The sequence below is a fragment of the Nocardia sp. CY15 genome (assembly GCF_009829295.1).
Lineage (GTDB): Bacteria > Actinomycetota > Actinomycetes > Mycobacteriales > Mycobacteriaceae > Nocardia > Nocardia sputi.
In genome coordinates this window covers 56446-112668 of sequence record NZ_VUOT01000021.1, presented here as the reverse complement: position 1 = coordinate 112668, position 56223 = coordinate 56446, and the positions used below count along the sequence as shown (strand labels likewise).

56 protein-coding genes and 2 pseudogenes (2 of these 58 cut by a window edge) are annotated in these 56223 nt (G+C 68.4%); 34 read left to right on the top strand and 24 right to left on the bottom strand.

What is annotated here, in order from left to right; all coding sequences use genetic code 11:
• Both GVY39_RS22185 and GVY39_RS22180 read left to right on the top strand, forming a co-directional pair.
• Window positions 1–84, top strand: the 3' portion of a protein-coding gene (locus tag GVY39_RS22185) for a TetR/AcrR family transcriptional regulator (protein WP_159927615.1). It extends 633 nt beyond the left edge of the window; only the last 84 of its 717 coding nucleotides appear in the window; the start codon falls outside the window, past its left edge; the stop codon is at window positions 82–84.
• 23 nt (window positions 85–107) lie between these two features.
• The gene (locus GVY39_RS22180; RefSeq protein ID WP_159927613.1) at window positions 108–530 is read left to right on the top strand and encodes a limonene-1,2-epoxide hydrolase family protein; all 423 of its coding nucleotides are present in this window, start codon (window positions 108–110) and stop codon (window positions 528–530) included.
• A gap of 7 nt (window positions 531–537) precedes the next feature.
• Here the strand turns inward: GVY39_RS22180 and GVY39_RS22175 are convergent, their stop codons facing one another.
• Window positions 538–810: a hypothetical protein gene (locus GVY39_RS22175; RefSeq protein WP_159927611.1), complete on the bottom strand. Its 273-nt coding sequence runs from the start codon at window positions 808–810 to the stop codon at window positions 538–540.
• A gap of 153 nt (window positions 811–963) precedes the next feature.
• Between GVY39_RS22175 and GVY39_RS35320 the strand changes: the two are divergent.
• The 4 genes and pseudogenes from GVY39_RS35320 to GVY39_RS22155 form a co-directional block, all read left to right on the top strand.
• A pseudogene (locus tag GVY39_RS35320) lies at window positions 964–1344 on the top strand (DUF488 domain-containing protein); the annotation flags it as partial.
• 185 nt (window positions 1345–1529) lie between these two features.
• A complete protein-coding gene (locus GVY39_RS22165) occupies window positions 1530–2915 on the top strand; it encodes a PhoH family protein (RefSeq protein WP_159927607.1) in 1386 nt (461 codons plus the stop codon).
• 185 nt (window positions 2916–3100) lie between these two features.
• Window positions 3101–3688 (top strand): LGFP repeat-containing protein, encoded by a 588-nt coding sequence (locus tag GVY39_RS22160; protein WP_159927605.1) that lies wholly within the window; start codon window positions 3101–3103, stop codon window positions 3686–3688.
• Window positions 3689–3790: 102 nt separating this feature from the next.
• Entirely contained in the window at window positions 3791–4648 is an 858-nt protein-coding gene (locus tag GVY39_RS22155; RefSeq protein ID WP_159927603.1) for an acyl-ACP desaturase, read from the top strand.
• 96 nt (window positions 4649–4744) lie between these two features.
• On the opposite strand, the gene GVY39_RS22150 is transcribed toward GVY39_RS22155, so the two are convergent.
• Both GVY39_RS22150 and glpX read right to left on the bottom strand, forming a co-directional pair.
• Window positions 4745–6154 (bottom strand): class II fumarate hydratase, encoded by a 1410-nt coding sequence (locus tag GVY39_RS22150; protein WP_159927601.1) that lies wholly within the window; start codon window positions 6152–6154, stop codon window positions 4745–4747.
• Between the two features lie 174 nt (window positions 6155–6328).
• Entirely contained in the window at window positions 6329–7372 is a 1044-nt protein-coding gene (gene glpX / locus GVY39_RS22145) for a class II fructose-bisphosphatase (RefSeq protein WP_159927599.1), read from the bottom strand.
• A gap of 129 nt (window positions 7373–7501) precedes the next feature.
• Here glpX and GVY39_RS22140 point away from each other — a divergent pair, with 129 nt between their 5' ends.
• Window positions 7502–8068, top strand: a complete 567-nt coding sequence (locus tag GVY39_RS22140; protein ID WP_159927597.1) for a DUF4245 domain-containing protein — start codon at window positions 7502–7504, stop codon at window positions 8066–8068.
• Window positions 8069–8267: 199 nt separating this feature from the next.
• Window positions 8268–8771, top strand: a complete 504-nt coding sequence (locus tag GVY39_RS22135) for a GNAT family N-acetyltransferase (RefSeq protein ID WP_159927595.1) — start codon at window positions 8268–8270, stop codon at window positions 8769–8771.
• 15 nt (window positions 8772–8786) lie between these two features.
• On the opposite strand, the gene GVY39_RS22130 is transcribed toward GVY39_RS22135, so the two are convergent.
• The 4 genes from GVY39_RS22130 to GVY39_RS22115 form a co-directional block, all read right to left on the bottom strand.
• Window positions 8787–9131, bottom strand: a complete 345-nt coding sequence (locus GVY39_RS22130; RefSeq protein ID WP_159927593.1) for a VOC family protein — start codon at window positions 9129–9131, stop codon at window positions 8787–8789.
• Window positions 9128–9403, bottom strand: coding sequence for an exodeoxyribonuclease VII small subunit (locus GVY39_RS22125; RefSeq protein WP_159927591.1), 276 nt, complete (start codon window positions 9401–9403; stop codon window positions 9128–9130). Before GVY39_RS22125 ends, GVY39_RS22130 begins: the two co-directional genes overlap by 4 nt.
• A 2-nt stretch (window positions 9404–9405) precedes the next feature.
• Window positions 9406–10629: an exodeoxyribonuclease VII large subunit gene (xseA, locus tag GVY39_RS22120; protein WP_236565597.1), complete on the bottom strand. Its 1224-nt coding sequence runs from the start codon at window positions 10627–10629 to the stop codon at window positions 9406–9408.
• Window positions 10630–10724: 95 nt separating this feature from the next.
• The gene (locus GVY39_RS22115) at window positions 10725–11384 is read right to left on the bottom strand and encodes a lipid droplet-associated protein (RefSeq protein ID WP_159927587.1); all 660 of its coding nucleotides are present in this window, start codon (window positions 11382–11384) and stop codon (window positions 10725–10727) included.
• Window positions 11385–11681: 297 nt separating this feature from the next.
• Between GVY39_RS22115 and GVY39_RS22110 the strand changes: the two genes are divergently transcribed.
• Entirely contained in the window at window positions 11682–12692 is a 1011-nt protein-coding gene (locus tag GVY39_RS22110) for a 4-hydroxy-3-methylbut-2-enyl diphosphate reductase (RefSeq protein WP_159927585.1), read from the top strand.
• Window positions 12693–13048: 356 nt separating this feature from the next.
• On the opposite strand, the gene GVY39_RS22105 is transcribed toward GVY39_RS22110, so the two are convergent.
• Window positions 13049–14266 carry a DUF6542 domain-containing protein gene (locus tag GVY39_RS22105; RefSeq protein ID WP_223520829.1) on the bottom strand — a complete coding sequence of 406 codons (1218 nt, stop codon included), beginning with the start codon at window positions 14264–14266 and terminating at the stop codon, window positions 13049–13051.
• Window positions 14267–14730: 464 nt separating this feature from the next.
• Here GVY39_RS22105 and GVY39_RS22100 point away from each other — a divergent pair, with 464 nt between their 5' ends.
• Together GVY39_RS22100 and GVY39_RS22095 are read left to right on the top strand one after the other, a co-directional pair.
• Window positions 14731–15906 carry an exonuclease SbcCD subunit D gene (locus GVY39_RS22100; RefSeq protein ID WP_159927583.1) on the top strand — a complete coding sequence of 392 codons (1176 nt, stop codon included), beginning with the start codon at window positions 14731–14733 and terminating at the stop codon, window positions 15904–15906.
• 34 nt (window positions 15907–15940) lie between these two features.
• Window positions 15941–19123, top strand: coding sequence for an AAA family ATPase (locus GVY39_RS22095; RefSeq protein ID WP_159927581.1), 3183 nt, complete (start codon window positions 15941–15943; stop codon window positions 19121–19123).
• 151 nt (window positions 19124–19274) lie between these two features.
• Here the strand turns inward: GVY39_RS22095 and GVY39_RS22090 are convergent, their stop codons facing one another.
• The 5 genes from GVY39_RS22090 to GVY39_RS22070 form a co-directional block, all read right to left on the bottom strand.
• Window positions 19275–19859, bottom strand: coding sequence for a short chain dehydrogenase (locus GVY39_RS22090; RefSeq protein WP_159927579.1), 585 nt, complete (start codon window positions 19857–19859; stop codon window positions 19275–19277).
• Window positions 19860–19951: 92 nt separating this feature from the next.
• A complete protein-coding gene (locus tag GVY39_RS22085) occupies window positions 19952–20503 on the bottom strand; it encodes a methylated-DNA--[protein]-cysteine S-methyltransferase (protein WP_159927577.1) in 552 nt (183 codons plus the stop codon).
• Window positions 20500–22131 carry a DNA-3-methyladenine glycosylase 2 family protein gene (locus tag GVY39_RS22080; RefSeq protein WP_159927575.1) on the bottom strand — a complete coding sequence of 544 codons (1632 nt, stop codon included), beginning with the start codon at window positions 22129–22131 and terminating at the stop codon, window positions 20500–20502. The genes GVY39_RS22085 and GVY39_RS22080 overlap by 4 nt, the downstream gene beginning before the upstream one ends.
• Before the next feature lie 163 nt (window positions 22132–22294).
• Window positions 22295–22498, bottom strand: coding sequence for a YbdD/YjiX family protein (locus tag GVY39_RS22075; protein ID WP_223521814.1), 204 nt, complete (start codon window positions 22496–22498; stop codon window positions 22295–22297).
• A gap of 53 nt (window positions 22499–22551) precedes the next feature.
• Window positions 22552–24810 (bottom strand): carbon starvation CstA family protein, encoded by a 2259-nt coding sequence (locus GVY39_RS22070; RefSeq protein ID WP_159927571.1) that lies wholly within the window; start codon window positions 24808–24810, stop codon window positions 22552–22554.
• A 203-nt stretch (window positions 24811–25013) separates the two neighbouring features.
• Here GVY39_RS22070 and GVY39_RS22065 point away from each other — a divergent pair, with 203 nt between their 5' ends.
• From GVY39_RS22065 to GVY39_RS22055, 3 genes are read left to right on the top strand one after another with little or no spacing between them, the layout of a single operon-like run.
• Complete coding sequence (locus GVY39_RS22065) at window positions 25014–26327, top strand: sugar ABC transporter substrate-binding protein (RefSeq protein WP_159927569.1); 1314 nt, start codon at window positions 25014–25016, stop codon at window positions 26325–26327.
• Between the two features lie 56 nt (window positions 26328–26383).
• Window positions 26384–27259, top strand: coding sequence for a carbohydrate ABC transporter permease (locus GVY39_RS22060; RefSeq protein ID WP_236565596.1), 876 nt, complete (start codon window positions 26384–26386; stop codon window positions 27257–27259).
• 50 nt (window positions 27260–27309) lie between these two features.
• A complete protein-coding gene (locus tag GVY39_RS22055; protein ID WP_159927707.1) occupies window positions 27310–28164 on the top strand; it encodes a carbohydrate ABC transporter permease in 855 nt (284 codons plus the stop codon).
• Between the two features lie 61 nt (window positions 28165–28225).
• Here GVY39_RS22055 and GVY39_RS22050 read toward each other — a convergent pair whose 3' ends face one another.
• The gene (locus GVY39_RS22050) at window positions 28226–28642 is read right to left on the bottom strand and encodes a VOC family protein (RefSeq protein WP_159927565.1); all 417 of its coding nucleotides are present in this window, start codon (window positions 28640–28642) and stop codon (window positions 28226–28228) included.
• A gap of 10 nt (window positions 28643–28652) precedes the next feature.
• The gene (locus tag GVY39_RS22045; RefSeq protein ID WP_159927563.1) at window positions 28653–29489 is read right to left on the bottom strand and encodes a helix-turn-helix domain-containing protein; all 837 of its coding nucleotides are present in this window, start codon (window positions 29487–29489) and stop codon (window positions 28653–28655) included.
• A gap of 171 nt (window positions 29490–29660) precedes the next feature.
• On the opposite strand from GVY39_RS22045, the gene GVY39_RS22040 reads away from it, so the two are divergent.
• From GVY39_RS22040 to GVY39_RS22030, 3 genes are all read left to right on the top strand, one after another.
• On the top strand, window positions 29661–30584 hold the full coding sequence (locus tag GVY39_RS22040; protein WP_159927561.1) for a zinc-binding dehydrogenase: 924 nt from the start codon (window positions 29661–29663) through the stop codon (window positions 30582–30584).
• 253 nt (window positions 30585–30837) lie between these two features.
• Window positions 30838–31917: a redox-regulated ATPase YchF gene (ychF, locus tag GVY39_RS22035; RefSeq protein WP_159927559.1), complete on the top strand. Its 1080-nt coding sequence runs from the start codon at window positions 30838–30840 to the stop codon at window positions 31915–31917.
• Between the two features lie 243 nt (window positions 31918–32160).
• Entirely contained in the window at window positions 32161–32817 is a 657-nt protein-coding gene (locus tag GVY39_RS22030) for an HAD family hydrolase (protein ID WP_159927557.1), read from the top strand.
• Here the strand turns inward: GVY39_RS22030 and GVY39_RS22025 are convergent.
• A complete protein-coding gene (locus GVY39_RS22025; RefSeq protein WP_201295304.1) occupies window positions 32814–33734 on the bottom strand; it encodes a hypothetical protein in 921 nt (306 codons plus the stop codon). The genes GVY39_RS22030 and GVY39_RS22025 overlap by 4 nt on opposite strands.
• 793 nt (window positions 33735–34527) lie before the next feature.
• Between GVY39_RS22025 and GVY39_RS22020 the strand changes: the two genes are divergently transcribed.
• From GVY39_RS22020 to GVY39_RS33990, 6 genes and pseudogenes are all read left to right on the top strand, one after another.
• Window positions 34528–34866, top strand: coding sequence for a hypothetical protein (locus tag GVY39_RS22020; RefSeq protein WP_159927553.1), 339 nt, complete (start codon window positions 34528–34530; stop codon window positions 34864–34866).
• A gap of 73 nt (window positions 34867–34939) precedes the next feature.
• Window positions 34940–35056, top strand: a pseudogene (locus tag GVY39_RS34535) (redox-regulated ATPase YchF); the annotation flags it as partial.
• Between the two features lie 232 nt (window positions 35057–35288).
• Entirely contained in the window at window positions 35289–36848 is a 1560-nt protein-coding gene (locus GVY39_RS22010; RefSeq protein ID WP_159927549.1) for an FAD-dependent monooxygenase, read from the top strand.
• Window positions 36849–37281: 433 nt separating this feature from the next.
• On the top strand, window positions 37282–37641 hold the full coding sequence (locus GVY39_RS22005) for a hypothetical protein (protein WP_201295303.1): 360 nt from the start codon (window positions 37282–37284) through the stop codon (window positions 37639–37641).
• A 364-nt stretch (window positions 37642–38005) separates the two neighbouring features.
• The gene (locus GVY39_RS34530; protein ID WP_236565592.1) at window positions 38006–39046 is read left to right on the top strand and encodes a transglycosylase SLT domain-containing protein; all 1041 of its coding nucleotides are present in this window, start codon (window positions 38006–38008) and stop codon (window positions 39044–39046) included.
• Window positions 39047–39256: 210 nt separating this feature from the next.
• Window positions 39257–40906 carry a hypothetical protein gene (locus tag GVY39_RS33990; protein ID WP_201295302.1) on the top strand — a complete coding sequence of 550 codons (1650 nt, stop codon included), beginning with the start codon at window positions 39257–39259 and terminating at the stop codon, window positions 40904–40906.
• Window positions 40907–41069: 163 nt separating this feature from the next.
• On the opposite strand, the gene GVY39_RS21990 is transcribed toward GVY39_RS33990, so the two are convergent.
• Window positions 41070–41408, bottom strand: a complete 339-nt coding sequence (locus GVY39_RS21990) for a VOC family protein (RefSeq protein ID WP_159927545.1) — start codon at window positions 41406–41408, stop codon at window positions 41070–41072.
• A gap of 13 nt (window positions 41409–41421) precedes the next feature.
• The gene (locus GVY39_RS21985) at window positions 41422–41583 is read right to left on the bottom strand and encodes a ribbon-helix-helix protein, CopG family (protein WP_159927543.1); all 162 of its coding nucleotides are present in this window, start codon (window positions 41581–41583) and stop codon (window positions 41422–41424) included.
• A gap of 85 nt (window positions 41584–41668) precedes the next feature.
• Here GVY39_RS21985 and GVY39_RS21980 point away from each other — a divergent pair, with 85 nt between their 5' ends.
• The 8 genes from GVY39_RS21980 (at window position 41669) to GVY39_RS21945 (ending at window position 48625) form a co-directional block, all read left to right on the top strand.
• Complete coding sequence (locus GVY39_RS21980; protein WP_159927541.1) at window positions 41669–43063, top strand: ATP-binding protein; 1395 nt, start codon at window positions 41669–41671, stop codon at window positions 43061–43063.
• 25 nt (window positions 43064–43088) lie between these two features.
• The gene (locus GVY39_RS21975) at window positions 43089–45038 is read left to right on the top strand and encodes a VWA domain-containing protein (RefSeq protein WP_159927539.1); all 1950 of its coding nucleotides are present in this window, start codon (window positions 43089–43091) and stop codon (window positions 45036–45038) included.
• A gap of 80 nt (window positions 45039–45118) precedes the next feature.
• Entirely contained in the window at window positions 45119–45460 is a 342-nt protein-coding gene (locus GVY39_RS21970; protein WP_236565591.1) for a hypothetical protein, read from the top strand.
• Between the two features lie 425 nt (window positions 45461–45885).
• Window positions 45886–46278: a hypothetical protein gene (locus GVY39_RS21965; protein ID WP_159927537.1), complete on the top strand. Its 393-nt coding sequence runs from the start codon at window positions 45886–45888 to the stop codon at window positions 46276–46278.
• Window positions 46268–47101, top strand: coding sequence for a hypothetical protein (locus tag GVY39_RS21960; RefSeq protein WP_159927535.1), 834 nt, complete (start codon window positions 46268–46270; stop codon window positions 47099–47101). The genes GVY39_RS21965 and GVY39_RS21960 overlap by 11 nt, the downstream gene beginning before the upstream one ends.
• Window positions 47098–47574, top strand: coding sequence for a roadblock/LC7 domain-containing protein (locus tag GVY39_RS21955; protein WP_223520884.1), 477 nt, complete (start codon window positions 47098–47100; stop codon window positions 47572–47574). Before GVY39_RS21960 ends, GVY39_RS21955 begins: the two co-directional genes overlap by 4 nt.
• A gap of 11 nt (window positions 47575–47585) precedes the next feature.
• Window positions 47586–47957 carry a hypothetical protein gene (locus GVY39_RS21950; protein WP_159927533.1) on the top strand — a complete coding sequence of 124 codons (372 nt, stop codon included), beginning with the start codon at window positions 47586–47588 and terminating at the stop codon, window positions 47955–47957.
• Between the two features lie 83 nt (window positions 47958–48040).
• A complete protein-coding gene (locus GVY39_RS21945; RefSeq protein WP_159927531.1) occupies window positions 48041–48625 on the top strand; it encodes an NADPH-dependent FMN reductase in 585 nt (194 codons plus the stop codon).
• A 34-nt stretch (window positions 48626–48659) separates the two neighbouring features.
• On the opposite strand, the gene GVY39_RS21940 is transcribed toward GVY39_RS21945, so the two are convergent.
• The gene (locus tag GVY39_RS21940; RefSeq protein ID WP_370523813.1) at window positions 48660–49724 is read right to left on the bottom strand and encodes a class I SAM-dependent methyltransferase; all 1065 of its coding nucleotides are present in this window, start codon (window positions 49722–49724) and stop codon (window positions 48660–48662) included.
• Window positions 49725–49905: 181 nt separating this feature from the next.
• Here GVY39_RS21940 and GVY39_RS33985 point away from each other — a divergent pair, with 181 nt between their 5' ends.
• Window positions 49906–50124 carry a hypothetical protein gene (locus tag GVY39_RS33985; protein WP_195072082.1) on the top strand — a complete coding sequence of 73 codons (219 nt, stop codon included), beginning with the start codon at window positions 49906–49908 and terminating at the stop codon, window positions 50122–50124.
• A gap of 4 nt (window positions 50125–50128) precedes the next feature.
• Here GVY39_RS33985 and GVY39_RS21935 read toward each other — a convergent pair whose 3' ends face one another.
• Complete coding sequence (locus GVY39_RS21935; protein ID WP_159927529.1) at window positions 50129–50434, bottom strand: hypothetical protein; 306 nt, start codon at window positions 50432–50434, stop codon at window positions 50129–50131.
• A 128-nt stretch (window positions 50435–50562) separates the two neighbouring features.
• Window positions 50563–51045, bottom strand: a complete 483-nt coding sequence (locus tag GVY39_RS21930; RefSeq protein ID WP_159927527.1) for a MarR family winged helix-turn-helix transcriptional regulator — start codon at window positions 51043–51045, stop codon at window positions 50563–50565.
• A 72-nt stretch (window positions 51046–51117) separates the two neighbouring features.
• Between GVY39_RS21930 and GVY39_RS21925 the strand changes: the two genes are divergently transcribed.
• Complete coding sequence (locus GVY39_RS21925; protein WP_223520889.1) at window positions 51118–52575, top strand: MFS transporter; 1458 nt, start codon at window positions 51118–51120, stop codon at window positions 52573–52575.
• Window positions 52576–52788: 213 nt separating this feature from the next.
• Here GVY39_RS21925 and GVY39_RS21920 read toward each other — a convergent pair whose 3' ends face one another.
• Window positions 52789–53775, bottom strand: a complete 987-nt coding sequence (locus GVY39_RS21920; protein WP_159927523.1) for a YafY family protein — start codon at window positions 53773–53775, stop codon at window positions 52789–52791.
• Between the two features lie 85 nt (window positions 53776–53860).
• Here GVY39_RS21920 and GVY39_RS21915 point away from each other — a divergent pair, with 85 nt between their 5' ends.
• Window positions 53861–54505, top strand: coding sequence for a TIGR03086 family metal-binding protein (locus GVY39_RS21915; protein WP_159927521.1), 645 nt, complete (start codon window positions 53861–53863; stop codon window positions 54503–54505).
• Between the two features lie 195 nt (window positions 54506–54700).
• Here GVY39_RS21915 and GVY39_RS21910 read toward each other — a convergent pair whose 3' ends face one another.
• Window positions 54701–55675 (bottom strand): glycine betaine ABC transporter substrate-binding protein, encoded by a 975-nt coding sequence (locus GVY39_RS21910; protein ID WP_159927519.1) that lies wholly within the window; start codon window positions 55673–55675, stop codon window positions 54701–54703.
• Window positions 55672–56223: the 3' portion of an ABC transporter permease gene (locus tag GVY39_RS21905; protein WP_159927510.1), read on the bottom strand. The gene runs 213 nt beyond the window's last position; 552 of the gene's 765 nt are visible here — the last part of the coding sequence; the start codon falls outside the window, past its right edge; it ends in the stop codon at window positions 55672–55674. Before GVY39_RS21905 ends, GVY39_RS21910 begins: the two co-directional genes overlap by 4 nt.

Below are 56223 nucleotides of genomic sequence, written 5' to 3'. Positions count from 1 at the left end.
GTCGCGGGCGGGGAGGGCGCGCTGCGATTCGGCATCGGGCGAATTCTCGACGGACTGGCCGTGCTCATCGCGAGCCGCCGGTGACCGGCGCGGCCTACGCTCGGACCATGAGCGACGAACTCGACCTGAAACAGGACTCGATCACCACCGTGCGGGAGTTCTTCGCCGCGCTGGAGCTGGGCGCCGCCGAGGAGGCGATCGACCTGCTGCACCCGGACATCGTCTGGAAGAACACCTCGCTGCCCGATGTCACGGGCGTCCGCCGGGTGGGTGGCGTGCTGCGCGGCCTGCGCCGTGACTGGCTCGGCTTCGGGGTGGACCTGCACCACATCGCCGCCGACGGCGACATCGTGCTTACCGACCGCACCGACTACCTGCGCTTCGGGCCGGTGCGCGTCGGCTTCTGGGTGACGGGCACGTTCGAACTGCGCGACGGCCGAATCATCCTGTGGCACGACCACTTCAGCTGGGAGAACTTCCTGCGCGGCACGGCCGCCGGCCTCTGGCGCGCCGCACTGACCCGCGGCTGACCCGGTGTCAGGAGTGCTGGACCAAGTAGTCGAGGTAGACCGGCCGCAACACCTCGGCGACCGCGCCGTCGCCGGCGTGGACGTAGTCGTCGAGCATGGGCAGCACGTACTTGATGTCCGCCTCGCTCTCGCCGACATTGCCCGCGGCGGCTTCCGCGGCCGGGATCGACGTGAGCAGCCGCCACAGGAACTTCACGTCACCGCGTCGCACGGCCAGCTTCATCGCCCGGTCGTGCAACTCCTTCGACGACAGCTTCTCCAAATCCTCGTTACCGGACATACCAGCGACTCTATCCGTCGAATCGGGCCACAGCGACCGTGTGGCGAAACCCGGAGCCGCACGAAGGCCGTGCTGCGACAACTGCCATGCCATCGCAACCACCGCCCGGCCTCCGGGGTGAAACGTATCTGACGATCCGACCCGGACGACGGCACCCGGATGCCGGTCGATCGGCTCGGGCCGAAGGATGTCACCGAAGCCGTGCCGCGGGTCGATCGCTGGCCCGAGGCGCTCGCCCTGTCGACCGAGTTGCGGCGCTGGTTCCACGCCGACCGGGACGCGCGCGGCCCGCAATTCGCCCATCGATACCGCGCCGAACTGGCAGCGCTGGAGGTTCAGCAAGATTTGCGGGAATTACGCGCTCTGGCCGCCGAAGGTCCGGTCACATTGCTGACAGCCGTACAGGATCCGGTGCACAGCCATGTTCCGGGGTTGCTCGACCTGCTGGGTCGAGTGCCCGCGACGTGCTGGTTTACGACAAATTCACGGACACGCCTTTCAGTCCCTGAGCGCGGACATGGGGATCGGAGGTAGCGTCGGGTGTGCGGGCCGCGGCGGTGTGGCTCGTACGGGAGGTCCTGGCCGTGACTGAGCTACTCAGTACGAGGGGGCCGGTACCCGGCCCTCGTGGCACCTGACGGCAACGTCGGGTCCATCAGGACGGACCGGTCCAGCGAGATCGTTCGTGCGACTGCCGCACGAACACAGAGGAGCCCACCGTGACTGCTGCACGCTCCGTTTCCGCTCCCTCGGCGAACTCCAGCTCCGCGAAAGGCGGAGCCGCCGCGAAGGGGGCCCGCCCCTCGCAATTACTCGGCAAAACCTTCGTCATCGACACGTCCGTCCTGCTGTCGGATCCCTGGTCCTTCACGCGGTTCGGCGAACATGACGTGGTGTTACCCCTGGTGGTCATCAGTGAACTCGAAGCCAAAAGGCACCATCACGAGCTGGGCTGGTTCGCGCGAGAAGCGCTGCGCAACCTGGACGATCTGCGCCTGCAGTACGGCAGGCTGGATCAGCAGGTGCCGATCGGCGCCGAGGGCGGAACGTTGCAGGTGGAACTGAACCACACCGATCCCGCGGTCCTTCCGGTCGGCTTCCGCACCGACACCAACGACTCCCGAATCCTGGCATGTGCGCTCAACCTCGCGGCCGAGGGCCGCGACGTGGTGTTGGTGTCCAAGGACATTCCGCTGCGGGTCAAGGCCAGTGCGGTGGGCTTGCAAGCCGACGAGTACCACGCCCAGGACGTGGTGACCTCCGGCTGGTCCGGCATGGTGGAGCTCGATGTCAGCACCGCGCACATCGATCGGCTCTACGCGGAGTCGGTGATCGATCTGGACGAGGCGCGAGAGCTGCCCTGCCATACCGGTATTCGGTTGCTCGGAGTCAGCTCCAGCGCACTCGGCCGGGTGACCCCGGACAAGCGGGTGCAACTGGTCCGTGAACGCGAGGCATTCGGGCTGCACGGCCGTTCCGCCGAGCAGCGCATCGCGCTCGATCTGCTGCTGGACGAGAGCGTCGGCATCGTCTCCCTCGGTGGCAGGGCGGGTACCGGCAAGTCGGCGCTGGCGTTGACCGCGGGCCTGGAGGCGGTGCTGGAACGGCGGACGCAGCGCAAGGTGGTGGTCTTCCGTCCGCTGTACGCGGTCGGCGGTCAGGATCTCGGCTACCTGCCCGGCACCGAGAGCGAGAAGATGGGTCCCTGGGCGCAGGCGGTCTTCGACACCCTCGACGGGCTGGCCAGCCGGGAGGTGATGGAGGAGGTGCTCAGCCGCGACATGCTGGAGGTGTTGCCGCTGACCCACATTCGCGGGCGGTCGCTGCACGACTCCTTCGTGATCGTGGACGAAGCCCAGTCGCTGGAGCGCAATGTGCTGCTCACGGTGCTCAGCAGGCTGGGAACCGGCTCACGGGTGGTGCTCACCCACGACGTGGCCCAGCGGGACAATCTGCGCGTCGGAAGGCACGACGGTGTCGCGGCGGTGGTCGAGAAACTCAAAGGCCACCCGTTGTTCGCGCACATCACGCTGACCCGTAGCGAGCGCTCGCCGATCGCGGCGTTGGTCACCGAGATGCTGGAGGAATACGGCCCCAACGCCTGATCCCCCAGCGCCGTTCGGCGGTGTGTTTCACAGCACATCCGGCGGGTATCATCCGCCGCGATAGCTGTTCGGTATGACCCGGTGACCCTCGTCGATCACCGGGTCATTGCCTGACAATCGGCCGAGGCTACGCGCGATGTCACGGAGTCCGTGGTGTGCCGGTAGCCCACAGCGAGAGGATGGACATGCACCACTTCGCTCGACGAACGGCTGGATTCACCGCAGTGCTCGCCGCCGCTGGGCTGGCCTTGGCCGGGTGCGGCGACGATGACGACTCCGACCCCGGCGCCACCATGACCGGCATGATGACGAGCATCATGACCACGATCGCGAGCCCGACCACCACCGCGGCCGACGACGACACCACCACCACCGAGGGCGGCGCCACGGGCACGACGGCCCCGGCGGCCGGGGGGACCAGGATCCCCACGCCGGGCGGCGAGATCGCCGTCGACGGCGACATCTACGAGAAATACATGGAACTCGGCGGCCCGACCGGCACGCTCGGCCTCCCGAGGGAAGCGGAGGAGAAAGGCCCCGACGACGGCGAGTACCAGGACTTCGCCGGCGGCACGATCTACGAGGCAAAAGACGGCGAACCGCACGTCGTCTGGGGCGAGATCCGCAAGGCGTGGGAAGAGAACGGCGGCGCGCAGGGGCCCCTCGGCTACCCGGTCAGCGACGAGAAGGACATCCCCGGTGGCAAGCAGAGCGATTTCACCGGCGGCACCATCACCTGGGTGAACGGTACTATCACCGTCACGCCGAAGTAACGACCAGGTATTCGGCGTCCGGGGCCGCCCGCGTGGCCCCGGTAGCCTGCCCATTCCACCCATCCGCCCCCGCTTCGCGGGCCAAGCCGCTAGGTTATCTCGGTGCAAACTCTCCTGACCGATCGCGAACTGCTCGAATCGCTCGCGGTGGACGTAGAACTGCTGCTGCGCAAGCACGTCGATGTCGCCGACGGGTGGCAGCCACACGACCTCGTGCCGTGGGACGACGGGCGCAACTTCGCCTTCCTCGGCGGTACCGACTGGACGCCGGACCAGTCCGAACTCGGTGAAACCGCCAAACTGGCGTTGACCGTCTCGGTGCTGATCGCCGACAACCTGCCCTCGTATCACCGCGAGATCGGCAAGTACCTGCGCACCGGCGCGTGGTGGCGCTGGGTCGGCCGCTGGACGGCCGAGGAGAACCGCCACGAGATCACGATCCGCAACTACCTCATGGTCACCAGGGCCGTCGACCCGGTGGAACTGGAGCGGTTGCGGATGGAGCACATGACCAAGGGCTTCCGCCGCCCGGCGATGCACCTGCTCGATGTGCTGGCCAACTGCGCGTTCGAGGAGTCCGCCAGCGCCGTGCGGCACCGCAACATCGCGGCGCTCGGCGAGAACCCCCTGGTCACCGCCATCGCCGAGCGCATCGCGCTGGACGACGAACTGCAGTCGGTGTTCTTCGCCGACCTGATTTCCGCCGCTCTCGATCTGGTGCCGGACCAGGCCGTGCGGGCCATCGCCGACCGGATCGCCGGTTTCGAGGTCCCGACAGTGACGCTTTCCGACGGCCGCGACAGCGACGAGGTGCTGGCCGAGGCGGGCGTCTACGACCGCGCCAAGGAGGGAGAGCTGGTCTTCGCTCCGTTGCTGCGTCGTTGGAACATCTTCACGCGCACGGATTTCGGTCCGGATGGCGAACTGGCGCGCGACGAGCTCTCGCACCTGCGGGACTGAACCGCCGCCTCCGGATCACGGTCCGGCGAACGCCACCTCGGTAGCCCGACGGCTACGGAGGTGGCGTTCGTTCTGTCGCGGCTCGGTCGGCCCTCGTCAGTCCTGTTCTTTCACCTTCGCCATGGCGAGCACGTCGAGGCGGCGGTCGAGCTCCTCCTCGGTCAGTTTCTCGTTCAGCAGACCGCGATCGATGACGGTCTGGCGAATGGTCTTCTTCTCCTTCAACGCTTCCTTCGCGACCGCGGCCGCCTCCTCGTAGCCGATGGCCGAATTCAGCGGTGTCACGATCGAGGGGGAGGACTCGGCAAGTGTGCGCAGGTGCTCGACGTTGGCGACCAGGCCGCGCACGCACTTGTCGGCGAACAGGCGAGAGACGTTGGCCAGCAGGCGGATCGACTCCAGCAAGTTGCGCGCCATCACCGGGATGTAAACGTTCAATTCGAAAGCGCCGTTCGCGCCGGCGAAGGCCACCGCGGCGTCGTTGCCGAGCACCTGCGCGCCGACCTGGGTGACCGCTTCGGGCAGTACCGGATTCACCTTGCCGGGCATGATCGAGCTGCCCGGCTGCAGATCCGGCAGCTGGATCTCGGCCAGACCTGTCAGCGGGCCCGAGCCCATCCAGCGAATGTCGTTGGCGATCTTGGTCAGGCTCACCGCGATCGTGCGGAGCGCGCCGGAGGCCTCCACCAGACCGTCGCGCGCGGCCTGCGCCTCGAAGTGGTCCTCGGCCTCACGCAACGCGTCGATGCCGGTCGCGCGCACCAGCTCGGCGACGACCTTCGCGCCGAAACCCTCCGGCGCGTTCAGCCCGGTGCCGACCGCCGTTCCGCCGATCGGCAGTTCGCCGAGCCGCGGCAGTGTCGCCATGATGCGGTCGATGCCCGCCGCGACCTGACGGGTGTAGCCGCCGAACTCCTGGCCGAGGGTCACCGGGACGGCGTCCATGAGATGGGTGCGGCCGGACTTCACTACCGTGCGCCATTCGGTCGACTTGTCCAGCAGCGCCAGCCGCAGATGCTCCAGCGCGGGAACCAGATCGGTGATGACCGCTTCGGTCGCGGCGAGATGCGTTGCCGTGGGAAAGGTGTCGTTGGACGACTGCGACATGTTCACGTCGTCGTTCGGATGGACCGTGACGCCCTTCGCTTCGGCCAGCGAGGCGATCACCTCGTTGGCGTTCATGTTCGAGCTGGTGCCGGAACCGGTTTGGAAGACGTCGATCGGGAACTGATCGTCGTGCTTGCCTTCCGCGATCTCGTTCGCCGCGGCGACGATGGCATCGGCCTTCTCCGGATCGAGCAGACCCAGGTCGCGGTTCACCGTGGCACACGCGGCCTTCAGCAGGCCGAGCGCGCGAATCTGCGCGCGCTCCAAGCCGCGTCCGCTGATCGGGAAGTTCTCCACGGCCCGCTGGGTCTGCGCCCGCCACAGAGCGTCCACCGGAACCCGGACCTCGCCCATGGTGTCGTGCTCGATGCGGTACTGCGTCTCCGTCTCCTCGGTCATGCTTTCGACCCTATGCCGCGGCCGCTTCCCGTGGGGCTGCCACGCCTGAGGTCATTCGCACACGCCGACACGCCGCACCCGGGAATACGAAACGACAAGACGGGTTCCCTCGCCCCTGCCCTGAGAAGTACCTCATGTGCCGCGAACACGCCGCGACGAAGTCGCGGCCAGAAGTCACGGCAGCGGCGGGACCGCGTGTTCGTCGCCGATGAAGTCGACCGAGGAGTATTCGCGCAGCTTGGTCAGGCGGTGGTAGGCGTCGATCATGCGGACCGTGCCGGACTTCGAGCGCATGACGATCGAGTGGGTCGACGCGCCGCCGCCGTAGTAGCGCACGCCGCGCAGCAGGTCGCCGTCGGTGACGCCGGTGGCGCAGAAGAAGACGTTGTCACCGGAGACCAGGTCTTCGGTGGTCAGGACGCGGTCGAGGTCATGGCCCGCGTCGATCGCCTTCTGCCGTTCCTCGTCGTCCTTCGGCGCGAGCATGCCCTGTAGTTCGCCGCCCATACAGCGCATCGCGGCGGCGGCGATGATGCCCTCGGGGGTGCCGCCGATGCCGACCAGGATGTCGGTGCCGGAGTCGGGGCGGGCCGCGGCGATCGCGCCCGCGACGTCGCCGTCGGAGATCAGGCGGATGCGGGCGCCCGCGTCGCGCACCTGCTGGATCAGTTCGGCGTGCCGGGGACGGTCCAGGATGCAGACGGTCAGGTCGGACTTCGACAAGTTCTTGGCCTTGGCGACCCGGCTGATGTTCTCGCCGATGGGGGCCGAGATATCGATCACGTCGGCGGCGTCGGGGCCGACGGCGATCTTGTGCATGTAGAACACCGCGGACGGGTCGAACATGGCGCCGCGCTCGGCGACGGCCAGCACCGAGATCGCGCCGGGCACGCCCTTGGACATCAGCGTGGTGCCGTCGATCGGGTCGACCGCGAAGTCCACTTCAGGACCGGTGCCGTCGCCCACGGCCTCGCCGTTGTACAGCATGGGCGCTTCGTCCTTCTCGCCCTCGCCGATGACGACGATGCCGCGCATGGACACCGAGCTGACCAGCTGCCGCATGGCGTCGACGGCGGCTCCGTCGCCCCCCTCCTTGTCGCCGCGTCCGACCCACCGGCCCGCGGCCATCGCCCCGGCCTCGGTCACGCGGACCAGCTCGAGTGCGAGGTTGCGGTCGGGCGCCTCGCGGCGGCTAGGTGTGGGAGAAGTTGCCGTCATTGCGGGGTGCCTCCTGTGCGTCGGTACGTACCGGTCGATTGTCTCATTCGGTCTGGCACGGGCGTACACCCCTGCTGCGCGGGTCGGGGTGGGCGGGGCGGCATCGCCGCGCGAGTGGATACTGGGAGCGTGTCGTACCAAAAGCCGCGCATCTTGAACGACTACCGGGATCTGTTCTGGTCGTTGATCCCGTTGGTGCTGATCGCGCTGGTGTTCGCGGGCCTGGCCAGCCAGTGCAGTTTCGCCGCGAACGGTCCGACGCAGGGGCAGATCCCCCATTTCGACGTCGAAGCGGCGCTAACCGCCGACGCTCGTTCCTTGCCGTTCCCGATCCGGAACCCCGCTCTGCCCGCTGATTGGACGCCCAATTCCGGCAGCCGTGAATCCATCGGCGGCACCGGCGGCGGATCGGTCAGCACGGTCGGCTACATCACGCCGCAGGGCACCTACATGCGATTCACCCAGAGCAACGCGACCGAGGAGGCGCTGGCCCGGTTCGTGCTCGGGTCCCGGTATGCCAGCGGCGCCGAGCAGGTGGGGGCGCAGAAGTGGATCGTCTACGCCGAGCAGGGGTCGGAGACGGCGTGGATCACCGACCTCGGCCAGTCCCGCGTACTGATCACCGGTGCGGGCGACCAGGCGGCGTTCACCACGCTCGCCCAGGCGATCACGGCGGCGCAGCCGCTGCAACGCTGACCCGCCCCTTGCTGTCGGCCGCGCGCGACCGCTAGGGTTTGCCGCGGTACGAGGCACGTGCCGAACCGGATCTCGGAGGTCGATGAATATGGCTGTCAACAGCCGTTCTTCGCATGCCCTTCGCCGGTTCGCGCGCCACTGATTCTCCGCATACACCTCGACGCGGACCGGTCTTTTCTTCGATGACCAGGAGTGTCACGTGTCTGCTCTCATTTCCCCCGACCTGCGCACCGAACGCCTGATCCTGCGGTCGTGGACCGCCGACGAGGCCGCCGCCGTGCTCGACGACCGGCGTCGGCCCGCGTGGTCGGCGGACTTTCCCGCCGAAGGAGATCGCGTCATCGCGGAGTTGTTCGCCGCGAACCCGGACTGGCTCGGCCCGTTCGGCCACCGCCTGATCGTCGAGCGATCGAGTGGACTCGTCGTCGGATCGATCGGGCTTTTCTGGCCGCCCTCCGACGGAGAGCTGGAGATCGGGTACGGCGTCGTCGCCTCGCGTCGCGCTCGTGGCTACGCCACCGAGGCCACCGTCGCCTTGACGGCGCACGCGTTCACCGCGCCCGGCGTCCGCGTGGTGCGCGCCGATGCGGAACTGTCCAATCCGTCGTCGGTGCGTGTGCTGGAGAAGGCCGGATTCCAGCGGCTGAGCAGCGCGGGCGGCGTCGCGCGATTCCGCGCCGTGGCCGCGCCGCGCCAGGAATGACCGAGCGGGCTGTCGTCAGCGGTGGCTCACCACGTTGACGACGGTTCCGCTCGGGTCACGGACGAAGAAGCGGCGCACGCCCCAGGGCTCGTCGCGCAAGGGATAGACGACGTCGGCGCCCGCGGCGGTCACCGCCGCGTGTACGGCGTCGACGTCGTCTACCTCCACACTCATGTCGGGCTGGAGCTGTCCGGCTTCCGGGCCGACGAGCAGCACCTGGGCGGTCGGGTTGGACGGGGAGGCCATAGTCACGACCCAGCCGAGGTCCATCGCCTCGCGGAAGCCGAGCAGCCGGTAGAACTCGCGACTGGCGGCCAGGTCGGTGGTGCGGACGTCCGGCGTGGCGCGGCGGATGGTCATTCCCGCTGTTCCAGGTCGGTGCGGTGCAGTGCGTCCTCGACGCGCTTGCGCGCCCCTGCCAGATGTTCTTCGCAGCGGTTGGCCAGCGCCTCACCGCGTTCCCACAGTGCGAGGGACTCGTCGAGGTCGAGGCCGCCTTGTTCGAGGATCTTGACGACGTTGACCAGTTCGTCGCGCGCGCGTTCGTAGCCGAAACCGGCGATCTCGGCCGAATCGTCGGCCGGGTCGGCTCCCGCCCCGTTCTTCCCCGCGGACTTGCCGGATTCGGCCAAGGTCAGTTCCTCCCGGTGTCGGTGTGCTTCGCGCCGAGCGCCTGAGTGCCGAGCGCGGCGGCCGTGACGGCGCCGTCGGCGACCCGGATGCGCAGCTGGCTGCCGGCCGGCGCGTCCTCGATCGAGCGCACCACCTCCCGTTCCCGGCCGGTGACGCGCTGTACGACAGCGTAACCACGGGCCAGTGTGGCGGCCGGGCCCACGGCGGTGAGTTTCTCGCGCAGATGCCGGGTGGCCGTGGATTCGGTTCGGAGGACTTGCTCGACGAAGCGGCGTGCGGCGGCGCGCAGGCGTTCGACCTCTTCCTGGCGGCGATCGATCTCGCGCAGCGGGTCGGCCAGCACGGGCCGCGACCGCAGCTGGGCCAGCGCCCTGGTCTCCCGGTCGACCCAGCCGCGCAGCGCGGCGGCGCTGCGTTCCCGCAGCTCACGGATGCAGGCCAGTTCGGCGGCGGCGTCGGGGACGATCCGCTTGGCGGCATCGGTGGGGGTCGCCGCGCGCAGGTCCGCGACCAGGTCGCTGAGGGGGTTGTCCGGTTCGTGGCCGATCGCGCTGACGATCGGCGTGGTCGCGGCCACGATCGCGCGGCACAGCGCCTCGTCGGAGAAGGGCAGCAGGTCTTCCACGCTGCCGCCGCCGCGCGCGAGGACGATCACCTCGACAGCCGGGTGACGATCGAGCTCGGCCAGCGCCGTGAGCATCTGCGACACCGCCGTCGGCCCCTGCACGGCTGTGTTGCGGATTTCGAAACGCACCGCGGGCCAGCGATTGCGGGCGACGCTCAGCACGTCGCGCTCCGCGGCGCTGGCGCGGCCGGTGACCAAGCCGATCGTTCCGGGCAGGAAGGGGATCGGGCGTTTGAGCCGGGGATCGAACAGGCCCTCGGCCGCCAGCAGCGCCTTCAACCGTTCGATGCGGGCCAGGAGTTCGCCGATGCCGACCGGCCGGATCTCCAGCACGCGCAACGAGATCGTGCCGCGCCCGGTGAAGAACGAGAGCTTGCCGTAGACGACCACCCGGCTGCCCTCTTGCAAGGGAACGGGGGAGCTGCGGATGAGGTCCGGGTCGCAGGTCACCGACAGCGACATGTCGGCCGATGGGTCGCGCAGCACCAGGAACGCGGTGCGGGTGCCCGGACGGAGATTGATCTGGGTGATCTGACCCTCTATCCAGATGCTGCCGAGCCGGTCGATCCACTGGGCGACCTTCATGGACACCGAGCGCACCGGCCAGGGGTGCGCGGCGGAATTGGCCGGCGCGGCGGCGGAGTGGCCGGAGGTTTCCCGGCCGGCCGTCGGCGACGAAGGTGTCCGGGGTTCGGTCACTGGGCCTGCACGGTGGCGATCCGGTTCGTCAGCATGGTCACGAACGGCGCCCTGGCCCGGGTGTGCTGCTCGTACTCCAGCAGCGCGGTGAGGTCTTCGACTGTCAGCAGGCGCAGCCGGGCACGCAGCTGGGCCAGGGTCATGGTGGCGTAGTCGTAGCGGATGGCGACTTCCGGTTCGGTGATCCGGGGCGCTTCCGCGACCGGGTCGAGCTCCGATTCCGGATCGGTCGGCTCCGGTTCTTCGGCCGGTTGTTCGGCGATCGTCGGCGCGGCGGCGTGGCCGTTGGTCTCGCCCGCGCGGGCGTCGTCCGCTGGGAAGGATTCGGGCGAGCGGAACGGCTCCGGATCGTCGGCGGTGTAGAGATCGAATCGACTGCTGCGAAGCGGAGCGGGGCTCGGCTCGTCGGCGAGGTCCTCCTCGAAGGTGGCCCACTCCGGCTGCTCGACCGGGCGGTTGGCCAAACGGTCGAATACCGCGTCGCCTTTCAGGGCCAGACTGGTCACGAACTGCTGGACGTGCATAGTCGTCTGCAGCATCTGACTTATGGCCGTGATCGGGAGATTCATTGCCGCCGTGGGTAACCGGCGGGATTCCTCGAGGGCGTATACGGCGGCCCCGGCGGCGACCCGGGCCAGAAAGGGTGGTCGAAACATGGTCCTAGCCTGCCCGAAATGGTGTGCTATGCAAAGGAGGGGTGGGCGCGGTTCGGATATTCGCCCGCAACGGCGCGCGGCCGATCGGCGGGAATTGCGCGACGCTGTGCTCATAAAGCGGAGAATAAACCCAGGTCTCGGCGGGAGTGTCCGCCGAGAGTCACCGCGGCTTGTCGCCGGCTCCGCTGTGACGGCCTTGCGCCGCAGTTCGCGACCCGTCCTCCGCGGATCCCGGCGGGAATGTGACGGACAACTCCCGGACGTGGCAGGGTCCCGGGCCGCACGTATCCTGTGGGCATGTCTTCGGCCATTCCCTTGAACGTCGGAATCGCCCGCTCGGCAGGCGCCGCAAACGCCGTTGCCGACGGCGGGAAACGCGTGCTGCTCGCGGAACCGCGGGGGTACTGCGCCGGCGTGGACCGCGCGGTCGAAACCGTCGAGAAGGCGCTGGACAAACACGGCGCGCCCATCTACGTGCGCAAGGAGATCGTGCACAACCGGCACGTCGTGGAGACGCTGCGCGAACGCGGCGTGGTCTTCGTCGACGAGACCGACGAGGTCCCCGAGGGCGCGGTCGTCGTGTTCTCCGCGCACGGCGTGTCGCCCGCGGTGCACGCCTCGGCCGCCGAGCGCAATCTGCACACCATCGACGCCACCTGCCCGCTGGTGACCAAGGTCCACCAGGAGGCCAAGCGGTTCGCCCGCGACGACTACGACATCCTCCTGATCGGTCACGAGGGTCACGAGGAGGTCGAGGGCACCGCCGGTGAGGCGCCCGAGCACGTCCAGCTGGTCGACGGTCCCGACGCGGTGGACAACGTCAGCGTGCGCGACGAGTCGAAGGTGATCTGGCTCTCGCAGACCACGCTGAGCGTGGACGAGACGATGGAAACGGTGCAGCGGCTGCGCAAGCGCTTCCCCGGCCTGCAGGACCCGCCGAGCGACGACATCTGCTACGCCACGCAGAACCGCCAGGTAGCGGTGAAGGCGATGGCGCCGGAATGCGACCTGGTGATCGTGGTCGGCTCGCGCAACTCGTCGAACTCGGTGCGATTGGTCGAGGTGGCCCTCGGCGCGGGCGCCAAAGCGGCGTATCTGGTGGACTTCGCTCGCGAGGTCGACCCGGCCTGGCTCGAAGGTGTCCGCACGATCGGCATCACCTCGGGTGCCTCGGTCCCCGACATCCTGGTCCGCGGCGTCCTGGACATGCTGGCCGAGCACGGCTACGGCGACGTCCAGCCGGTCACCACGGCCAACGAAACCCTCGTCTTCGCGCTGCCCCGGGAATTGCGCGACGCCCGTCGCTGACGGACGCCGAGCCCGCTCAGATCGCGAGAATGTACGGGATGGGCGTCCCACTCGACGCGCGAGTCGCGTGGTCACCACAACGCTGATCGCCCTCGCGGACCGCGAGGGAAAACCTTCGCGGGAATCGCTCGAATCGTCCGCTGACCACGGCACAGCGTTATGCGCGCCATTTCCGGGTGGTTGCCGACATTCCCGTGCGGCTCGGTACACCGGCGAAGGCTGAGCCTTCGCGCCGAATCGCATCGCCGTATCTCAGTGCGGTGGCCACCGATCCGGTCGGCATGTTGCTGGCATCCGGCACTCGGAGTTCGCCGCGGAGACCGACTTCGGGAAACCGGCTGAGCGGCGAACTCGTTCTACAGATTCTCCGGCCTGCGCCGTTCCGTGCGGCCCGAGTCGCGGTAGCGGACATTGGGCTGAGGATGCGGCGGCACTTCGCGACGGCGGCCCGCACCGCGCGGTGGTTCGCCTTCCGGACGGGGCATTGCCGCGGTGGGGCGGGTGGCGCCCCGGGCAGGAGCCCGGCCTTCGCGCGGACGAGACGGTGCGACGCGCGGCGGGGTGTCGGCGACCTGCGCCGCAGGCCGGCGCGCCGGCCGCGGGGCGGGCTCGTCCGACTCGTCCACCTCGAGTTCGTCGGGCTCCTTTTTCGGGCGGCGGGCTTTGCGGCGCGCCGGGTCCGAGACGCCGCCGGAGGAACGGGCGGGTCTGCTCTTCTTCGCCGACGACTTGCCCCAGCTCTCGCCGCGGCGGGCCGAGAGCGGCCGTGCGTCCTGCTCCTCGCGGCGATGCAAGTAGATCCGGGCGCCGCCGATCAGCAGGACGACGACCGTGGCGAGCATCATCGTCGGAAAACGGTTCACCAGCGGGATCGCCAAATTGAGCAGGATGTCCTTCAAAGAGGTCGATCCACGGCCGGTGAGATGCTGATAGGCCAGCGGGACGGCGACGAAGAGCAGCAGTGGCGGCAGCACCATCGTGCTGAACAAGCCGCGGTAGCGCACGGCGGCGACGGCCGCCACACACCCCAGCACGTACAGCGCGGCGAACGTGCCGGTCAGCTCGGCGCTGCCGCCGCTGGCATCGATCAGAAACCCCAGAAACGTGCAGGCAACCGCGATCAGGATCGCCGCGCCGACCGGGATTCCCGGCACCGACGGCAGGATCGAGCGTTGCGGCGCGGGCACCCGGGATCGCACACGTTCGGAAGCAGCCACGATATGCACACTAGTTGCCGCCGCGCTCGGCGGCGTGGCGGCACGGCCATTGTCCCGGTTACTCGACCGCCTCGGCGAAGCCCACGCGCGCGGCCGGGAATCCACGCGCGCGATCGCGTGCACGCCCTGGTCGGCTATTTCCAGATCGTCCAGGGGTTGGTCGGCATGCGCGCAGGTGTTCGGCGTACCTGGTGAGCTGCTCGGCTCGTACGTCGGGGTCCACGGCGCCGCAGGCGTCCAGGTAGGAGGCGAACGGCGCCCGAGCTGGATCTCGCCCCACCGCCCCGGTCCTGGGGCGCACGCAGCCCGGACCAGCTGACCGATCTGCTCGGTGAGCAGGTGGGAGATGCGCTGCATGCTCGCGACTGTCGCAGCAACCGTTCGTTGTCCGCGGCCGCCGCGAGCTGTGTATCCGCCACCGCGGCGCGATGCCCGGCCCGCGCGGCACGGCTCATCCGGCCGAGGCCGCAACCCGCGGCGAACACCGGCGTCGGTGCGACGAGCATCGGGGCGGTCATGGCGCAGATAGTGCCGTAGGTCACCGACAAGAACGAGCACGGAGCGACTATTCGGCATCGCGTCGGCAACAGGCTTGCCGGCGCGCCGCCGTCCGGTCCGCACACCGTGCGGGATGCCGACAGCCGGAAGCTCCCGCGTCGGAATGCCCGGGAGGCAAAGGCATGTGCGGCGATCGGCCTCGTGGCGCATTCCGCCCCTGATCCGAAGCCGGTGGCGGACACGCCGGGCCTCGGCTGGGCAAACCGGACACAGCGGGCGTGGCGATTGGAGTCTGTCGGTGCCTTGGCCTACGGTTTCGCGGCATGCGGATGCTGCACACCTCGGACTGGCACATCGGGCGCACGTTCCACGGGGTCGATCTGCTTGCCGACCAGGCTCGTTCACTGACCGCCATCGCGGAATTGGTGGCCGAGGAGTCGGTCGAGGTGGTGGTCCTGCCCGGCGACGTGTACGACCGGTCGATTCCGAGCGCCGACGCGATCGCGGTGTGCAACCAGGGATTCGAGGCCATTCGGGCGGCGGGTGCGCAGATCGTGGCCACCTCGGGCAACCACGATTCCCCCGCCCGGCTGGGGGCGGGCGCGAGTTTCGCCGCGGCGGGCGGGTTGCATCTGCGTACCACGGTCGCCGACGCCGATCGCCCCGTCCTGCTGGAGGACGAGCACGGGCCGGTGGCGTTCTATGGCATCCCGTACCTGGAACCGGAGATCACCCGCGCCGAACTCGATGTGCCGCAAGCTCGCTCGCACGCCGAGATCCTGGACGCGGCGATGGCCCGGGTGCGTGCCGACATCGAACGGCGACCTGGTGCGCGAACGGTCGTGCTCGCGCACGCCTTCGTGGTCGGCGGGGAGGCCACCGGCTCGGAGCGCTCGATCTCGGTCGGCGGCGTGGAGACGGTGCCGCTGGCCGCCTTCGACGGCATCGACTACGTGGCCCTCGGCCACCTGCATTCGCCGCAGACGCTGGCGGAGTCGGTCCGCTACTCCGGCTCGCCGTTGCCGTACTCGTTCGGCGAGAACGCGCATCGCAAAGCGGTGTGGATCGTCGATCTGGACGCGGCCGGCCTCCAGGCGGTGCGCCGCCGGGACCTGCCGACGGTCCGCGGCCTGAGCAAGCTGACCGGCACCCTGGACGAGTTGCTGTTCGGCGCGCAGCACACCGCGGCCGAACAGCATTACGTGTCCGCCGTGCTCACCGACGCCGCCCGCCCGGTCGACGCCATGCGCAAGCTGCGCGAACGGTTCCCTTACGCGGTGCACGTCGAATGGGCTCGGCCCGAGGGGAACCCGGAACTGCGCTACCGTGAGCGGGTGCACGGCCGACGCGACATCGAAGTAGCCCGGAGCTTCCTCTCCGACGTCCGCGGTACGCCCAGCTCGGGCGAGATGACCTGGCTGGAGCGGGCGTTGTCGGCCGCCGTCGCGGAGCCGGAGCAGGCGGCGACGGTGCGCGCCGCCGAGGAACTGTCCGCATGAGCGCGCTGCCGAGGCCGGGCGCGGGCGCGGCGGCATGAGACTGCACAAGCTCCAGATGACCGCGTTCGGCCCGTTCGCCGACACCACGGTCGTCGACTTCGACGCGCTCGGCGCCGACGGATTGTTCTTGCTGCACGGCCAGACCGGAGCGGGCAAGACCACGGTGCTGGACGCGATCGCGTTCGCGCTCTACGGCAGAGTTCCCGGCGCGCGCGGGGAGAGCAAGCGCCTGCACTCCGATCACGCCCCGGAGCAGACGCCACCGCAGGTGGTGCTGGAGGCGACCCTGGGCGGGCGGCGGCTACGTCTCACCCGCAGCCCCGAGTTCCAGCGTCCCAAGCGAGACGGCACCGGCCTGCGCACCATCAACGCGAAGGCGACACTGACCTGGCTGGACGGCACTGGGGAAAACCTCTCTCGGATACCCGATATCGGCGACGAGGTATTGCGCCTGCTCGGTATGAGTGCCGACCAGTTCTTCCAAGTGGTGCTGTTGCCACAAGGCGATTTCGCCCGCTTCTTGCGAGCGGACAACGAAGATCGGGAGAAACTGCTCGAAAAGCTCTTCGACACCAAGCGTTTCGGCACTGCGGAGCAGTGGCTCGCCGAGAAACGCCGTGCCGCCGAGGCGGATCTGGATGCTCGTACCGACGGTGTCAAGCGACTGATCACCCAGGTCGGCATGGCCGCCGGGGTGCCGGATTCGGTCGGTCCGGCGGAGTGCGTCGGTTGGTCGCAGGATCTGCTGTCGGCCGCACGCGCCGATCTGGCTGCTGCCGTCACGGAACTCGAACGTTGCCAGCAGGACGCGACGAGAGCGCGGGCGCAGGCCGAACAGCATCGTAGGCTGCACGAGCTGCGCCGCCGCACGGCCGCGGCGCGGGCACAGCTGGACGACTACGCCGCGGGCGCCGAGCGGCGGGCCGCGTTGCACGCCGAACTCGAAGCGGCCCGCCGCGCCGAGCCGGTCGCCGTCGCGATCGACGAAGCGCGTTCGGCGGTGCGCGTCCAGCGGCAGCGCGAGAGCGAAGAGCGCGAATCGGCCCGACGACTGGCGGCCCGGCTCCTGGAACCGGCGGGCGTCGACCTCGGCGGCGCCGAACTGGTCGATTCCGACGGCGAGCAGGTGCGCGAGGACGCCGACATCGACGCGGCGATCCAGCGTTGGAGCGGGCAGATCGGCGCACTGGACGAAGTGCGGGCCGACGCCGAGGCCGCCACGCGGCTCGGCGGCGAACTCGACGCTCTGCGCGCCGAGGACGCGACGCTGGCCCGGCGCGTCGCCGAACTCGCCGCGCGGCGCGAGCTGTTGCCGGCCGCGCTCACCGCGGCCGAGACAAGGCTGCGCGAAGCCACCGAAGCGGTCGCGGCGCTGCCCGGGATCACCACGGAAACCGAGCGGCTGCAGGCCGCCGCCACGGCCGCGGTGGATCTGGCCGCTCGCCGCACCGCGCTCGATCACGCCCGCGTCGAGTTCGACGCCGCCCGCACCGCGCACCTCGATGCGAAGGAATTCGTACTGGATCTGCGCGAGCGCAGGCTGAGCGGGATGGCCGCCGAACTGGCAGGCGCGCTGGTCGACGGAAGTCCGTGCGCGGTTTGCGGTTCCGCGGAGCATCCGGCACCCGCCCGGCCCACTGATGCCGCGGTGTCCGAAGACGAGGAGGAGGCCGCCGTGGCGGCCGAGCGCGCCGCGGAGGACACCCGCGACCGCGCGCTGGCCCGCATCGCCGGGCTCGAGCGTGAGATCGAAGCGCTCGTCGCTCGCGGCGGCGACACCGACCGCGTCGAACTCGCCGCGGCTCTGCGCGCCGCGACCGACCGCTACGAGGACACGTCCGAACTGGCCGCCAACGCCGACGGACTGGAAGCCGAACTCGCCCGGTTGCGCGAAGACTTGGCCCGCCTGCACGACGAGCTGAGCGCATCCGAAGCCCGTCGCAGCGCGGTGGCCGCCACCGTCGTCTCCGCCGAGGCACGGCTCGCCGAGTTCTCCGAACGGCTGCGCACCGCGGCCGGCGCCGACGAGACGATCGAGCGTCGCCGGTCCCGCCTCGCCGCCCTCGTCGCCGAGGCGACCGCCCTGCGCGCTGCCCGGTCCGAAGCGGTCGCCGCGCGTGAGCAGGTGTCGCTGATCACCGACCGGGTCGAAAACCTCGCTCGCGCCGCTGGATTCATTTCAGAAGGAGGGTTCGGCGACGCGTCGTCCGCCGCGACCGAAGTTGCGACCCCACCCAGCGCCGATACGGTTCCGTCCTCGGAAGCCACTGCTTCCGTATCCGCTGGTGCGGTCGAACCGGTGCGTCGCGGCGCCGACGGTCATCTCACCGCCCGAGACGACGTCGCGCTCTTGACCGCCTACGCGAAGGTCGTCGCCGCCGCGTCCCGCGGCCCGCAGCGGCAGGCCGAGATCGAAGCCGAACTCGTGGCGGCCGACCGCGCCCGCGCCGCGGCGGAAGCCGTCTTGGCCGAACCGGAGATCCAGGCGGCGGCCGAGCAAGAGCCCGGCGACTTGGCCGAGCTCGACGCACTGGTGACCGCCGCGCAGACCGCTCTCAACGCGGCGGTGGCCGCCCACGCGGAAGCGAGCAGGCGGGCAAGCCAGCTGGAGGACCTCGGTGGACAGCTCTGGGCCGCTGTGGATCGGATCGCCCCGGCGCAACGAGCGTTCGAGGAGCTGGACGGGCTCGCCGACGTCGTCGCCGGGCGCGGTGCGAACAACCGCCGCATGTCCCTGCACTCGTATGTCCTGGCCGCCCGCCTGGAAGAGGTGGCACAGGCCGGTTCGCTGCGATTGCGCAGAATGTCCGGCGGCCGGTACGAATTCGTCCACTCGGACAAGGCCGGGCCGCGCGGTCGCCGAGGCGGGCTCGGCCTCGACATCCGGGACGACTACACCGGAGCCATCCGCCCGGCCAAGACGCTCTCCGGCGGCGAGACCTTCATGGCCTCACTGTCGTTGGCGCTAGGGCTGGCCGACACCGTGGCGGCCGAATCCGGCGGCCTGGTGCTGGACACACTCTTCATCGATGAGGGCTTCGGCGGCTTGGACGCCGACACCCTGGACGCTGTGATGGGTGTGCTGGACGAACTCCGCACAGGCGGCCGGGTGGTGGGCGTGGTCAGCCACGTGGACGAGATGCGCCAACGCATTCCCAGCCGCCTGCATGTCCTGCGTGGCCGCACCGGATCCCACCTCCAGGCGACCATCGCCTGATCGCGCCGCGCGGTGACCGCACCCGCATCGCCGGCTTGTTCATGCTGATGGCGGGCCGGAGCACACCCGGACCTGCTCGACAAGGTTCCTCTGCCTCGCACCGACGCCGACGGCTCGGTATCGTCCCGGCCGAAAATGCCCGGCTGCTCGATCATCTGTGCGGGCGGAACGTCTTGCCCTGAGCGCTTCCTTCGACAGCTTGCACATACGAGCGGGCCACCACATTGACCGGAGTTCCGTCGGCGGGATCGAGACCCATGGACTCGAGTGTCTCCGCCACCCAGCCCGGCCCGACCGCGTTGACCCGCAGACCGCGCGGCATCTCGATCACGGCATGTTCGACGAATGCCTCCAACCCGGCATTGACCAGCGCACCGAACGAACCGCCCACCATCGGACGTGCGAACACGCCACTGGTCAAGGTGATCGAACCTCCATCCCGAAGGTGTTGGATCGCGCGCCGGACCAGGTGCAGTTGCCCGAACAGCTTGCCTTGCAGGCCGCGGATGAAATCGTCGTCGGAGTCCAACGCGGTCAGTTTGCCGCTGGCGGCGGTGACCACTACGGCATCGACATCACGGACCGTCTCGAAGAGCGCGTCGATCGAGGCGGGGTCGTCCAGGTCGACCTGAACCGGGCCGCGCCGAGATGCCCGCACCACCTCGTGATTCGGCTCCAACGCCGCGACGACCGCCGAGCCGATGGTGCCACTCGCGCCGACAACAATGATCTTCAACGCAGTCTCCTCGAGCTTCCACGGCGGAACCGACAGGGTCTCCAACCGACGCTTCGAGCCGATGATTCCCAGGAGCAAGCCGCGCTGTGGATTCAGCGGATGCACCCCTCATGGTCGAGCAACCAACGCTTGATCGGCAATCCCCACCGGAAGCCGCCGAGTGCGCCGCCGATGCGGAGGATCCGGTGGCAGGGCACGAAGAGGGCGGCGGCATTTCGGGCGCACGCGTTGGCCGCGGCGCGGGTGGCGTCGGGGCGGCCGGAGCGGGCGGCGAATTCGGTGTAGGTGAGGGGGCTGCCCGCCGGGACGGTGCGAAGCACCTCCCACGCGTGTAGCAGGAACTCCCCGGACCGCTGGCGAACGGGAACCGGGTCGATCGCCCGGAGGTCGCCCTCGTGGTAGGCGGTGACGGCGCCGGTCACCTCGCCCAGCGAATCTCGTTGCCGCAGTCGGTCAGGGCGCAGGGCGGGGTGGATGAGGCCGCGCAGGTTCTCCGCGTCGGACGTCCAGCCGGAGGCCAAGACCGCGCCGTCGGAGCCGACGAGGGCGGTGAACGGGCCCAGCGGGGTCTGCGTGACCGCGAAATCCGCGGTGGTGGTGCGGGTACCAACGATCTCGGTGCGGAGGGCGATGCTGGCGTTCATGGTTCGACACTGCCTTTCGTGGTGGCGAGCGCTGGGGCTTGGGCGGGTGTGGCGCGGCTGGTCAGCGCCGCTTTCCACAAGTGCATGGACAGGTACGACCGCCACGGCGCCCAGCGCGCGGTGTCGGTCAGGTCGATGCCGAGCAGGGTCGCGCCGCGGCGGACCACCAGGTCGGTGCCGAGCAGGACATCCGGGTCGGCGAGCAGACGCATGGTCACGTAGTCGGCCGTCCACGGCCCCACGCCGTCCAGCGCGAGCAGGTCACGGCGCAGATCGGCCGCGGTGCGTCCCTGGTGCAGCAGCAGTTCACCCGAGGCCACTGCTTCGGCGGCCGCGATGATGGAACGGATCCGCCGCGCCGGTCCGGTCAAGATCTCGGCTCCGCGTTCGGCGATCACCTCCGGCGTCGGGAACAGCAGCGGGATCGGCCCGTCGACCCGCTCGCCGAGCGCCTCGACCAACCGGGCGGTGTGCGTCGCGGCGGCGGACACCGAGATCTGCTGCCCGATCATGGTGCGCAGCAGCAGTTCGGTTCCGTCCAGGCAGCCGGGCACCCGGATACCCGCGCTGAACGACGGCCGTCCCGCGCCGAGCGGGTCCACCTCGGTCAGCGCATCGCCTTCGGGCGGCGACCCCGCCCCCGCGTCCGGCAGGTACTCGGTGCCGTTCTCCGGCAGTCGTTCGGAGGAAGGGCCGCCCGCCGCGGGTCCGGCGCCGAGCGCTTCATCGATCCCGACCGGATCGGCGTCCAGATCCAGCAGGTGCCGCAGCCGGGTCACCGTCGGCGCGAGGTCGCGCATGTCGTGCAGGGACAGCTCCGCCCGCACGTGGTCGCGCTGGAAGCTCAGCCGCGCGGTGGCGTGCCCGTGTGGCGTGCGCAGGTTGCTGGTGTAGGTGCGGTTGTCCCACAGTTCCATGCCCGGTACGACGTGGGCGGACAGGAACCACTCCAGCCATGCCCGGTCGAGCGGCTCCCGGTAGGGCAGCCGCAATGTGAGCGAGCCGCTGCCGGTCGGCGCCGGACGCGCGGGGACGCCGGTTCTCGCGCGCTGCGCCTCCAGCCGCATGGTGGTGGGACTGACCGCGAACACCTCGCGGACCGTGTCGTTGAACTGGCGGATGGAGGTGAAGCCCGCCGCGAACGCGATGTCGGACATGGGCATCGCGGTGGTCTGGATCAGCAGCCGCGCGGTGTGCGCCCGGTGCGCCCTGGCCAGCGCCAACGGCCCCGCGCCCAGCTCGGTGGTCAGCACCCGGGTGAGCTGGCGCTGGGAATAGCCGAGCGTGGCGGCCAGCCCGGGCACTCCGGCCCGCTCGACCACGCCGTCACCGATCAGCCGCATCGCGCGCGCGGCCAGATCCGCCCTCGTGTTCCACAGCGGCGAGCCCGGCGCGGCGTCCGGCAGGCAGCGGCGGCAGGCGCGAAAACCCGCCTGCTGCGCCGCGGCGGCGGTCGGCAGGAACGACACGTTCGCCCGCTTCGGCGTGATCGCCGGACACGAAGGGCGGCAATAGATTCCGGTGGTTCGCACCGCCGTGAAGAATTGCCCGTCGAATCGCGAGTCCCGGGTCGACACCGCCCGGTAGCAACGTTCGAAATCCAATGCCGTGATCGTCACGCACACCACAATGGCAGCTGCGACGAACCCGTGCTAGCGGAAATCGGCCAGCACCGCCCGGGGTCGTCGCTACCTCGCACAACGGGTCATGACATCGCACAACGCTTGCCTGGTCGCCGGTTGGGGCAACTACCGAATCGACGTGTGGCGGCGCGCACCGAAATTCTGCCGCTCAGCAGCAGCGATTGGCCGGATTGCGATCCGCTTCCGCATGCCGCTGCCGCCAGTACTCCCGCTCGGTCGGGATCGCGCAGCCCGGATGCCTGCGCCGCAGGTGCGCGACGTAGCGCTGGTAGTCCTGCCCGCCGAGGATCGAGTTCCACCACCAGACGGCCGCTCGAACGCCGTGGCGGCAGGCGTGGGCCGCGGCGCGCAGCCGGGTGCCGACCGGTCGCACGGACCGGTCGGCACCCGAGGTCGCGGAGTCGCTCATTGCGCGTGGACGTGGGCCGCGCCGGGGGCGCGCACCTGTCCGGTCGCGATCAACTCGTCCCACTGCTTCTGGACTTCCTTCTCCGCCGCGGTGGCGACGAATCCGCTGGGCGCGAAGATCTTCGACGGCTCCTCCGGCGTCTCGGTGGTCGTCGTCTCGCCGGAGTGCCATGCGCGGTAGGCCACCACCGCTCCGACGATCGCCACGATCAACACCAGCACCGCGAACACGATCGACAACGTGCCCTGGATGAAGGTATTGCGCACGATCGCGTCCATATCGTCCTGGGTCTTCGCCGTCAGGCAGAGTTTGCCTGCCTCCTGGGCGGTCTCGCAGATGCTGTGCTGCTTCCAGTATCCGAGCTTCGGATCGTCGGAGAAGATCTTCTGCCACGACGCCGTCATGGTCACCACCAGATCCCAGGCCAGCGGAATGCCCGGAATCCAGGCCCATTTGGCGAGGCCCTTCTTCACCACGATCACCAGCACCACGGTCAACGCCATGGCAGCGAGCAACTGGTTGGCGATACCGAACAGCGGGAACAGCGTATTGATGCCGCCCAGCGGGTCGGTGACGCCCATCAGAAGGATCGAACCCCACGCGCCGACCACGATCGCCGAGCACAGCCACGCGCCCACCCGCCAGGACGGGTCACGGAATTTCTTCGCGGGCCCGCCGAAGTTGCCCAGCGCGTCGGAGAGCATGAACCGCGCCACGCGGGTGCCCGCGTCGATCGTGGTGAGGATGAACAGCGCCTCGAACATGATCGCGAAGTGATACCAGAACGACTTCATGCTCGCGCCGCCGAGGAACTGGTGGAACACCTCGGAGATGCCGACCGCCAGCGTCGGCGCGCCGCCGGTGCGGGAGATGATCGTCGATTCGCCGACGTCACTGGCCGCCTGGTTCAGTTCCTCCGGTGTCACCGGGTGACCGCTGAGCCCGAGACCGTTGGTGTAGGCCGCGGCCTTCTCCGCGGTTCCGCCGGTGAGGCCCAGCGGCGCGTTCATCGCGAAGTATAGGTGCTGGTCGATGATGGAGGCGGTGATGATGGCCATGACCGCGACGAACGACTCCATCAGCATGCCGCCGTAGCCGATCATCCGCGCGTGCGATTCCTTCTCCAGCAGCTTCGGCGTGGTGCCGGAGGAGACCAGCGCGTGGAAACCGCTCAGCGCGCCGCAGGCGATGGTGATGAACAGGAACGGGAACAGCGAGCCCGCGAAGGCCGGGCCGGTGCCGGTGGAGGCGAAACTCGACACCGCGGGCGCCTGCAGCACCGGCAGCGTGACCAGGATGCCGACCGCGAGCAGCACGATGGTGCCGACCTTCATGAACGTCGACAGGTAGTCGCGCGGCGCCAGCAGCAGCCACACCGGCAGCACCGAGGCGAAGAAGCCGTAGGCGATCAGCAGCCAGGAAATGGTCACCGGTGAGAGCGTGAACCAGTCCGCGCCCCAATCGGTTTCCGACACCCAGCCGCCGCTCACGATGGCCAGCAGCAGCAGGCCGAACCCGATCGCGGAGACCTCGCCGACCTTGCCGGGCCGCAGGAACCGCAGGTACACACCCATGAACAGCGCTATCGGAATGGTCATGCCGATCGAGAAGACGCCCCATGGGCTGTGCGCGAGCGCGTTGACGACCACCAGCGCGAGCACGGCCAGAAGGATCATCATGATCACCAGGACGCCGACGATGGCCGCCCAACCGCCGATCACGCCGAGTTCGTCCCGGGCCATCTGTCCGAGACTGCGACCGCGTCGCTTCATCGAGACCCACAGCACCAAGTAGTCCTGCACCGCACCGGCCAGCACCACGCCGACCACGATCCAGATGGTCCCGGGCAGGTAGCCCATCTGCGCGGCCAGCACCGGGCCGACCAGGGGACCAGCGCCCGCGATGGCGGCGAAATGGTGCCCGTAGAGCACCCGCCGGTCCATCGGCATGTAGTCCTTGCCGTTCTCCAGGATCTCGGCGGGCGTGGCCAGGTCGTCGCGCGGTTCGACGATCTTTCGTTCGATGAACCTGGCGTAGAACCGGTAGGCGATGACGTAGGTGGACACCGCTGCGATCACGATCCACACCGCGTTCACCGATTCGCCCCGCGATATGGCGAGCACCGCCCAGGCTATGGCGCCGAGTACGGCGATCCCGGCGAAGATCAATTTCTTGGCCGGGGTGATCGGGGACTTGTCGACCACGCCGACGGGCGGCAGATCGGGATCGGTCCGCAGATATTCGATTGTCGCCATCGGCCTACTCTCCTGTAAAACGCGCAGGATCTTGCTGAAACACGTGACAACGTATCCGATCGGTGCGCGCCGCCGTGCCGATTCCGGACGCCGGACGGGCACCGTGAAATATTGTTCATGTGTCGGCCGTCACCACGTGATTGCCGAACGTATGCTGCCATGCGGTTCGAGGAGTTCCACATCCGCCCCGGAGGAGGGCTGTGTTGCGTGCGAATCCCGTCGCCCGGGTCCGTCGCCGGACGGTGCTCGGGTCGGCGCTGGCCGCCGGGCTGCTGGCGAGTGGCGGTTGCGGTTCCGATGACGACGCGCTGACCTTCTTCTTCCAGGCCAGGCCGGAGGAGGCTCGGGTCCGGCTGAAGATCATCGACGAGTTCCGGAAACGGCACCCCGGCATCAGGATTCGCACCATCATGTCGGGACCGGACCCGCTGCAGCAGATGCTCACCTACTGCGCGGGCGGTAAGTGCCCGGACGTACTGATGGCCTGGGAACTGCTGTATTCCGGCCTGGCCCAGCGCGGCGTGCTGCTGGACCTGAACACGCTGCTCGACCGCGATCCGCGCTACGCCGCCCAGCTCCGCGCCGACAGCTACCCGGCGCTGTACGACACCTTCGCCTACGCCGGTGGGCAATACGCGCTGCCCGAGCAGTGGTCCGGGGTGTTCCTGTACTACAACCGGGAATTGTTCGAGCAGGCTGGGCTCACCGCGCCCGCGCGCTGGCGTGACGCCTGGTCGTTCGAGGAGTTCCTGGCCGCGGCCAAGGCGTTGACCGGGACGGATTCTTCCGGGCGGACCCGGTGGGGCTTCGTCGACGCCTGGGTGCCGTACTTCTCGGCGGCTTGCTTCGGCATGAACAACGGCGCCGATTGGTTCTCACCCCCGGTGAACCCCACCAGGACGAACCTCGGCGATCCACGCTTCGCCGAAGGATTCCAGTTCTACGCCGACCTCGCCGTACGCCACCGCGTGGCCCCGAAAGCCGCCGACACGCTCTCGGTTTCGGCCCCCGACCTGTTTCGTCGCGGACGGGCGGCGATGGCGCTGGGCGGGCACTGGCTGTATTCCGAATTCGCGGGGCACGACGATCTCGCCGTCGATGTCACGGTGCTGCCGGTCGGCCCGCACGGCGGACCCGGCGCGATCACCGACGTCGGCAGTACGGGCCTGGCCATCGCCGCGGACAGCCCGCGCATCGAACAAGCCTGGGAGTTCGTGAAATTCGCGACCGGGCCGGTCGGGCAGGCGATCATCGCCTCCTCCGGCCTGTTCGTCCCGGTCCTGGAATCTGCGATGCGCTCGCCGGGTTTCGCTGCCGCGCATCGGGAGATCCGCAATCTCGAAGTGTTCACCGACGGCCCGTCCAGCTCTCGTCCCCTGCCGGTGACTCCTGCCTGGGGCAAGGTCTCCGCCTTGCTCGAGCGCGGCTCCAATCGGGTGCTGCGCGGCGCCGCCACGGCCGCGTCCCTGGACGGACGCTTCGCCTCCGATGTCGACGCGCTGCTGGACACGCCATGAACCGGGCACGGCGGTCGCGAACCGCGAGCAAAGACCTGCGCGGCGTCGCTTCGCGCTTGGCGCGACAGCGGGAACGAGCGGGTTGGGCATTCGTCGCGCCCAATGTGGCGGCGGTCGCGATTTTCCTGTTGTTCCCGTTGGTATTTTCGCTCTATCTGAGTTTCCATTCGTGGGACTTGTTCGGCCCCATGCGTTTTGTCGGTCCGGACAACTACCGGCGGCTGTTCGCATCCGACCCGTTGTTTCTCATCGCGCTGCGCAATACGGCCGTTTTCACGGTGCTGACCTTGGCGCCCACGATAGCGATCGGACTAGCCGTCGCCGCCGCGTTGAATCGAAAGCTGGCCGGTATCGGTATATTTCGCACCATCGCGTTTCTGCCGCTGGTCGCGTCGGCGGTCGCCATGGCGGTGGTGTGGCGGTTCCTGTTCACCGACGACGGATTGCTCAATGTCGCGCTCGGCTGGATCGGCATCGACGCGGTGCCCTGGCTCACTCACCCCGACTGGGCGCTGGTCTCGCTCAGCATCGTCACAGTGTGGAAGAGCGTGCCGTTCGCGACGGTCATCCTGCTCGCCGCCATGCAGGGGGTGCCCGAGACGCTCTACGAGGCGGCGAAGATCGACGGGGCGGGCGCGCTGCGGCGGTTCTCCGCGATCACCCTGCCGCTGATCCGGGGGCCGCTGTCGTTCGTCTTCATCATCACGATCATCAACTCGGTGCAGGCCTTCGACCAGGCCTACGCGCTGACCGGCGGCAACGGCGGACCGGAGACGGGGACCTACCTGCTGGGGATCATGCTGTTCCAGAACGCGTTCGGCTTCTACGAGGTCGGGTACGCCTCCGCGCTGGCCTGGGTGATCTTCGCGCTGCTGTTCCTGCTGACGCTCGTGCAACTGCGGATGGCCCGGCGGGCGGAGGTGCAGCAGTGAACACCTACGAGGTCGTGCGACGCGCGCTGCCGGTCCGGCGCGATCGCGTGATCGTCGCGGCCGGCCGGGCCGACCGGGCGATCGTGCGGCGGGTGCTGCGCGGGACCGCGGCGTATGCGGTGCTGGTCGGCATCGCGTGGTGTGCGCTCCTGCCGATCCTGTGGGCGGTGTCCGGCTCGCTGAAACGCGACGGCGAGATCGCCGACGCCGCCTTCCTTCCGCAACGGCCGCAGTGGTCGAACTACGGAAAGGTCTTCGACCTGCTGCCGATGGGGCGGATGCTGCTCAACACCACGATCTACGCGCTGTGTGTCACGGCGGGGCAGGTCTTCTTCTGCTCGCTGGCCGGTTACGCCTTCGCGCGCTTGCGGTTTCGTGGGCGCGACATGTTGTTCCTCGCCTACTTGGCGACGCTGATGGTGCCGTTGACCGTGACCGTGATCCCACAGTTCCTGTTGATGCGGGCGTTCGGCTGGGTCGACACCCCCTGGGCGATGATCGTGCCCGGCCTATTCGGCAGCGCGTTCGGCACCTATCTGATGCGGCAGTTCTTCCGCACGCTGCCCGAGGAACTGGAGGAGGCCGCCATCCTCGACGGCTGCTCTACGTGGCAGGTCTACTGGCGGGTCCTGCTGCCGCACACCCGCCCCGCCTTGATGGTGCTGGCCGTGCTCACCTGGATCACCGTGTGGAACGACTTCCTCTGGCCGCTGGTCATGATCCAGCGCGAGGATGTCGCCACCGCGACACTGGGTCTGGTCCGGCTGCAAGGCCAGTACCACACCCAGTGGCCCATTCTGATGGCCGCCGCGGTAGTCATCCTGCTTCCGCTGCTGGTGATCTACGCGATCGCCCAGCGCGCGTTCATCCGCGGCATCGCGATGTCGGGGCTCGGCGGGCGCTGAGGGGTGCCGCGGGGCTCGGGCCAGCCCAGCGGCAGGTGACGGACGGGCGTTGCCGGTCGCGTCAGGCGCCCCAGTAGGTGCCGAAGCTCCACAGGTTGCCCTCTGGGTCGCGGACCGTGAAGCCGCGCGAGCCGTAGTCCTCGTCGCGCAGGCCACGGACCACCTCGGCGCCCGCGGCGGTGGCCCGGGCGAACAGGACGTCCGGTTCCTCGCAGACCAGGTACACCGAGTCGGTGCCGGTCGGGCGGCTGCCGAACGGTCCATCGTCCTTGCCCGCCGAGCCGAACATGATGCCGCCGCCCAGCGGCCAGCGCAGTTCGGCGTGCTCGACGATCGACGGGTCGTCGTCGCGGGCGTAGAGCGCGGCTTCCCGGAAGCCGAACGCCTCGACGAGGAAGGTGGCCATGGCGCGGGCATCGCGGAAGGTCAGCGTGGGCCAGACGGCGGTGCGGGTGCTGGTTTCTGTCGGATTCGTCATGTGCCCATCGTCATCCGGCGAACTCGTCGGTGGCTTGTACGGATGGAACCTCCTCGGCCAGCCAGCTCGTCGGGCTCGTGCCCGCCAGGTCGGCGAAGTCACGATCCAGATGGGCCTGGTCGTAGTACCCGCAGGCGGCGGCCACCTGGGCGATGGTGATGTACGAGGGTGTATGCGCGAGAATCCGGCGCGCTCGTTCGAACCGGGTGATCCGCGCGGCGAGCTTCGGACTCAAGCCGAACTCGCGGTTGAACCGGCGCGTCAGGTGCTGCCTGCTCCATCCGATCTCCTCGGCCAGCGGACCGACCGCGACGCCTCCGCCCGAATCGACCACGGTGCGCCACGCCCAGGCCAGTTCGGGACCGACCGCGCGATCCGGGTCGGCGAGCGCCGAGAGCACCCGATCACAGGCGGAGAAGCGTTCCGGCCAGGTCGGCGCGTATTGCAACCGCTCCCACAGCTCCAAGCCGACGGGACCGACCACGTCGGAGAATTCGACCGTCGTATCCCACAGCGCCGCCGCGGGCAGCCCGAAAAGGGTGCGGCATCCCAGGGGCGTCAGCTCCACGGCCACACCTTCCTGGTGACCGTTGTGCGCGATCAGCGCCGTGCTCGCCTGCAAGCCGCTCAGCACACAGCGGTAGTCCTGCGGAGATTGTCGCGGATCGGTCTGCTCGACGACATCGATCGTCGGGCCGATCGCGACGATGAAAGTCATGTGCCGAGAGGGCAACCCGCGATGGATCGACGCGGTGAACCCGGACATGCGATACCCGATGTAGCGGTCGATGAACGCCGCGAGCACCGGTGCCGGACGCGCCGTCACCACCTCCGTGGTCGGCTCCATACGGGCCACGCTACGCCGGGGGACCGACATCGCAAGGTGAGCAGGGCTGACACGACATCTCTCCACCGATACCGGGCCACGGTGAGATGTACCACTACAGCGCGTAGTGGACTGTGGTAACCCGCTGCGCGCCGGTTACCGTTGCGCCTCCTAACGATTTCTGGAGGTGCGATGCGGCGGGTGCAGTACGAGCGCAGCGGTGGTCCCGAGGTGCTCGAGCTCGTCTCGGTCGAGGTCCCGACGCCAGGGCCGGGTGAGCTGCTGGTCCGCGTCGAGGCGGTCGGGGTGACCCTGCCGGTGGTGCGGAAGGTGCGTGAGCGGCGCGAACCCGTCGCGCTGGGCGGTGAGATCGCCGGTGAGGTGGTCGCGGTAGGCGAGGGCGTCGACCGGTACACGCCCGGCTATCGAGTGACCGGCCTGGTGTTCGGGCACGGCTATGCCGACTACGCCCTGCTTTCGGCGGCCATGGCCTCGCCGATTCCCGACGGAGCGTCGGCGGTCGACGCGGTCGCGCTGGTGCGCAGCGGTCTGGTCGCCCTCGGCGCGCTGGACGCCGCGTCTCCGCGGGAGGGCGAGTCCGCCCTGCTCACCGCCGCCGCGAGCGGCGTCGGCCACCTCGCGGTCCAACTCGCCCGGGTGCGCGGCGCGGTGCGGGTGGTCGGCGCGGTGTCGGATCTGGCGAAGGCGGAGTTCGTGCAGAAACTCGGAGCCGACGACGTCGTCGAGTACCGCCAGGAGTCCTGGGGCGCTCCGGCCGACTATGTGCTCGACGCGGTCGGCGGTGACCTGCTCCCGCCCGCCCTCGCCGCCCTGGCCCCGGGTGGACGGTTGGTCGCCTACAGCTCCGGCGGCGGCACCGTCCAGGCATACGACCTGCTCACCGGCGCGAAATCGGTGATCGGCTTCCAAATGGCCCGGATCGCCCAGGGACAACCCGAGCTGTACGAGCACTGGCGGCAGGAACTGTGGCAGTACTTCGCCTCCGGCCAACTACGCCCCGCCGTGCACGCCGAGTTCCCCCTCGAGCAAGCCGCAGCCGCCCACATCGTCATCGAGCAGCGCGCCAACCTCGGCAAAGTCGTCCTCATCCCGTGAGGCGCGACCGCGAGTGGCGCAACCGCGGCGAGCTTCGCTGTGCTGTGCCACTCGCGCTACCGGGGGCCGGTTGATCGCCGGTGGCGCGGGTCTGCTCGTCGGATCACCGTGTGTCGCGGGGTGCGTGATGAGGCGGTTTCGGTTCGAGTATTGCGGGTGTCCTATCCGCGAAGACGTCCGCGCTGGTGACGATGCCTGACTTCGGGCGGGCGCGGGGGAGCGGGGTCGGTGCGCCGCGTAGACTCTCTTCCTCGTGAGTCTCACCCTCGGAATCGTCGGCCTGCCCAACGTCGGAAAGTCGACGCTGTTCAACGCGTTGACCAAGAACGACGTGCTCGCCGCGAACTACCCGTTCGCGACCATCGAGCCCAACGTCGGCGTCGTCGCGCTGCCCGATCCGCGGCTGAACAAGCTGGCCGAGATCTTCTCCTCCGAGCGGATCGTGCCCGCCACCGTGTCGTTCGTCGACATCGCCGGCATCGTGAAGGGCGCCTCCGAGGGCGCGGGCCTGGGCAACAAGTTCCTCGCCAACATCCGCGAGGCCGACGCGATCTGCCAGGTGGTCCGCGTGTTCGCCGACGACGATGTGGTGCATGTCGACGGCCGCGTCGATCCCGGCGCCGATATCGAGGTGATCGAGACCGAACTCATCCTCGCCGACCTGCAGACCCTGGAGAAGGCGGTCGTGCGGCTGGAGAAGGAAGCCAAGGTCAAGAAGGAGCGCAAGCCGGTCGCCGACGCCGCCAAGGCCGCCCAGGAGATCCTCAACAGCGGCACCACCCTGTTCGCCGCGGCCGACAAGGTGGACACCGAACTGCTGAAAGAACTTTCGCTGCTCACCACCAAGCCCTTCCTCTACGTCTTCAACGCCGACGAGTCGGTGCTCACCGACGAGGCGAAGGTCGCCGAACTGAAAGCCTCCGTCGCCCCCGCCGATGCGGTCTTCCTCGACGCCAAGGTGGAAGCCGAACTCCTCGAACTCGACGAGGAGTCCGCCACCGAACTCCTCGAATCCATCGGCCAAACAGAACCCGGCCTGCACGCCCTGGCCCGCGCCGGCTTCCACACCCTCGGCCTGCAGACCTACCTCACAGCAGGCCCGAAAGAAGCCCGCGCCTGGACCATCCACCAGGGCGACACCGCCCCGAAGGCAGCGGGCGTCATCCACACCGATTTCGAACGCGGCTTCATCAAGGCCGAAGTCGTCGCCTTCGACGACCTGGTCGAAGCGGGTTCCATGGCCGCCGCCAAAGCCGCGGGCAAGGTGCGCATGGAGGGCAAGGACTACGTCATGGCGGACGGCGACGTGGTCGAGTTCCGCTTCAACGTCTAGTTGTCATCGAGCGGGGCCCGTCTGGTGATGGCCTAAGTGCCAGCTCGGCCGCGCGCAACCCTTCCCGGGCCTATCGAGCAGAGCCCTTCTTATCTTCGTCGGGCTTCGATTGCGACCGTTCATGCAGTCGAACTCGCCGCCGAACCTGCGTGAAACTACCTTGCTTCGGCTGATTCGTGTGTGGACGGCTTGCGTGTATGCGAGCGTTGCGGCACGCCGATAGTGACGAGGTACGGTTGGCCGGTGATTTCCGCGGTTGTTTTTGATGTCGGAGAGACCCTGGTCGACGAGACTCGAGAGTACGGAACGTGGGCGGATTGGCTCGGAGTTCCTCGGCATACCTTCGCGGCAGCGTTCGGGGCGGTCATCGCCGCTGGTCTCGACTACCGCGAGACATTCCAGATCTTTCGTCCGGGGTTCGACCTCGACAAGGAACGGCAGGCACGGGCTGACGCCGGGCAGGCGGAGTGGTTCGGTGAAGACGACCTCTATCCCGATGTGCGTCCGGCGTTGTCGAAGCTTCGCGCGATGGGTGTTCGGGTCGGAATCGTCGGGAATCAAACTGCTCGCGCGGGAAAGCTGCTTCGAGCTTTGGATCTGCCTACCGACTTCGTCGCTACCTCTGACGACTGGGGTGTGCAAAAACCATCTCTCGAGTTCTTCGGCAAAGTTATCGAGGCAGCGGACAGTCCCGCTGGCGAGATCGTCTACGTCGGGGATCGCATCGACAACGATGTCGCGCCTGCGAAGCAGGCCGGTATGCGCGCCGCCTATGTGCTGAGGGGTCCGTGGGGATGGATCCACCGCAACAAGAAAGAGGTCGCTGATCTCTCGGACTGGCAGATCAGCGACCTCAATGAGCTGGCAGGCATCGTCGCCGCCGAGAACGCCGCGAGTTAGCCGACCAGCGAATTGACGGTTGTATGCCAGTCGTACAACCGTTCATCGAGGCTTCGAATGGAGGGCAAGGAGTCCCACTGGGTAAGCGTTTGCCGCACGGCCTTGATCCGTTGGAGCGTAGTCGCATACCAGTGTCGCCCGAGTAGCTCGAGGGCTTCCTCGAGGTACCGGCACGCCTGCTCCGGATTCTTTTCCAGCACAGCTGCGGCGGCTGCATCAGCAAGATAGATCGACCGCTGCTTTGCATCTTCCTCGGGCAGATCGCTGAGCACCTGCTCCAGAGTCTCCCGCGCTTCGCGGCCCCTACCGGCGAGAATGAGTGTGTGCCCTTTGAAGCCGGCAAGCCGAATTGCGGAAAACCAGTCGAACCATTCAGGTGATGGGTGGGAGTCGCTGTCGTGCTCGTTGTAGATCTTCTCGGCGTGATGGATAAGGTCGAGAGCCCGCCGGGTGTCACCGAAGCGCGTTTCGACCTCCGCCTCTACAGCGTCCAGCCAAGCCATTGTCTCGGCGTTGGCGTGACCTCTGCTCGCGAAAGCGCGTGCGGCCTGCAATCGTTCACGGGCCTCCCCAGCGCGAGAAGCGTCTTCCGAAAAGGCCGGTGCGAAGGCCATGTGCGCAAGCGCCGCCGCACCGAGGAGATAGTCCCCGGCTTCGTGCGCGGCCTGAAGCGCGAGCACGAGGCTCGGCTGTGCAAGCTCGGGCTGTTGAAGGTCGAAGAATCCCAAACGTCCCGCCAGCAGACTCGATTCCGACACAGCGCGTGCCAAGATCGCCTTAACGGGGCCGGGCACCTGCGGCAGGAGTTCGCTGCCGAACTGCGCATGATCGGCAACCAGCCGGTGCAGTCGAGCGGCCGGGGCCGACCAGTACAGGTGCCGATGGGACGCTGTGATCGCTGCGAAGTCCTTCGCCACGGAAGACGGAAGTTGCGATGCGGCTGTGCCGAACGCCTTGCGTGGAAGGCGTGGGTATGTGCTGGTAGGCGCCTGCCCTGAGCGGGGGTAACCGGCATCTTCGGCCCAAGGTGGTGAGAAGCCCAGCTCAGTGACCGGTCGCTGAAAAAGCGCCTCCAGTGCCGCTGCGTGCTCCGGATGAGGCCACGGCGGGTTGGCCGACTCCCATCGACGCACGGTCCGGCTGGCGACCTCGACGCGCAGCCCGATCTGGTGGGCAGCCTCCGTGACCGCTTCCGCGAGCGCCGTTTGAGATCGGAGACCCAGTGCCTGCCTGGCCGCGCGAAGCGAAGCATTCCCTGACGATGGCATGCGGCCAGGGTAGTCCACGGATGGGTCGCTCTTGCAAGACCTTTGGGTGCGAAGGTCCCATCAATGTCCTCTGGAATGACCTTTTAGCGGACGCCCGTTTTTGGGAATGTCATGGTGTTCCACCGGCCCGGTCTCGCGGTAGTGACGCGGTCACCCGCGCCGTGGCCTGTCCGAAGCCGAGGGAGGGAGCACGGATGACGAAGCAGAGAAGCGGTTCGCCGCAACGCGCCCGGGCGCGAATCACGGTCAGCATGTGCGGTGCTGCGTACGCGCGGGGCATGACAGGACCGATCGAACAGGTCATGTGTCTGCTCTGTCAGCGGATGGTGCCGGTGATCGATGGCCGGATCGGCGAGCATCGGACTGATGCGCCGGAAACGTGTACGTGGAGCGGTGCCGAGGTCATCGATGACCGGCCCGCGGATCTGGCCGGAGGTGTGCGATGACGCCCTCCGGCCGCCCTCGGGCGATCGGCTACTTGCGGACGGACATCGCGGGACCGCATCAGAAATGGTTGGAGACGATGATGCGGAGTCTGGCCAAGCGCCTCGGATACGACCTGTGCAAAATCATCGCGTTTTCGGTGCGGACAGACGACCCGGTCAGCCTGCTGCTCGATCAGATAGAGCGGACGCAGGCGGAGGCGGTCTTCGTTCCGGGGCGGGCGCATCTCGAGGGACATATCGAGCGGGTGATGCGTTGCGCGGATGTCATTTTCGATGCCGAGGACGTAGAGGCACGATGGCCGCTTGACGCAGCAATTGACAAGTGGCGTCCCTAGGTACCGGTGGTCGCCGACTGTCCGCTTAGAGATGAGTCCGCGTATGGCACCTACGACGTCTGGGCCTGCGGCCTACCTCGCGGCAGGGCTCAAAACCCTCGCCTGGACTATTCACCAGGGGGACACCGTCCCGAAGGCAGCAGGCGTCATCCGCACCGATTTGGACGGGTCAGCCGCATGGGCGGATGTTCGACCACAACGGCCCTGCGCTGGTGCGGCGACGAACTCGACGAAATGGCGCGCGCGACGACGTTCGAGCCGACCCGGCAGGGAAGGATGGAGCGCGTTTAGCCGCTGCATCCGCGGGCCGGTGGAATCTTTCCGTTCTCAACATATAGCGCACCGGGGGGCTTGCTGCAAGGCCCGGGTCATGCCGCAGAATCATCGGCCGAAGCTAGAACCTGCAGAAATTGGAGTAGCGAGTGACGGATACCGATGTGATCATCGTGGGCGCCGGACCGACCGGTCTGATGCTGGCGGGTGAACTGTGCCTTGCCGGAGTGCGACCGCTGGTGCTGGAGCGGCATCCGCAGCCCCGTGACACTCCGAAGGCCAGCGGTCTCGGTGGGCGGATCCTGCACTTGCTGCGCTACCGAGGCCTTCTGGACCGATTCGAGGCGGCCAGCAGCGACCCGCACCTGGCTCCCCGCTTTCCATTCGGCAATATTTATCTGGACTTCACACATCTGGCAGATCCCCCGATGCGGGCGTTGCCGATCCCGCAGCTGGAAATCGAGCGACTGCTGGAAGAACGCGCACGCGAACTCGGCGCCGAGATCCGTCGCGGACACGAGGTGGTCGGGGTGCGCCAGGACGACGCCACGGTGACCGCGGACGTGCGCGGGCCGGACGGAACCCACCAGGTGACCGCCCGGTACCTGGTGGGCTGCGACGGCGGGCGCAGCCGGATCCGTGACATGGCGGGAATCGAGTTCCCCGGCGTCACATATCCAGAGGTCAACAGGCTGGCCCAGGTCGCCGTGCATGATTCGGTGACTGTGCTCGACAACGGCGATATCGACGTCCCCGGGCTGGGCACGATCCATGCGGGTTTCACGCGGACAGACCGCGGTGTGTTCGCGTTCGCGGTCAGCTCCGGGGTTCTGTTCCTCCAAACCACCGAAGACGAGTCCACCGAATACGACGACGACGAGCCGCTGACTCCGACCGAGCTCGGAGACAGCATTCGCCGCGTGCTCGGCGCGGATCTGCCCTTGGGAGAACCGACTCGGCTGACCCGCTACACCTTCAAGGATCGGCAGGCGCAGCGATACCGCGACGGGCGGATCCTGCTGGCCGGCGATGCGGCCCATCTGTTCCCCGCCACAGGCACGGCGCTCAATGTCGGCATGCTCGACACGGTCAACCTCGCTTGGAAGCTGGGCGCCGACATCCACGGCTGGGCGCCGGCCGGTCTGCTGGACACCTATCACGACGAACGCTACTTCGCCGGTGCACGGGCACGGCTCCAGACCCGAGCTCAGGTGGCACTGCGGCGCGGACACGACCCGGCGGCCGAAGCGCTTCGGCAAGTCTTCCAGGAGTTGCTCGTCGACGAGCCGGCCTTGCGTCGTATGGGCGCCCTCGTCGGCCACACCGACATTCGCTATCCGATGCCGGGTTCCCACCACCACGCCTTGGCCGGCACGTTCGCACCCGACCTCACGTTGCACACCGACCAGGGCTTCACCAGTGTCGCGGAACTCATGCAGACCGCACGGCCCGTCCTGCTCGACCTCACCGACCGTCAAGACCTCCGCGAGATCGCCCGAGACTGGCGGCATCGGATAGACATCCACACCGCCAAAGCCGACAACAGAACAGCCGATGCCCTGCTGATCCGTCCCGACGGCCACGTCGCCTGGGCCGCCACCGTCGACGAACCCGCCGACACCGCCGCGCTCGCGCTGCGAGAAGCGCTCTCCTCCTGGTTCGGCGCACCCATGAATTCGACAGAGCCGATCATCGATCGGCCATCCTGAGCGGACAGCCGCCAAGAGAACACACCGCTCGACGCGTCACTGACGAACAACCCGTGATGCCGACGGTGCGGGCCGGTAGTTTCGCCGCGCCCGCACCGTTCGGTCACTTGACTCGAGGTGTCGGCATCGGCGATGGCGCACCTGAGTTATGTGGGCTACTTCGGATCATGCACTCGTTCAGCGAGATCCGCGAGGGGATCCGCATCGCAGCCCGCGTGGCGTCGAGCCGGTCAGCCGGGCTGTGGAGGGGAACGTGTTCGGCGTCGGCGGGAAGGGATGCCTGTTCGGCCGGTGCGGAAGCGAGCAGTTCGAAGGGCCGTAAGCGAAGGCTCGCCTGGCGAACTCGCTCGCTGATTCGCTATGAGCGGTACACGGGGAAGAGTGCGTCGGCTCGGATTGACCTCAACTGGCCTTGATGTTCGAGGATCGAGGGATGAGCATTCTGTTTCACAACACCATGCGGATCACCGAAGGTCACCTCGAACAGTTCGAGGCGGCTGTGCAGCGGGCGGTGGCATTCGTCGAGGAACATGGCCCGCAGCTGATGGTGCAGGTCTTTCTCGACGAAGAACGCGGCGTGGCCCACAGCTTCCAGCTCTATCGCGACTCCGAAGCCGTGCTCGCGCACTGGAAGATGTCCGATCCCTACATCAAGGACGTCATGGCGCACTGCGAGGTGCAGTCGTTCGAGACCTACGGTGAGATGTCCGACGAGGTGCTCGCCGGCCTGCGTTCCGGCCCGGCCGGCGAGGCGACGGTACGGCCACTGCTCACGGGTTTCACCCGGTTCTGACCTTCGTCGTTCAGGTCGCGCAACGTTCGGCTACGAACCTCTATCTGTGCAGTAGCGGGTTGTGTTCGCCGAGCCAGGACTGCCACCGAACCCCGGGCAACCGTCGATGCACCGCATCGATGAAACACTTCGCCCCGGAATGTCGCGCGCCGCAGAGTGATGTCGAGGGGGATGAACCTCTCGCAGCGCAAGGCCGCTATCTACTCCCATGGGCGGGAAAAGTCCATCCCCTGCTGCGCGATACTCGTGAGTGTCCGAAGTGGCAGGCCGCGCGGGGCCTCATGAGGTTGATCAGGCGTGAGGTGATGATGCCGGTGTTCGCAGAGCCGACCGGGAGCGGCGTTCCCGAGGCCCAGGTGCCTCGATGAGCCCGGAACGCTGGGTGGTGAAGCTCGACCCACCCACTGGCGTGCGCCCCTGGTTCATCGAGTTCCTCGCGGCGGCGCGGGAGGCAATTCAGACTTCCGCGGATCTGCTGGCGACGGGTACGCCTTCGCAGGCCCCGGATATGCTGAAGTTGTTGCGCGATGAGAAGCTCATCACCGGTGACGAGGACAACTCGGCCTTGGCCAAGGGCTACTCCGAACGCGCACGCGAGTTCAGCGACCTCAAAGAGGAAATTCATAAGCAGGACGCCAACGTCGACCTGTCCGCCTACGGCGCATACGACATCTCGAGCGGCACTTTCGTGGCGGTCAAGCAACACGTCAAAGCTTTGCAGGATGCGCTCAGAGATATCACGGGCCCGAGTCCCGGCAAGGAGTTCATCGACCTCGACCTCGAGTTCAGGCTGGCGAACACCGTGCTGCGGACGATCGACAAGGTGCACGACGAGATCGAGAAGGCCAACGACCGCGTGCAGGCTCACGCGAACGACATCAAAGGTTCCGTGCCGACACACACCCCGGCCTACACTCCGGCGTCAGCGCCCCGTAACTACGTGCCGAGCAACTACATGCAGCGCAGTTATACGCCGGATTCGAGCTTCGTGCCCGCCGCGACGGCCGCCGACTACTCCCGCTACCAGGGCAACGTCTCGGTCGACGCCGCCATCGAGGGTGCGCTCGACGCGCTGGGTATCACCGATCCAGTGGCCCGCGAGTACTGGAAGCAGGGTTACCGGGTCCTGATTCAACGGGAATCGGGCAATGACCCCAACGCGGTCAACAACTGGGACAGCAACGCCGCAGCGGGAAGAGCGTCCAGGGGGCTTACGCAGACCATCCCCAGCACCTTCCAGGCCTACCACGTGGCCGGAACGTCCAACAACATCCACGATCCGGTGGCCAATGTCGCCGCCAGCATGAACTACGTCATGGAACGGTACGGCGTCTCCCGAGACGGTCACGACCTCCAAGAGAAGGTCCAGCAAACGAACCCGCGCGCTGCCGCGAAGGGCTACTGAGCCGAGTCCCGTCCCGGCGTCGACCGGCGCTGCCGGGCGGCCGACCCCGACCGCCGCGATTGCTCGTCGGGTCGAACGACTTTCGATAACGAGTTATCTTGTCGGTCTCCGGTCCAGGCGATCGACCGGTTTCTCGGAAGAGGTCGACGGCCGAGGAAGCTCTGGCGCGCTGCGTCTGGAACACTCGATCGTCGGAAAGGTTCTTTGCTGATGTTCCGTCGTTTCACGACCCAGGCGTCCCCCGGGGCGCCGCCGGTGGATGACCTGGTGGCAGGCGCGCTGCCGGACCGGGTGCAGATCGCGCACGAACGGTTGGCCCACCAGGACGACCCGGCACTACTGGAAGCACTGTCGGAGCGTGAGCTCGCCGCCTCCCGCGAGTTGGCCGAGCTCGTGCGTGACTACGAACGCCACGAGAAGCGGGCGCGTATCCAGGCGGCCGCCGATGCCGCGGAGCGGGTGCGGCGCACGGCCGCCGAGTTGGCCGAGCGCGAGGCTGCCGACCTGTTACGGGCCGCGCAGGCGATCGGTGAGCAGCGGCACAGCAGCAGTCCGCACGCGAAAGTGGCTCGCCTGCACCAGCGCAAGCCGCGGGTGCTGGGGCTGCTGGCCGGGGTGGTCGCGTTCTCGATGCTGTTCTCCGCGGTCACGGTGCAGCAGAACATCGCGCCGACCGGCGGCGCGAGCAATCCCATGTTCTGGCTGTCCTATGGCTTGGAAGCGCTGATCAGCGCGGTACTCGTCGCGTTGATGCTGTCCACCGGGGATACCGCCGAGTGGGGGGTGATCGATCGGTTGTGGCAGGTCTACACCGTCGAGGGCGTCTTGCTGACGGCGAGCATCGCGCTGAACACGTTCCCCTACTTCAGGACAGGCGACCTGGCCGGGATCGGTATCCACGCGATCGCACCGATCATGATCGGCGTCGCGCTCGTCACCCACCGGCTCGTCGCCGAGCGATACGGGCGGGCGATCGAGCAAGCGACCGCCGCCGTGCCCGACCATGAAGATCTCCAGGAACGACTTGCGGCGCTCACTCAGGTCGGAGGGGCCGGGAACCAGATCCTGCCGAGCATCCTCATGGAGCCGCCTGCGACCGCTCGCCGGGCCGGGGAGCCTTCCAGCGCCGAACAAGCTCCGGAGGCCGCGGCTGTGGCCGGGCAGCACCCCGGCGCCGATCCGCAGCAGGACCGGACCACCGCGGCCGAAGCAGGACAGCCGTCTGCCGACGAAGCACGAGCAGCTGCGCTCACCGCTGTTCCCGCGTCCGAACTCACCGAGCTGTGGCTGGCCACCACACCGTTTCCGGCGGTCGAGCGGTCTGCCGCCGGTTCCGAGTCCGGTGCGCACCCGCCCGCCGAGTCCAGTCCGGACGAGGCGGTTCTCGACGCACGGTTGGCGGCGGCGGTGCGCCAGACGCTCGACCGCATCCGCTTCAGCAGGCAGCCGGAGCCGGCCGAGCGGCCGGTGGAGCATCCGACCGACGCAGCGACCGAGCCGAGTGCCTCTGAAATCGCGGAGACGGCCGACGAGCACGGTGCACGACAGGAGCCTTCCGAGGCCCACTCCGAGTCGATTGCCCGTGACGTGGCGCAGGAGGTCACCGTGCCCGGGGCCGACTCCGAGCATGTCGTGCGCTCGGAGACCGTTGCGCCGAACGGCCGTGCGCTGGAGCCGATCGGTGCGGGCGTGGCTCAGCACTACGCCCCCAGCGGGGACGACAACGGTCGTCCGGCGCGGATGGAGCAGGTAACGCCGGTCGTGGCCGTGGACAAGGCGCCGATTGTGGAGGAAGCTGCCGGAACAGCGGCCGCCACAGCACCGCGCGTGGTCAACGAACGGCAGCTCACCACCCGTTAGCCCGCACGCCGCAGGGATACCCGTCTGACTTTCGAAGGCGGTCGGCGACAGCGCTGCTCCGCGGGTTGGCGCTGCATGGTCGGGGTGGTTCTGCATGCGAGACGACTACCCATGCGGAGGCTTGTCCGCTGTGGTGGTCTCTCGTGACCGGCGCCGAGCGATCTCAGCCCTGAGCCTGCAAACTCCACTCGCGCCCGTCGGGATCCCGCACCGTCATTTCCTTTGTCCCGTAATGGGTTGCCTCGAACGGTGCGACCACTTCGATGTCGCTGTTCGGCTGGAACGTGTCGGCGTCGGTGACGGTGAGTACGAGTTGTGTCCGGGGGCTCTGATAATTCGGCACTTCGGCGATGAAAACGTAAGGTCCGTCCCCGTTGCGGAACAGGCCGGAGTTGTGGTCGGTGGTGAACTCCGGCTCGTAGCCGAGGGCTTGGAAGAATCTCGCCGTCTTGCCCCAGTTGTGCGTCTCCACGTGCACGCCTTCGATGCCCGTCGTCGTCATCAACGCCTCTCCTTCAGTCCTGATCGTTGTCTTGGGCGTCGTCCAGGTAGGCGCGCAACGCGTCCGCGACCAGTGCCGACAGGGACGTGCCCGACTCGATGGCGCGGAACTTCACCTGCTTGATCAGCCCGACCGGCAAGTACACGTTGAACTGCTTCACTTCCTCGTCGCCCACTCGTCGATGCTAGCATGCTAGTAAGCTAGCGTGCGCGGCACTTTTGCGGTCGACCCGGCGGCGGAATGGCCGTAGCGTCGAATTCGTGAAAGTTCCCGCACACCTGCCCACGACCGCGGGCGAGCTTCGTTCGGCCGGGCACCTGCCGCGTGGCGTGAAAACCGAGATCCGCGAGAACCTGCTGGCGCTGCTGAGTTCCGGCGGCGACCCGTGGCCCGGCATCGTCGGGTTCGACCGGACGGTCGTGCCGCAGCTGGAGCGCGCGCTGCTGGCGGGGCACGATGTCGTGCTGCTCGGTGAGCGCGGTCAGGGCAAGACCCGTCTGCTGCGTTCGCTGGTCGGTCTGCTCGACGAGTGGACGCCCGTGATCGCGGGCGCCGAACTGGGCGAACATCCGCTCGACCCGATCAGCCCGGCCGGTCGTCGGCTGGCCGCCGAACTGGGCGACGACCTGCCCGTCGCGTGGCGCCATCGCTCGGAGCGGTACGCGGAGAAGCTGGCCACGCCCGACACCTCCGTCGGTGACCTGATCGGTGACGTCGACCCGGTCAAGGTGGCCGAGGGCCGCAGCCTCGGCGACCCGGAGACCATCCACTTCGGGCTCGTCCCTCGCGCGCACCGCGGCATCGTGGCGATCAACGAACTGCCCGATCTCGCCGAACGCATCCAGGTCGCGCTGCTGAACGTGATGGAGGAACGCGATATCCAGGTCCGCGGCTACACCCTGCGGCTGCCGCTGGACGTATTGCTCGTCGCCACCGCGAATCCGGAGGATTACACCAACCGCGGCCGGATCATCACCCCGCTGAAGGACCGGTTCGGCGCGGAGATCCGCACGCATTACCCGCTCAGCGTGGCGGCCGAGGTGGCTCTGGTCCGCCAGGAGGCCGAGCTGGTTGCCGAGGTGGGCGATCCGCTGATCGAGGTGCTCGCTCGCTTCGTGCGGCAATTGCGCGAGTCGTCCGCGATCGACCAGCGGTCGGGGGTGTCGGCGCGGTTCGCCGTCGCCGCGGCCGAAACCGTGGCGGCGGCGGCGTTGCGCAGATCCGCGGTGACCGGCGAGGGTCCCGCCGTGGCCCGTCCCGTCGACCTCGAATCCGTCCCGGCGGTGTTGCGCGGCAAGCTGGAGTTCGAGTCCGGCGAGGAGGGCCGGGAGCAGGAACATCTCACCCACCTGCTGCGCCGCTCGTTCTCCGAGACCGCGCGGGCGTTACTCGGTGGTCTGAACCTGCGTCCGCTGGCCGAGGCGGTCGGTGACGGCCATCTGGTGACCACCGGCGAACGCGTGCCGGGCGAGGAGGTCCTGTCGGCGCTGCCCGAACTGCCCGTCCTGCACGAAGTCGCCGCACGGCTCGGTGTCCACGCCGCCGATCCACCGTCCCGGATCGCTTCGGCCGTCGAGTTCGCTTTGGAGGCGCTCTACCTGGCGCGTCAGATCGCGAAAGACTCCGACGACGGTGTGGCGGTGTACGGCCGATGACCGCGGTGGCTTCCGGCGGGGCGTCGTGACCGCTTCCGATCGCTACTCCTACGGGCCCTATCACGACGGACCCGATCCTTTGGCGCCCCCGCTGGACCTGCGAGAGGCGCTGGACCGGATCGGTCGCGACGTGATGGAGGGAAGTTCGCCGCGCAATGCTCTGCAAGAGTTGCTGCGGCGCGGCACCCGCACCATGCCGGGGCTGGAGGAGCTGACGCGCCGGCTGTGGCAGCGCCGTGCGGAGATCTCCCGGAGCCACCGGCTGGACGGTACTTTGCAACAGGTCCGGGAACTGCTGGAAGAGGCGCTGGACGCCGAGCGCCGCGCCCTGTTCCCCGACCCCTCCGACGACGCCAGGTTCGCCGAGGCGCAGTTGGACGCACTGCCGTCGAGCACGGCCGCCGCCGTCACCGAACTCGCCGAGTACGACTGGCGATCCGCGACCGGCCGCGAGAACTACCAGAAGATCCGCGACCTGCTCGGCCGAGAGCTGCTCGAATCGCGCTTCGAGGGCATGAAACAGGCCTTGCAGAACACGACGCCCCAGGACGTCGAGCGGGTCAGGCGGATGATGTCCGACCTGAACGACCTGCTCGCCGCCCACGCGCGGGGCGAGGACACCCAGAAGCGATTCGCCGAGTTCATGGCCGAGCACGGCGAATTCTTCCCGGAGAACCCACGCGACACCGAGGAATTGATCGACGCGCTCGCGGCCCGCGCCGCCGCCGCGCAACGGATGATGAACTCGATGTCCGAGCAGCAGCGCGCGGAATTGTCCGAGCTGATCGGCCAGGCGTTCGGCGACCCGGGCATCGCCCAGCAGGTCGCCGCGTTGGACGCGCATCTGCGGGCGCTGCGCCCGGGCGAGGACTGGACTTCCGGGCGGCGTTTCCGCGGCGAGGACCCGCTCGGTCTCGGCGCGGGCGCGCAAGCCCTACAGGACCTCGCCGAACTCGACGCGCTCGCCGAGCAACTCGGCCAGTCCTACGCCGGCGCCCGGCTGGAGGACATCGACTTGGACGCGCTGGCTCGCCACCTCGGGGCGGATGCGAGCGTGGACGCGGCCCGGCTGGCCGAGCTGGAACGCGAATTGCGCGAGCAAGGCATCTTCGAGCGGGCGCAGGACGGCTCACTGCGATTGACGCCCAAGGCTTTGCGGCGGCTCGGTGAGGTGGCGTTGCGTGATGTCGTCGGGCAGTTGCGGTCTCGGCGCGGTGAGCGCGACACGGCCCTGGCCGGTGCGGCAGGTGAGCCGACCGGTGGCTCCCGGGCTTGGCGCTTCGGTGACACCGAGCCGTGGGACGTGTCGCGGACCGTGCGCAATGCCGTGCTGCGGTCGGCGTCCACGGGCAGCCGCCGGGTGACGCTGGATGTTTCCGATGTCGAGATCATGGAGACCGAGCAGCGGTCCAGGGCCGCCGTGGCGCTGTGCGTCGACACGTCCTGGTCGATGGTGCAGGACGGCAGATGGGTGCCGATGAAGCGCACCGCCCTCGCGCTGCACCACTTGATCGGCACCCGCTTCCGTTCCGACGCGCTGAGCGTGATCACCTTCGGCAGGCACGCCACGACCGTCGACATCGGCGAACTCACCGCGCTGGAAGGCGTCTGGGAGCAGGGCACCAATCTGCACCACGCGCTGCTGCTGGCCGCGGCGCACCTGCGCAGGCACCCGGACGCGGTGCCCGTCGTGCTGGTCGTCACCGACGGCGAACCGACCGCCCATCTGGAACCGGACGGTGAGGCGTACTTCAACTGGCCCCCGGAGCCGCGCACGCTGGCCGTGACGATGGCCCAGGTCGACGCCTTGGCCAGACTAGGCGCGTCGGTGACGGTATTCATGCTCGGCAACGATCTGCGACTGGGCGCGTTCGTCGACTTGGTGGCCCGCCGCAGCGGCGGACGCGTGGTGGCTCCGGACCTCGACGGTCTCGGCGCCGCCGTGGTGAGCGACTATCTGCGGGGCCGGCGCTGACGGTTCGGCTGATCCTCGACGGGAATGGCCTGTGCGGGAAAGGCTCCGGACAGCGAGGTCGTTGGCTCTACACTGAGCGCGTGGCTTTTCGTCGGGTCGTCGCAGTGTCCATGTTCGCCTTGCTGACTTCGCTCGGCGCTGCCGCCTGCACGGCGGAAGGCCCCGGTACGAAGACCGATTGCACCGTCACCGGATGCACGGTGACGTTCGACCGGGGTGTGGACGCGAAAGCCAGCATCCTCGGCATCGAAACGAAACTCGTTGCTGTGAACGGGAATCTGGTCACTCTCTCGGTGGGTGGTCAGGAGGTCACGGTCCCGGCCGGGGAAACCCGATCCGCCGACGGGCGCACCATCACCGTGCAGGAAGTGACCGGCGACAAGGTCGTGGTCAAGATCGCCACGGGCCTCACCGCGAACTGACCTTTCGTCCTACGGTGCCGCGGCCGAGTCGGCGTCGACCCGGACCGGGCGGGTCTTCTGATTGCTGCGTGGTGACTGTCGGGCGGACCGTCCGGCCTTGCCCAGCGAGCAGCGCACCGCGCGAGAACTTGTACTCGGTGCGGCGCATGTTCGTGCGTGAACCTGCGCAGTCGTGTCGCGAAAGTGGCACCGGAGCATTCGAGCGGCCGTAGCGAGGACTTATTGTGGTCGGCTCCGGTGCGTCGACGTGGAAAAACCGAAAGGTATTGAATACCAACAGGTATTGAATACCAAAAGGTCTAATTCGACCCTTTCCAGGGCAAATGGTTTTTACCGGAAATTTCTCCCCCGATTTGCTGTACACGCCCACTGCCCGTGTGTAGCGTCTGGAAACCGTAAACCCCTCACATGACAAGTGGTGGCGCGTGATCGGTATCGACGGCTGTCTCAAACGCATCATGGATATTCCCGGTGCGCGCAGTGTGACGCTCGTGGACGGCGCGAGCGGTCTGGCGATCGCCGCGGACGGCAGGCACGATCAGGTGGACGAGCACGAAGATGCCGCGGCCACAACGGATGTGGTGCGGGCGGTGCTCGCCTGCCCGGCATTGTCGACCGGCGGCGACGGTGACGACGTCACCGAGATCATCGTGTGCGGAACTCGCGGATATCACCTGCTGAACCTGGTGAACGGCGACTTCGACGGGCGGCTTTTCGTGCACGTGCTGTTCGACGACGACACCGGGAATCTGGCGATGGCGCGATTCCAGCTCCGTGGAATTCTCGACGAATTGGCCGAGGACGCTCATGAGCCCTGAACTCGCGGTGGAATTACGGCGACTGGAGAAGGAAGGGAGTACGGGCGTGCTGCACGCGGGCGACGGCGCGTTCCATCTCGCCGGAGGCGCGATCGTTTCCGCCGACTGCCGTCGCACCACGGGGCTGGACCGGCTGGTGGTCGAGGCGGGCGTGGCGACCGCCGAGGACTGGCGGCGCGCGAGAGCGGGAGATCCCGGCCGTGTGCTGGGAAGGCCGCGGCTGGAAACCCTGGCGATGCTGTCGGTCTTCGACGCCGCCTACTTTCTGCTGGCCTCACCCGCCGTCCCCGAGTTCCGGCCCGCGCCGCCGCACTGGCTCGCCCCCGTATGCCACATCACGCCCCGGGTTCTCGTGCAGGAGTGCGCGCGACGCGGCGACCCGGAATCCGGGCCGTGGCCCGCGGAGCTGGTCGACCGCGTCCCCGTGGTGCCGGTCCGCAGGGTGCGGCGGCGGCGTGTCGTACTCACCGGGGGCCAAGCGGAGGTGCTGGCCGCCGCCGATGGCCGGCGCAGCGTCGCGGGCATCGGGCGTGAACTCGGCCGGACGACCTATGGATGCCTCGTCGCGGTGCGCGACCTGACGGCAGCGGGGCTGATTCAGCTGCCCGTACCGGCGTCCGCGCCGACGGCGGCCGAGCCGGTCGTGCCCGGGCCGGTGGCCACGGAACCCGAAGCGGCCGCACCCGTGATCGCCCCGCCGGGTCGGCTTCCCCGGCGCCGTGGGCGGCACGCGGCCGCGCCGATCCCCGCCGCCGATCGCCCGGAGCCGCCGGACCGCGACTTGCTGGTCCGCCTGCAAGCGGCTTTGGAGGAACTCGCGTGACCACGCGAAAGAAATTGCTCGGCGATTGGATGGGAAGGTTGACCAAGGTGGCGATGTCCGGACCCGAACCGAACGCGGCGGTGCTCACGGAGCTGAAGGCACTGCGCGATCGTGTCCCTCGGCTGACCGGCGCGCTGGTGGCATCCAACGACGGCTTGCTCGTCGCACACGATCTACCCCCGCAGATCGAGCCCAACGGTATGGCCGCCATGGCCGCCTCCCAGCTGTCGCTGTCGCACCGGCTGGCCAGCACCGCGCACGGCGGCGGGTTCAACGAGGTCGTGGTGCACGGCACCGGCGGGCACGTGGTGATCTACGCGGCCGGCTGGACCTCGCTCACCGTCCTGGCCGCCCCCGAGGTGAACATCGGCCGATTGCATCTGGAATCCCGTCCGGCGGCCCGCGCGATCGCCGACTTGCTGACGCCGGTGGCGACCGACGCACGAAGCGAACAAGCCACGAAAACCAACTGAAAGGAACAACTATGTCCAATATGGATCTGGCGCTCAAAGACATGATGGTGATCGACGGTGCGATCGGCGCCGCCGTGGTCGACTACAACAGCGGCATGGCGCTGGGCATGCTCGGCAGTTCCAAGTCCCTGGATCTCCAGGTGGCAGGCGCGGGCAACACCGAGGTGGTGCGGGCCAAGCTGCGGACCATGGACCAGCTGGGGCTCAAGGAGGAGATCGAGGACATCCTCATCACGCTGTCCGGCCAGTACCACATCATCCGGCCGATGACCGGGCGCAAGTCCAAGGGCCTGTTCCTCTACCTGGCCCTGGACCGGGGCCGGGCGAATCTCGCGTTGGCCCGGCACCGCCTGAAGGGGATCGAGGAGGATCTGGAGGTCTGATCGGCGAGAGAGCCGATTTGACATGAACCTTGGTTCACGTTCGACGCTGTTCTCGGTATCGCACGCGTCGAAGGGAACCGATCATGTCCGACCATCCGCTCCAACTCGCCGTGATCATCGGCAGCACCCGTGCGGGCCGCTTCGGCCCGACCGTCGCGAAGTGGTTCGCCGAGCATGCCGACCGGCGCGACGACGTCACCGTCGACGTGATCGATCTGGCCGAAACCCCGTTGCCGGAACGGCTTTCCAGCAGTCCCGAGCCGCAGGCGGCGCGGGCGCTGGCAGCGGTGGGCCCCCGACTGGCCGCGGCGGACGCCTTTGTCGTGGTGACACCCGAGTACAACCACAGCTATCCGGCGTCGGTCAAGAACGCCATCGACTGGCATTACATCGAATGGCGGGCCAAGCCGGTCGGGTTCGTCTCCTACGGCGGCATCTCCGGCGGCTTGCGTGCCGTGGAGCATCTCAGGCACGTGTTCGCCGAACTGCACGCGGTCACCGTGCGCGACACGGTGAGCTTCCACGACGCGGGCACGCGGTTCGATTCGGCTGGGAAACCGACGGATCCGCAAATGCCGGTCGCCGCGGCCGATCAACTGCTCGAACAGCTGGTCTGGTGGGGGCGGGCGCTCCGGTCGGCGCGGGCAGAACGTCCCTATATCGCGTGACTTCGCGGTTCGGGATGTGCCGACCGGAGCGCGCTCACGGGATCATGCGGTAGAAGCGCCAGAAGCCGAAATCCTCGATCGGCAGCACCTCGATATCGGCGAAGCCCGCTGAGCGTGCGTAACGGCGCAGGGTGTCGTGGCGCATGACGGTGCCGGTGGCAGCCGAGCCGGGATGGGCGCGGCCGTCGGGCAGGCAGATCAGCAGGCTGAATCCGTACATCAGCCGATCGACGTCATCCGCGGGCGCCCGGAACTCCGGCGCCACTGCTTCGTCCATGACGACCACCGCGCCGCCGGGACGCAGCGCACGACGCATCGCGGCCAGCACCGGCACGGGGTGGGGCAGATCGTGCAGGCATTCGAAGGCGAAGATCGCGTCGTAGGCCTGCTCGCCCAAGGCGGTCGCGGCGTCGGCGCGGTGGAACCGCACCCGATCCGAGAGCCCGGCCGCGGCGGCGTTGCGGTTGGCCATGTCCACCGACGGCTCGTCGATGTCGTAGCCGTCGACGGTCAGGTCCGGGTAGGCCCTGGCCAGCGCGATGGTGGACCAGCCGCCGCCGAAGCCCACGTCGGCGGCCCGTGCTCCCGGCCGGGACAGCGTTTCGGCGAGATCCGGTACGCCGGTCAGCGTGGCGGCGAGCCGTCGCTCGAACCAGGGCCGGTTCATATCCGACTGGGCTTCGCGCATGTCCGTGCCGAACTCCGACCATCCAACGCCGCCGCCGTCCCGATAGGCTCGGATCAGCGCCGGTGACTGCACCGCCGCGGCGGCCAGCATGCGCGCCAGCGGCGCCAGATAGTTCAAGCTGGTGGGATCCGTGAGCACCTCCGCGGCGCCGGCGGGCAGTTCGAACCGGCGGTCGGGCGTGACGGTCAGAATCCCGGCGGCGGCCTGTTGTTCCAGCCATTCGCGGGCGTAACGCTCGTCGCCGCCCGCGCGTGCGATCAGCTCTGCGGCATCGGCGGGACCGTGGTCGGCCAGCGCTCGATACCAGCCCATCCGGTCACCCAGATGGATCGCCAGCAGGTCGATGGCGCCCAGGGCCGACGCCACCAGACGGTCGGCGAATCGCTCGGCGGTGGCCGCGTCATCGCTCACGTCAACGTCATCGCTCACGTCAACCTTCTTTCTCGTCGATACCACCTGTCGGTCGGGAATCGCCGAGTCGTCCGCGGGTATTAACGGCACGGCGTCCTGGTCCGCTCGGACGCAGGCGCCGCATTCGCCGGTCCGGCCGCGGGATCCGGCGTACGCTGTGCGGCGACGAAAGGACTCCACGATGCGAAAAATGCTCGCGGCGTTGGTGATCGCCGGATCGTTCATGGCAGGGGGCGCGACGATCGCGCACGCGAATCCGCCGTCGCAGCCTCCGACGCCACTGTGCCTGGTAGTCGGCGGAGCCATCTGGGTGGTGCGCAACAGCATCGACCCCTATGGTCTGTCGCAGGATCCGCTCGCTGTCGCATTGCGTAACGCGCACCAGCAGGTCTGCGGCTAGGCGTCTACCTCAGACCGTGCCACCGGTTCTTCCCCCACTCGCGCAACTCAGGACTCACGGTCAGCACCGGCAGGAGCAGAATCAGTCCGATCAGGGTCAGGTAGACCACGAGTTCGCCCACGATCTGCACGACGGTGGGGAGGGCGAAGGGAACGGCCAGCACTCCCAGGGCTATCGCCAATGGGTAGGCGTCGGCTTGGGCTGCGGTGACGGCGGCGAAGGCCAGCCCGCCCGCGAGAAAGAAACCGACCAGTGCGACAAGGTAGTTGTCCCACCACGCGGTTCCCTTCGGCTGAGGTGCTTTTCGCATGCGGGGAGCCTAACGCCGAGCTCGCGGCGACAAGGGCAAATTGTGAGCATCCGGTTCGGCCGGGGACGAAGTGGCCGCACTCGCCGTGTCGTCGAGCCATGCTTCGGCGAACATCAGTCGATCGTGCGTCACTCCATGTGCGGCGGGCGCGGCCAGGGATTGTTCTCCCGGTCCTCGACCGACTGGTTGAATCGCGCGATCAGCTCGCCGAATTGATCGACATCGGCGTCGGTCCAGTCGGCCACCACCGCGCCGATACCTTGACGGCTCTGCTTGCGGTCGGAGGCCAGCAGTTCCAGCCCTTTCGCGCTGGCACGAATCTTGCGAGCGATGCCTCCCTCGGGGTCGGGCACCCGATCGACCAGGCCCTGTTTGAGCATGGCTCCGACTTGACGATTGATCGTGGAGATGTCCAGTTGGAAGGCTTCGGACAGCTCGCGCAGACTCAGCGGCTGGTCCAGTTCCAGTCGCGTCAGGATCAGATACGCGGAGCGGTCGAGTCGGAAACCGGGACGGCGTAGCAGTGCGGCGGGGAAGTGCCTGGACAGCAGGGAGAGTTCGAAGGCCAGGCGGCTCAGCGCCGCGTTGCCGCCGGAACCGGAATCGGACATGACCTCACTATGTCGCGTGCGTCACGCCGATTCCAAATTGTGCACCATACACATGATATGTACCGTGCATATGTGAGTGTAGCTGCCGACGCGACTTCGACCGTCTCAGGTCCGGGGGATCGGCGCCGTCCCGCGCCCGCCCTGCTCATCGCGACGCTGGGCATGGTCGGTGTCGTGGTCTCGCTCATGCAGACCCTCGTCATTCCGATCATTCCGTCGTTGCCCGCCCTGCTGAATACGTCGGCGTCCAACGCGTCCTGGGTAGTGACCGCGGCGCTGCTGGCGGGCGCGGTGGCGACCCCGATCAGCGGCCGCCTCGGCGACATGTTCGGCAAGCGCCGCATCCTGTTCGCGAATCTGCTTCTGATGGTCGCCGGTTCGGTGGTCTGCGCGGTGTTCTCCACGCTGCTGCCCGAGATCGTCGGGCGCTCGCTGCAAGGTGCGGCGGTCGGGGCCATTCCACTCGGCATCAGCATCATGCGGGACGAACTGCCCGCCGAGCGGGTCGGTTCCGCGATGGCGATCATGAGCGCCACGCTCGGCGTCGGCGGCGCGGTCGGCCTGCCGGTCGCGGCGGCCATCGCACAGCACGCGAATTGGCACATGTTGTTCTGGACCTCCGCCGTCCTCGGTGTCGTCTGCGCCGCATCGGTTTTCGCGTTCGTCCCGGAGTCGCCGGTGCGCACGCCCGCCCGGTTCGACTTCGGCGGTGCGATCGGGCTGTCGGTGGCGCTGCTCGCGCTGCTCGTCGCGATCACGAAAGGCGCGGATCGGGGTTGGGCCAGCGCGCCGATCCTGATGCTGTTCGCGGTGTCGGTGGTGGTGTTCCTCGGTTGGGGCGCTTTCGAACTGCGGCAGCGTTCGCCGCTGGTGGACCTGCGGGTGTCGGCGCGCCCGAGGGTGCTGTTCACCAACGCCGCGTCGATCGCCATCGGATTCGCGCTCTACGGCATGTCGCTGACCTTCCCGCAGCTGCTGATGGCGCCGGAACAGACCGGATACGGCTTCGGGTTGTCCATGGTCGGCGCCGGGTCGGCGCTCGCGCCCACCGGTTTCGTGATGATGCTGCTCTCGCCGGTGTCGGCGCGGCTGTCGGCGAAACGAGGCCCGAAGGTCACCCTCGCGCTCGGCTCGGCGGTGATCGCCGTCGGTTATCTGTGCGCGGTGGTGTTGATGAACAGCGTCTGGGAGATCGTGCTCGCCTCGGTGATCGTCGCGGGCGGCGTCGGCCTGGCCTATGCGGCGATGCCCGCGCTGATCATGGGCGCGGTGCCGATCACCGAGACGGCGGCGGCCAACGGCTTGAACTCGCTGATGCGCTCGATCGGCACCTCGACCTCGGCCGCGGTGATGAGTGTGGTGCTGGCGCACATGACCATCCAGTACGGTCCGCATCTGCTGCCCTCACGCGACGGGTTCCACACCACCTTCCTCATCGCGATGGCGGCGGCGCTGGTCGCGATCGGCCTGACCGCGTTGATTCCGATGCGGAAGACGGCCGACGCGGCCACCACTATCGGGCATTCCTGATCCGGGACGGGCACCGATCCGGATCTGCCTGTATCGGCTGCCATATACGCGCCCGCTGATCTGTGAGCGGAGCCCGGCTCCTTTTCGCGCGAGCGGTGACTCCAGCAACAGCCGATGGCCTCCGCGCATGCTGCCGCTCTCCACCGGCGCTAGGCCGAAGGCCTCGCAGCGAGGGCGACGCCGTATGCCCCGCGGCGTGCCCTGGGGCCGTGTTCATCGCTCCGGCGAGTCAGGGGCGGCGACGGCATCGGTATACCGGCGACCGAGGGTGCGAATGTGGGCGACGAGTTCCGGCGGTCCGTCGACGCGGAAGTCCATCATCAGCATGGACAGGTAGATGGCGATCGTCTCCAGCGCGTCCGCGCCGGTGTAGAGCACGCAGGTGTCCGCGTCCACGGCCTCGACCACGCCCACGGCGGGATTGATCCGGGCGATGACGGTCTCGGCGGGCGCGAGCACGGTGACCCGGGCCCGCACCTTCCAGCTGGTGGTGGCGATATGGCGCATGACGAAGGCGACCAGATCGTCGTCGGGCAGCGAGCGCGCGGCGAAACGGCGAGAACTCGCATCGGCGCGCAGGATCCCGGCCACCGCGATCGCGCGCCAGGAGTGGTCTGCCAGGCTGTAGGCGACCAGATACCAGCGGCGCTGCCAGTTGATCAGCCGATACGGTTCGATCTCGACGGAGGATTCGGTCGCGGCTTCGGTGATCCGGACCGTAGCGCCGTCGCGGATGGCGCCGGCCAGCGTGGTGAGCACGGCGGCGGGAACGGGTGCGTCCGGCTCTCGCGATCCGGTCGTGGCCGGACCGATCGCCGTCGCGTTCAGCAGCGCGGATACCTTGCGCTGCAGGCGTTTGGGAAGGATCTGGTCCAGCTTGCCCAGCGCTTTCGTGACGTGCTCGGCGATGTCCGCGATGCCGGTGGAGCCGTCCTCGGCGAGCCCTACCGCGACCGCGACGGCCACCGCTTCGTCGTCGTCGAGCAGCAGCGGCGGCATGGTCGTGCCCCGGCCGAGCCGGTAGCCGCCGATCGCGCCGCGTTCGGCGTGCACCGGGTAGCCGAGCTCGCGCAGGCGCTGAATGTCATGGCGCAGTGTGCGATCGGTGACGCCGAGACGCTCGGCCAGCTCGCGGCCGGTGTGCGCGCGGTCCTGGAGCAGCGTGAGCAACCGCAGCAGGCGCGTAGAGGTCGACGTCACTTTTTCTCCTCAGAAATTAGGAACGAAAATAGCCTAATGCGCGCATAGGCTGATGTCACAGCGAAAAAAACCGAAAGGCTACGACATGAACGCCACCAGCACCGCCGCCGTCACTTTGCGCCCCGTTTGGCGGGACGTGCTCGCCGAGTCCTATCGAGCACTGGAGAACGTGGTCGCGGGGGTGCGGGCGGATCAGTGGCACCTGCCCACCCCCTGCTCGGAATGGGATGTGACGCAGGTGGTCCAGCACGCCGCGGGAGACCAACTGGCCTTCGCGGAACTGCTCGGTATCGGCGACGGTCCGGCCTACAACCCGTTCGAACCCTCCGGTGTCATCGACGGCGCCCCGTCGGAGCTGGTGCGCGCGGCGATCGAGCAGACTTCGACCGCCTGGGCAACGGTCCGCGACGCCGACGAAAGCGTGGCGACCCCACTGCCGCACGGCCCGCTCGCCACCCCCGTCGCCGCCGTGATGTGCGCGCTGGACGCCGCGGTGCACGCGTGGGACATCGCGATCGCGACCGGTCAGCCGTCGCCGCTGACCGACGAGCTCGCCACGCACTTGCTCACCGCGGCGCGGGCCATCCACCCGGCGCCCGGCAGTGGCGAGGCGGCCGAAATCGTCGAGCCGTTGCGTCAGTGGGGCGCGTACGCCGCCATCGTGGACGGCCCCGCCGACAGCGCCGCCGTCGCGAGTCTGCTGCGTTACCTGGGTCGCGACCCGCGCTGAGCGTCGGGGTCGACCGAGCCGGATGCGGGGCTCACCTGGGAGTCCCGCAGGGCGCGGACTGGGACGCGACCTCGGTGTGGTCGGCGAACCGGCGACGGTCGATTCGCCGGCAGGCGGTCGTCCGGCATCGAGCGCCTGTCCCATGTCGTCCGGCTGAGCGGACGCGGGCCCGGCGCGCAGACCCGAGGACCCGGCTCAGCGCGCGGTGACGAACCCCTGGGCGATCATCCAGTCCCGCGCCACCTCGGCGGGTTCGCGTCCGTCCACGTCGACTTGGCGGTTGAGCTCGGTGATGGCCTCGTTGGTGAGGCGCTGCGAGATCGGCGTCATGACCGCGGCCACCTGCGGATGCTCGTCGGCGAAGCTTTTGCGCATCACCAGCGCCGCGTTGTACTTCGGGAAGAAGCCGCGATCATCCTGCAACAGCACCAGATTCAGCGCCGGGATGCGTCCGTCGGTGGCTGCGACGGAGCCGAAGCGGCACTGCTTGCCGTCGGCGGTCGCCTGGTAGACCACCGCGTCCTGCACGATCCGCTTGCTCACTTTGCCCGCGTCGATCTCGTATTTGCGGACCAGACCCGGAAACCCGTCCTGGCGGACGTTGAACTCGGTGCCGACGCAGATGGACGCGGCGGCCGGATCGGCGGCGGCCAGTCCCGCGTAGTCCGACAGCGTGCGCACGCCGGTCTCCTGAGCGGTGCGCGCGCTCATGACCAGTGCGTAGGTGTTGTTCATCGGCGCCATCGCCGTCCACACCATGCCGTGCTCGGCGAGGTCGGCCTCGCGCACCGCCTCGAACTGGCCGATCTCGTCGGGCACCGGCGTCTCGTTGCCGAGGTAGTTGATCCAACCGGTGCCGGTGTACTCGTAGGCGAGGTCGATCTGCCCGTGCAGTTGGGCGTCGCGCACGCTGTTGGAGCCTTGGATGTTGGTCAGGTCGCGTACGTCGGCGCCCGCCGCGGTGAGGGCGAATTCGATGAGATACCCCAGGATGTTCTGCTCGGTGAAATCCTTCGAGCCCACGGTGATGCGCACGCCGTCCAGTTCGGGGATCGGGCCGATGCTGCCCGGCCCCACCCGCAGTGGCACCGCGCCGCCGGACTCGAGTCCGCAGGCGGCCACAAGCGCCAACCCGAGCCCGAGCGCGAATACCCGCCACACCCGGGTCATTCGAGCCCCCTCGGCCCGAGGAATTCCTCTGCGAGCGCGCCGAGCCAGTCCACCAGCAAGGCCAGTGCCACCGCGAGCACCGCGCCGACCACCAGGGTGACGTTGTCGCGCAGCTTGTAACCGGTGTCGATCAGGATGCCGAGCCCGCCTGCGCTCACCAGGAACGACAGCGTCGCGGTGCCGACCGCGAGTACCAGCGAAGTGCGCAGCCCGGCCAGGATGTAGGGGACCGCCAGCGGGAATTCGATGCGGCGCAGCACCGTCACGGCCGACATCCCCTGTCCGCGACCGGCGTCGACGAGCGTCCGGTCCACCTGCTGGTAGCCGAGGATGGTGTTGCGCAGCACCGGAAGCAGCGAGTAGAACGCGATCGGCGCCACCCCGATCCAGAAGCCCGTGGTGCGGGTGGCCAGATAGAACAGCACGATCAGGCCGATAGCCGGTGCGGCCGCGCCGATGTTCGCGACGCCCACGAAAACCGGGGCCGAGCGGCGGAACCCCGGTCTGGTGAGCAGGGTTCCCAGCGGGACGCCGATCGCGACCACGAT

Bases quoted from the DNA above. Each gene is read 5' to 3' on its own strand.
- GVY39_RS22180 (WP_159927613.1), top strand. From the start codon at position 108: ATGAGCGACGAACTCGACCTGAAACAGGACTCGATCACCACCGTGCGG.
- GVY39_RS22175 (WP_159927611.1), bottom strand. From the start codon at position 810: ATGTCCGGTAACGAGGATTTGGAGAAGCTGTCGTCGAAGGAGTTGCAC.
- GVY39_RS22160 (WP_159927605.1), top strand. From the start codon at position 3,101: ATGCACCACTTCGCTCGACGAACGGCTGGATTCACCGCAGTGCTCGCC.
- GVY39_RS22150 (WP_159927601.1), bottom strand. From the start codon at position 6,154: ATGACCGAGGAGACGGAGACGCAGTACCGCATCGAGCACGACACCATG.
- glpX (WP_159927599.1), bottom strand. From the start codon at position 7,372: ATGACGGCAACTTCTCCCACACCTAGCCGCCGCGAGGCGCCCGACCGC.
- GVY39_RS22130 (WP_159927593.1), bottom strand. From the start codon at position 9,131: ATGACCATCCGCCGCGCCACGCCGGACGTCCGCACCACCGACCTGGCC.
- GVY39_RS22115 (WP_159927587.1), bottom strand. From the start codon at position 11,384: ATGTTTCGACCACCCTTTCTGGCCCGGGTCGCCGCCGGGGCCGCCGTA.
- GVY39_RS22110 (WP_159927585.1), top strand. From the start codon at position 11,682: ATGTCTTCGGCCATTCCCTTGAACGTCGGAATCGCCCGCTCGGCAGGC.
- GVY39_RS22105 (WP_223520829.1), bottom strand. From the start codon at position 14,266: ATGCAGCGCATCTCCCACCTGCTCACCGAGCAGATCGGTCAGCTGGTC.
- GVY39_RS22100 (WP_159927583.1), top strand. From the start codon at position 14,731: ATGCGGATGCTGCACACCTCGGACTGGCACATCGGGCGCACGTTCCAC.
- GVY39_RS22095 (WP_159927581.1), top strand. From the start codon at position 15,941: ATGAGACTGCACAAGCTCCAGATGACCGCGTTCGGCCCGTTCGCCGAC.
- GVY39_RS22085 (WP_159927577.1), bottom strand. From the start codon at position 20,503: ATGAACGCCAGCATCGCCCTCCGCACCGAGATCGTTGGTACCCGCACC.
- GVY39_RS22070 (WP_159927571.1), bottom strand. From the start codon at position 24,810: ATGGCGACAATCGAATATCTGCGGACCGATCCCGATCTGCCGCCCGTC.
- GVY39_RS22050 (WP_159927565.1), bottom strand. From the start codon at position 28,642: ATGACGAATCCGACAGAAACCAGCACCCGCACCGCCGTCTGGCCCACG.
- GVY39_RS22045 (WP_159927563.1), bottom strand. From the start codon at position 29,489: ATGGAGCCGACCACGGAGGTGGTGACGGCGCGTCCGGCACCGGTGCTC.
- GVY39_RS22040 (WP_159927561.1), top strand. From the start codon at position 29,661: ATGCGGCGGGTGCAGTACGAGCGCAGCGGTGGTCCCGAGGTGCTCGAG.
- GVY39_RS22020 (WP_159927553.1), top strand. From the start codon at position 34,528: ATGACGCCCTCCGGCCGCCCTCGGGCGATCGGCTACTTGCGGACGGAC.
- GVY39_RS22005 (WP_201295303.1), top strand. From the start codon at position 37,282: ATGAGCATTCTGTTTCACAACACCATGCGGATCACCGAAGGTCACCTC.
- GVY39_RS34530 (WP_236565592.1), top strand. From the start codon at position 38,006: ATGAGCCCGGAACGCTGGGTGGTGAAGCTCGACCCACCCACTGGCGTG.
- GVY39_RS33990 (WP_201295302.1), top strand. From the start codon at position 39,257: ATGTTCCGTCGTTTCACGACCCAGGCGTCCCCCGGGGCGCCGCCGGTG.
- GVY39_RS21990 (WP_159927545.1), bottom strand. From the start codon at position 41,408: ATGACGACGACGGGCATCGAAGGCGTGCACGTGGAGACGCACAACTGG.
- GVY39_RS21960 (WP_159927535.1), top strand. From the start codon at position 46,268: ATGAGCCCTGAACTCGCGGTGGAATTACGGCGACTGGAGAAGGAAGGG.
- GVY39_RS21950 (WP_159927533.1), top strand. From the start codon at position 47,586: ATGTCCAATATGGATCTGGCGCTCAAAGACATGATGGTGATCGACGGT.
- GVY39_RS21945 (WP_159927531.1), top strand. From the start codon at position 48,041: ATGTCCGACCATCCGCTCCAACTCGCCGTGATCATCGGCAGCACCCGT.
- GVY39_RS33985 (WP_195072082.1), top strand. From the start codon at position 49,906: ATGCGAAAAATGCTCGCGGCGTTGGTGATCGCCGGATCGTTCATGGCA.
- GVY39_RS21935 (WP_159927529.1), bottom strand. From the start codon at position 50,434: ATGCGAAAAGCACCTCAGCCGAAGGGAACCGCGTGGTGGGACAACTAC.
- GVY39_RS21930 (WP_159927527.1), bottom strand. From the start codon at position 51,045: ATGTCCGATTCCGGTTCCGGCGGCAACGCGGCGCTGAGCCGCCTGGCC.
- GVY39_RS21915 (WP_159927521.1), top strand. From the start codon at position 53,861: ATGAACGCCACCAGCACCGCCGCCGTCACTTTGCGCCCCGTTTGGCGG.
- GVY39_RS21910 (WP_159927519.1), bottom strand. From the start codon at position 55,675: ATGACCCGGGTGTGGCGGGTATTCGCGCTCGGGCTCGGGTTGGCGCTT.